Annotated in this window: 56 protein-coding genes and 2 tRNA genes (1 of these 58 running past the window's edge); 39 read left to right on the plus strand and 19 right to left on the minus strand. The window is 57.6% G+C overall.

Features of this window, described 5'->3' with window-relative positions; all coding sequences use genetic code 11:
* From K0A93_00005 to K0A93_00030, 6 genes are all read left to right on the plus strand, one after another.
* Window positions 1-387, plus strand: a 387-nt coding sequence (locus K0A93_00005; protein ID MBW6510485.1) for a beta-ketoacyl-[acyl-carrier-protein] synthase family protein, incomplete at its 5' end; no start/stop codon positions are given.
* A complete protein-coding gene (locus tag K0A93_00010; GenBank protein ID MBW6510486.1) occupies window positions 387-1,856 on the plus strand; it encodes an NAD(P)/FAD-dependent oxidoreductase in 1,470 nt (489 codons plus the stop codon). The genes K0A93_00005 and K0A93_00010, both read left to right, overlap by 1 nt.
* Entirely contained in the window at window positions 1,847-3,079 is a 1,233-nt protein-coding gene (locus K0A93_00015; protein MBW6510487.1) for a beta-ketoacyl-[acyl-carrier-protein] synthase family protein, read from the plus strand. The genes K0A93_00010 and K0A93_00015 overlap by 10 nt, the downstream gene beginning before the upstream one ends.
* Window positions 3,076-3,339 (plus strand): acyl carrier protein, encoded by a 264-nt coding sequence (locus K0A93_00020; protein MBW6510488.1) that lies wholly within the window; start codon window positions 3,076-3,078, stop codon window positions 3,337-3,339. Before K0A93_00015 ends, K0A93_00020 begins: the two co-directional genes overlap by 4 nt.
* A gap of 72 nt (window positions 3,340-3,411) precedes the next feature.
* A complete protein-coding gene (locus tag K0A93_00025) occupies window positions 3,412-4,149 on the plus strand; it encodes a 1-acyl-sn-glycerol-3-phosphate acyltransferase (protein ID MBW6510489.1) in 738 nt (245 codons plus the stop codon).
* 7 nt (window positions 4,150-4,156) lie between these two features.
* Window positions 4,157-5,470 (plus strand): AMP-binding protein, encoded by a 1,314-nt coding sequence (locus K0A93_00030; protein MBW6510490.1) that lies wholly within the window; start codon window positions 4,157-4,159, stop codon window positions 5,468-5,470.
* Window positions 5,471-5,856: 386 nt separating this feature from the next.
* Here K0A93_00030 and K0A93_00035 read toward each other — a convergent pair whose 3' ends face one another.
* Window positions 5,857-6,093: a hypothetical protein gene (locus K0A93_00035; GenBank protein MBW6510491.1), complete on the minus strand. Its 237-nt coding sequence runs from the start codon at window positions 6,091-6,093 to the stop codon at window positions 5,857-5,859.
* On the opposite strand from K0A93_00035, the gene K0A93_00040 reads away from it, so the two are divergent.
* The 23 genes from K0A93_00040 to K0A93_00150 all read left to right on the plus strand — a co-directional run bounded on the left by K0A93_00040 (window position 6,084) and on the right by K0A93_00150 (window position 28,210).
* Window positions 6,084-7,670: an aromatic amino acid ammonia-lyase gene (locus tag K0A93_00040; GenBank protein ID MBW6510492.1), complete on the plus strand. Its 1,587-nt coding sequence runs from the start codon at window positions 6,084-6,086 to the stop codon at window positions 7,668-7,670. The two genes, K0A93_00035 and K0A93_00040, sit on opposite strands and share 10 nt — an antisense overlap.
* Window positions 7,671-7,673: 3 nt before the next feature.
* Window positions 7,674-8,135: a hypothetical protein gene (locus tag K0A93_00045; protein ID MBW6510493.1), complete on the plus strand. Its 462-nt coding sequence runs from the start codon at window positions 7,674-7,676 to the stop codon at window positions 8,133-8,135.
* Entirely contained in the window at window positions 8,135-8,755 is a 621-nt protein-coding gene (locus K0A93_00050; GenBank protein ID MBW6510494.1) for an outer membrane lipoprotein carrier protein LolA, read from the plus strand. The genes K0A93_00045 and K0A93_00050 overlap by 1 nt, the downstream gene beginning before the upstream one ends.
* Before the next feature lie 17 nt (window positions 8,756-8,772).
* The gene (locus K0A93_00055; protein MBW6510495.1) at window positions 8,773-11,142 is read left to right on the plus strand and encodes an MMPL family transporter; all 2,370 of its coding nucleotides are present in this window, start codon (window positions 8,773-8,775) and stop codon (window positions 11,140-11,142) included.
* A gap of 2 nt (window positions 11,143-11,144) precedes the next feature.
* Complete coding sequence (locus K0A93_00060) at window positions 11,145-11,822, plus strand: DUF3261 domain-containing protein (GenBank protein ID MBW6510496.1); 678 nt, start codon at window positions 11,145-11,147, stop codon at window positions 11,820-11,822.
* Entirely contained in the window at window positions 11,815-12,201 is a 387-nt protein-coding gene (locus K0A93_00065; protein MBW6510497.1) for a hypothetical protein, read from the plus strand. The genes K0A93_00060 and K0A93_00065 overlap by 8 nt, the downstream gene beginning before the upstream one ends.
* A 112-nt stretch (window positions 12,202-12,313) precedes the next feature.
* Window positions 12,314-12,775 (plus strand): acyl-CoA thioesterase, encoded by a 462-nt coding sequence (locus tag K0A93_00070; protein ID MBW6510498.1) that lies wholly within the window; start codon window positions 12,314-12,316, stop codon window positions 12,773-12,775.
* On the plus strand, window positions 12,772-13,899 hold the full coding sequence (locus tag K0A93_00075; GenBank protein ID MBW6510499.1) for a beta-ketoacyl-[acyl-carrier-protein] synthase family protein: 1,128 nt from the start codon (window positions 12,772-12,774) through the stop codon (window positions 13,897-13,899). Before K0A93_00070 ends, K0A93_00075 begins: the two co-directional genes overlap by 4 nt.
* Entirely contained in the window at window positions 13,896-14,594 is a 699-nt protein-coding gene (locus tag K0A93_00080) for a hypothetical protein (GenBank protein ID MBW6510500.1), read from the plus strand. Before K0A93_00075 ends, K0A93_00080 begins: the two co-directional genes overlap by 4 nt.
* A gap of 232 nt (window positions 14,595-14,826) precedes the next feature.
* Window positions 14,827-16,089 (plus strand): radical SAM protein, encoded by a 1,263-nt coding sequence (locus tag K0A93_00085; protein MBW6510501.1) that lies wholly within the window; start codon window positions 14,827-14,829, stop codon window positions 16,087-16,089.
* Complete coding sequence (locus K0A93_00090; protein ID MBW6510502.1) at window positions 16,086-17,459, plus strand: lipid biosynthesis B12-binding/radical SAM protein; 1,374 nt, start codon at window positions 16,086-16,088, stop codon at window positions 17,457-17,459. The genes K0A93_00085 and K0A93_00090 overlap by 4 nt, the downstream gene beginning before the upstream one ends.
* Window positions 17,459-18,916 carry a B12-binding domain-containing radical SAM protein gene (locus K0A93_00095; protein MBW6510503.1) on the plus strand — a complete coding sequence of 486 codons (1,458 nt, stop codon included), beginning with the start codon at window positions 17,459-17,461 and terminating at the stop codon, window positions 18,914-18,916. The genes K0A93_00090 and K0A93_00095 overlap by 1 nt, the downstream gene beginning before the upstream one ends.
* Window positions 18,916-20,097 (plus strand): DUF2062 domain-containing protein, encoded by a 1,182-nt coding sequence (locus K0A93_00100; protein MBW6510504.1) that lies wholly within the window; start codon window positions 18,916-18,918, stop codon window positions 20,095-20,097. Before K0A93_00095 ends, K0A93_00100 begins: the two co-directional genes overlap by 1 nt.
* Complete coding sequence (locus tag K0A93_00105) at window positions 20,084-21,040, plus strand: lysophospholipid acyltransferase family protein (GenBank protein MBW6510505.1); 957 nt, start codon at window positions 20,084-20,086, stop codon at window positions 21,038-21,040. Before K0A93_00100 ends, K0A93_00105 begins: the two co-directional genes overlap by 14 nt.
* A gap of 22 nt (window positions 21,041-21,062) precedes the next feature.
* Window positions 21,063-21,317: an acyl carrier protein gene (locus tag K0A93_00110; protein ID MBW6510506.1), complete on the plus strand. Its 255-nt coding sequence runs from the start codon at window positions 21,063-21,065 to the stop codon at window positions 21,315-21,317.
* Window positions 21,314-22,507 carry a beta-ketoacyl-[acyl-carrier-protein] synthase family protein gene (locus K0A93_00115; GenBank protein ID MBW6510507.1) on the plus strand — a complete coding sequence of 398 codons (1,194 nt, stop codon included), beginning with the start codon at window positions 21,314-21,316 and terminating at the stop codon, window positions 22,505-22,507. Before K0A93_00110 ends, K0A93_00115 begins: the two co-directional genes overlap by 4 nt.
* 1 nt (window position 22,508) lies before the next feature.
* Window positions 22,509-23,597: a beta-ketoacyl synthase chain length factor gene (locus K0A93_00120; protein MBW6510508.1), complete on the plus strand. Its 1,089-nt coding sequence runs from the start codon at window positions 22,509-22,511 to the stop codon at window positions 23,595-23,597.
* 7 nt (window positions 23,598-23,604) lie between these two features.
* The gene (locus K0A93_00125; protein MBW6510509.1) at window positions 23,605-24,171 is read left to right on the plus strand and encodes an acyloxyacyl hydrolase; all 567 of its coding nucleotides are present in this window, start codon (window positions 23,605-23,607) and stop codon (window positions 24,169-24,171) included.
* Window positions 24,172-24,336: 165 nt separating this feature from the next.
* Entirely contained in the window at window positions 24,337-24,783 is a 447-nt protein-coding gene (locus K0A93_00130) for a hypothetical protein (GenBank protein ID MBW6510510.1), read from the plus strand.
* Window positions 24,780-25,784 carry a BtrH N-terminal domain-containing protein gene (locus tag K0A93_00135; protein MBW6510511.1) on the plus strand — a complete coding sequence of 335 codons (1,005 nt, stop codon included), beginning with the start codon at window positions 24,780-24,782 and terminating at the stop codon, window positions 25,782-25,784. The genes K0A93_00130 and K0A93_00135 overlap by 4 nt, the downstream gene beginning before the upstream one ends.
* 18 nt (window positions 25,785-25,802) lie before the next feature.
* Window positions 25,803-26,564 (plus strand): ATP-binding cassette domain-containing protein, encoded by a 762-nt coding sequence (locus tag K0A93_00140; protein MBW6510512.1) that lies wholly within the window; start codon window positions 25,803-25,805, stop codon window positions 26,562-26,564.
* Between the two features lie 6 nt (window positions 26,565-26,570).
* Entirely contained in the window at window positions 26,571-27,893 is a 1,323-nt protein-coding gene (locus K0A93_00145) for an ABC transporter permease (GenBank protein MBW6510513.1), read from the plus strand.
* A gap of 41 nt (window positions 27,894-27,934) precedes the next feature.
* Window positions 27,935-28,210 (plus strand): acyl carrier protein, encoded by a 276-nt coding sequence (locus tag K0A93_00150; GenBank protein MBW6510514.1) that lies wholly within the window; start codon window positions 27,935-27,937, stop codon window positions 28,208-28,210.
* 689 nt (window positions 28,211-28,899) lie between these two features.
* On the opposite strand, the gene K0A93_00155 is transcribed toward K0A93_00150, so the two are convergent.
* The 7 genes from K0A93_00155 to K0A93_00185 all read right to left on the minus strand — a co-directional run bounded on the left by K0A93_00155 (window position 28,900) and on the right by K0A93_00185 (window position 33,707).
* Window positions 28,900-29,214 carry a HigA family addiction module antidote protein gene (locus tag K0A93_00155; GenBank protein ID MBW6510515.1) on the minus strand — a complete coding sequence of 105 codons (315 nt, stop codon included), beginning with the start codon at window positions 29,212-29,214 and terminating at the stop codon, window positions 28,900-28,902.
* Window positions 29,215-29,228: 14 nt separating this feature from the next.
* Window positions 29,229-29,510: a type II toxin-antitoxin system RelE/ParE family toxin gene (locus K0A93_00160; protein MBW6510516.1), complete on the minus strand. Its 282-nt coding sequence runs from the start codon at window positions 29,508-29,510 to the stop codon at window positions 29,229-29,231.
* A 244-nt stretch (window positions 29,511-29,754) separates the two neighbouring features.
* On the minus strand, window positions 29,755-30,021 hold the full coding sequence (locus K0A93_00165) for a tyrosine-type recombinase/integrase (GenBank protein ID MBW6510517.1): 267 nt from the start codon (window positions 30,019-30,021) through the stop codon (window positions 29,755-29,757).
* Window positions 30,022-30,110: 89 nt separating this feature from the next.
* Entirely contained in the window at window positions 30,111-30,923 is an 813-nt protein-coding gene (locus tag K0A93_00170) for a methyltransferase domain-containing protein (GenBank protein MBW6510518.1), read from the minus strand.
* The gene (locus tag K0A93_00175) at window positions 30,920-31,723 is read right to left on the minus strand and encodes an alpha/beta fold hydrolase (protein MBW6510519.1); all 804 of its coding nucleotides are present in this window, start codon (window positions 31,721-31,723) and stop codon (window positions 30,920-30,922) included. The genes K0A93_00170 and K0A93_00175 overlap by 4 nt, the downstream gene beginning before the upstream one ends.
* Complete coding sequence (gene bioF, locus K0A93_00180) at window positions 31,720-32,895, minus strand: 8-amino-7-oxononanoate synthase (GenBank protein ID MBW6510520.1); 1,176 nt, start codon at window positions 32,893-32,895, stop codon at window positions 31,720-31,722. Before bioF ends, K0A93_00175 begins: the two co-directional genes overlap by 4 nt.
* Window positions 32,892-33,707 carry a 6-carboxyhexanoate--CoA ligase gene (locus K0A93_00185; GenBank protein ID MBW6510521.1) on the minus strand — a complete coding sequence of 272 codons (816 nt, stop codon included), beginning with the start codon at window positions 33,705-33,707 and terminating at the stop codon, window positions 32,892-32,894. The genes bioF and K0A93_00185 overlap by 4 nt, the downstream gene beginning before the upstream one ends.
* 263 nt (window positions 33,708-33,970) lie before the next feature.
* Here K0A93_00185 and K0A93_00190 point away from each other — a divergent pair, with 263 nt between their 5' ends.
* The 3 genes from K0A93_00190 to K0A93_00200 are packed head-to-tail and all read left to right on the plus strand — an operon-like array spanning window position 33,971 to window position 36,093.
* Window positions 33,971-34,765: a cytochrome c biogenesis protein gene (locus K0A93_00190; protein MBW6510522.1), complete on the plus strand. Its 795-nt coding sequence runs from the start codon at window positions 33,971-33,973 to the stop codon at window positions 34,763-34,765.
* Window positions 34,766-34,771: 6 nt separating this feature from the next.
* Window positions 34,772-35,839: a cytochrome c biogenesis protein ResB gene (locus tag K0A93_00195; GenBank protein ID MBW6510523.1), complete on the plus strand. Its 1,068-nt coding sequence runs from the start codon at window positions 34,772-34,774 to the stop codon at window positions 35,837-35,839.
* A 44-nt stretch (window positions 35,840-35,883) separates the two neighbouring features.
* The gene (locus K0A93_00200; GenBank protein MBW6510524.1) at window positions 35,884-36,093 is read left to right on the plus strand and encodes an RNA-binding S4 domain-containing protein; all 210 of its coding nucleotides are present in this window, start codon (window positions 35,884-35,886) and stop codon (window positions 36,091-36,093) included.
* 9 nt (window positions 36,094-36,102) lie between these two features.
* On the opposite strand, the gene rodA is transcribed toward K0A93_00200, so the two are convergent.
* From rodA to K0A93_00225, 5 genes are all read right to left on the minus strand, one after another.
* Entirely contained in the window at window positions 36,103-37,197 is a 1,095-nt protein-coding gene (rodA, locus tag K0A93_00205; protein ID MBW6510525.1) for a rod shape-determining protein RodA, read from the minus strand.
* 9 nt (window positions 37,198-37,206) lie between these two features.
* Window positions 37,207-39,060, minus strand: coding sequence for a penicillin-binding protein 2 (gene mrdA / locus K0A93_00210; protein ID MBW6510526.1), 1,854 nt, complete (start codon window positions 39,058-39,060; stop codon window positions 37,207-37,209).
* Window positions 39,060-39,584, minus strand: coding sequence for a rod shape-determining protein MreD (gene mreD / locus K0A93_00215; GenBank protein ID MBW6510527.1), 525 nt, complete (start codon window positions 39,582-39,584; stop codon window positions 39,060-39,062). Before mreD ends, mrdA begins: the two co-directional genes overlap by 1 nt.
* Window positions 39,581-40,396, minus strand: a complete 816-nt coding sequence (gene mreC / locus K0A93_00220; GenBank protein MBW6510528.1) for a rod shape-determining protein MreC — start codon at window positions 40,394-40,396, stop codon at window positions 39,581-39,583. The genes mreD and mreC overlap by 4 nt, the downstream gene beginning before the upstream one ends.
* Before the next feature lie 96 nt (window positions 40,397-40,492).
* Window positions 40,493-41,527 (minus strand): rod shape-determining protein, encoded by a 1,035-nt coding sequence (locus K0A93_00225; protein MBW6510529.1) that lies wholly within the window; start codon window positions 41,525-41,527, stop codon window positions 40,493-40,495.
* A gap of 207 nt (window positions 41,528-41,734) precedes the next feature.
* On the opposite strand from K0A93_00225, the gene K0A93_00230 reads away from it, so the two are divergent.
* From K0A93_00230 to K0A93_00240, 3 genes are read left to right on the plus strand one after another with little or no spacing between them, the layout of a single operon-like run.
* On the plus strand, window positions 41,735-43,672 hold the full coding sequence (locus tag K0A93_00230) for a SurA N-terminal domain-containing protein (protein MBW6510530.1): 1,938 nt from the start codon (window positions 41,735-41,737) through the stop codon (window positions 43,670-43,672).
* Between the two features lies 1 nt (window position 43,673).
* On the plus strand, window positions 43,674-44,564 hold the full coding sequence (locus K0A93_00235) for a phosphoribosylaminoimidazolesuccinocarboxamide synthase (protein MBW6510531.1): 891 nt from the start codon (window positions 43,674-43,676) through the stop codon (window positions 44,562-44,564).
* 24 nt (window positions 44,565-44,588) lie between these two features.
* Window positions 44,589-45,275, plus strand: coding sequence for a hypothetical protein (locus tag K0A93_00240; protein MBW6510532.1), 687 nt, complete (start codon window positions 44,589-44,591; stop codon window positions 45,273-45,275).
* A 102-nt stretch (window positions 45,276-45,377) separates the two neighbouring features.
* On the opposite strand, the gene K0A93_00245 is transcribed toward K0A93_00240, so the two are convergent.
* Window positions 45,378-46,487: a PQQ-binding-like beta-propeller repeat protein gene (locus K0A93_00245; GenBank protein ID MBW6510533.1), complete on the minus strand. Its 1,110-nt coding sequence runs from the start codon at window positions 46,485-46,487 to the stop codon at window positions 45,378-45,380.
* 174 nt (window positions 46,488-46,661) lie between these two features.
* Between K0A93_00245 and K0A93_00250 the strand changes: the two genes are divergently transcribed.
* Window positions 46,662-46,737 (plus strand) — tRNA-Ala (locus K0A93_00250).
* Window positions 46,738-47,111: 374 nt separating this feature from the next.
* Here the strand turns inward: K0A93_00250 and glmS are convergent.
* From glmS to K0A93_00275, 5 genes are all read right to left on the minus strand, one after another.
* Window positions 47,112-48,941 carry a glutamine--fructose-6-phosphate transaminase (isomerizing) gene (glmS, locus tag K0A93_00255; GenBank protein MBW6510534.1) on the minus strand — a complete coding sequence of 610 codons (1,830 nt, stop codon included), beginning with the start codon at window positions 48,939-48,941 and terminating at the stop codon, window positions 47,112-47,114.
* A gap of 7 nt (window positions 48,942-48,948) precedes the next feature.
* Window positions 48,949-50,334, minus strand: a complete 1,386-nt coding sequence (gene glmU / locus K0A93_00260) for a bifunctional UDP-N-acetylglucosamine diphosphorylase/glucosamine-1-phosphate N-acetyltransferase GlmU (GenBank protein MBW6510535.1) — start codon at window positions 50,332-50,334, stop codon at window positions 48,949-48,951.
* 284 nt (window positions 50,335-50,618) lie between these two features.
* Window positions 50,619-52,478, minus strand: coding sequence for a radical SAM protein (locus tag K0A93_00265; protein ID MBW6510536.1), 1,860 nt, complete (start codon window positions 52,476-52,478; stop codon window positions 50,619-50,621).
* Entirely contained in the window at window positions 52,475-53,608 is a 1,134-nt protein-coding gene (locus K0A93_00270) for a patatin-like phospholipase family protein (protein ID MBW6510537.1), read from the minus strand. Before K0A93_00270 ends, K0A93_00265 begins: the two co-directional genes overlap by 4 nt.
* A gap of 14 nt (window positions 53,609-53,622) precedes the next feature.
* On the minus strand, window positions 53,623-54,189 hold the full coding sequence (locus K0A93_00275) for a hypothetical protein (protein MBW6510538.1): 567 nt from the start codon (window positions 54,187-54,189) through the stop codon (window positions 53,623-53,625).
* Between the two features lie 144 nt (window positions 54,190-54,333).
* Here K0A93_00275 and K0A93_00280 point away from each other — a divergent pair.
* The 3 genes from K0A93_00280 to K0A93_00290 all read left to right on the plus strand — a co-directional run.
* Window positions 54,334-54,409: transfer RNA gene (locus tag K0A93_00280), tRNA-Ile, on the plus strand.
* Window positions 54,410-54,532: 123 nt separating this feature from the next.
* Window positions 54,533-55,657: a Nif3-like dinuclear metal center hexameric protein gene (locus K0A93_00285; GenBank protein ID MBW6510539.1), complete on the plus strand. Its 1,125-nt coding sequence runs from the start codon at window positions 54,533-54,535 to the stop codon at window positions 55,655-55,657.
* A gap of 43 nt (window positions 55,658-55,700) precedes the next feature.
* Window positions 55,701-56,165, plus strand: partial view of a hypothetical protein gene (locus K0A93_00290; protein MBW6510540.1) — the 5' portion only. Its footprint extends 246 nt past the window's final position; the window shows 465 of its 711 coding nt (coding positions 1-465); its start codon is at window positions 55,701-55,703; the stop codon falls past the right edge of the window.

The following is a 56,165-nucleotide window of genomic DNA, read 5'->3' on the forward strand; positions in this document are numbered from 1 at the left end:
GCCATGTGCATGGCGCTGAAAAATGCCCGCTTGCAGACGACCGATATCGATTATCTGTGTGCTCATGCCACCTCCACCCCGGCGGGGGACGCCGCCGAGGCACAGAATATCTACTCCGTCTTCGGCGATCACTGTCCGCCGGTTTCCTCCCTCAAATCGCTGACCGGGCATGAACTGTGGATGTCCGGTGCCTCGCAGGTGGTCTATTCGGTGCTGATGGCGCGCAACGGCTTCCTCGCTCCGAATCTCAACTTTACCACCCCCGACGAACATTCGGCCAAACTGAACATCATCCCTGCCACGGTCAATCTGGCTCCCGAGCATATCCTCTGTAACTCCGCCGGTTTTGGAGGGACCAACTCCAGTCTGGTGCTGGGCTTCAGCTAATGCGTTACGACTACGCGGTCATCGGTGGCGGCATCTCCGGGATGACCGCCGCGCTGCTGTTGGCGAAACATGGTCGCCGCACGGTGCTGATTGAACAGGCCCCGCGACTGGCACCGCTGGTCGGCGGGTTTCAGCGTGACGGAGTGAACTTCGATACCGGGTTCCATTATGCCGGAGGGCTCGCACCCGGCGAATCGCTGCACCTTTTTCTGCGCTATCTCGGGCTCCTTGACCCGTTACAAATCAAAGCGTTTGATCCGGCCGGGTTCGACCGGTTTCAGTTTGCCGACGGCATGAGCTTTGCCCTGCCGCTTGGCGATGACGCGATCATCGCGCGGCTGGCGAGACTCTTTCCCACGGAACGCGTCGCCATTGCAACGTATCTGCAACGACTTGCTGCCGCAGCGGGAACATTTCCCTACATCAATCTTGACCGTGATTTTACCGCCCAGCCGACGCTGGATTATGTGCATGGCCCCTCATTGCAGGAGGTGCTTGATGAGCTTTTTATTGCACCACGCCTGAAAGAGATTTTTGCGGCTCATTGTGTGCTGCATGGTGCGCCTCCGAGTGACATTCCTTTTGCGCTGCACGCCTGTTTTGTCGGTCCCTACTATCGCTCGGCGCACGGTTTTGTCGGTGGTGGCGCAGCACTGGTTGCGGCGTTTGAAACCGCTTTGCGCGCCGCCGGGGTGGAGATTCTCACCGGTCGCGCGGTTGAGCGGATTCTGGGCGACAGCACCGGGGTGTGTGGCGTGCGCCTGGTCGATGGTGAAGAGGTCACTGTGGCGGCGGTGATCGCCACGGTTCATCCAGCGAGGCTGATCGATTTGGTCGCGGATAAATTTTTTCGGCCAATTTTCAAAAAAAGGATGAAACAGCTTGAAAATACCACCTCGGCCCTGATATTTTACGTGGCTTGTGAGACTGCGCCAGAGTGGCTGTTACGTTCCAATGTACTGATGTTTGATGCTGCGCCCGGCGGGATGGGGACGGGGCCGGATGATGGTTTGCTCTTTATCGCCGGAGCGGAGCGGAGCGCTGACCCCTCTCGTTGTGGTGGTATGGTGGTGATTAGTCCCTGTGCGGCGCAACTCACAGCGCGTTGGCAGGAAAGTCGTTTTGGCGGACGTCCCGCCGATTATCGGCACTTCAAAGATGAACTCAGCCAGAAATTGCTGCGACGCTTGCAGCTGTTCCCGGAATGCGGCGCAATCCGGTCGGTCGCAGTGGCCACTCCGCTCACCTTGCGCGATTATAGCAATAACCCCGGCGGTGGTCTGTATGGCGTTAAACACCGTGTTGGACAGTATAATCCCCAGCCGCTAACGCGCGTTCCCAACCTGTTGCTGGCAGGGCAGGCGGTGGCTGGTCCAGGGTTGTTCGGGACGATGCTCTCGGCATTTTTATGTTGTGGTACGGTGCTTGGCCATGAGCAGTTACGAGAGGAATTGAAACAATGCAGATGAGGCGGGTAGTGGTCACTGGAATCGGGGCTGTGTCACCGTTTGGATGCGGATTTGAGCGGTTGACCGAGGGGCTGCTCACCGGGCGCAGCGCAGTCACTTATTGTTCTGCGTTGGAGTCGGTCGGCGGGTTGCGGTCGCAAATTGCCGCGCTGGTTCCAACGTTAGATGCCAAGGCGATCCCGCGCAAATTTCGCCGCTCGATGTCAGCAATGTCGATCTATGCGACCCTTGCCGGACAGGAGGCGCTGACTCATGCCCGCCTCGATGCCGCCGCCTGTCAGGACGGACGAACCGGCGTGGTGATCGGTTCGACGGTCGGCAGTACCCTGACGACCGAGGAATTTTTTATCGACTATCTGGCCGACCACAGCCTGGAGCGGATGAAATCGACGCTCTTCTTCCATATTATGAATCACTCCTGCGCGTCCAATGTGGCGCAGGCCCTCGATATCCGGGGACGCTTGCTTGCTCCGTCAGCCGCCTGCTCAACCGGCTGTCAGGCTATTGGTTACGGCTTTGAAATGATTGCCTTTGGCAAACAGGACCGGATGCTGTGCGGCGGTGCCGACGAGTTTCACCCGCTGACGGTGGCGACCTTCGATGTCATGCACGCCGCTTCAATCAACTTCAATGCCACGCCGACCCGGACCCCGCGCCCTTTTGACCGCGATCGTGACGGGGTAGTGTGCGCCGCAGGGAGCGGTATCCTGCTCCTCGAAGAACTCGAACTGGCCAAGGCACGGGGCGCCAATATCCTTGCCGAAATTGTCGGCTTTGCGACCTTGACCGACAGTTCGAATATCGCCAATCCGAATCCGGCAGCGATGACCGAATGTATGCGTCTGGCGCTGGCCGATGCCGGTCTGGAAGCTGCAGCGGTCGATTACGTCAATGCTCACGCTACCGCCACCGAGCAGGGGGATATTGCCGAGGCGCAAGCGATTCACGAACTCTTCGGTGCGCGCGTGCCGGTGAGCAGTTTCAAGGGGCACATGGGGCACGCCATGGCCGCGAGCGGTTCGCTGGAACTGGCCGGTGCGGTGGGTGCCATGCAGCGTGGCCTGATCGCGCCCACCCTCAATCTTGAGCATATCGATCCGGCCTGTGCGCAGCTCGATCATGTGCGCCAACCACGGGAAACGCAGGTGAACCTGATGGTTAAAAATAACTTCGCCCTCGGGGGCGTGAATTCGTCAATTGTTTTAAGGAGATACCCCGCATGACTGAACAGGAAGTTGTCGCGTTGATCAACTCATCGCTGGCCGAGGAGTTTGAACTCGAGCTGGAAGATATGGACGCGGATGCCGATATTTTTGATGATTTCGGGCTCGACAGTCTCGATATCGTCGATATGGTGATTGTGCTCGAAAGTGCGTTCAAATTCAAGATTCGCGAAGAGCAGGCGATTCGCAAAATTCGCAAACTGGGAGAAATTCACACCTTTGTCCTCGGCAAACTCAATGAAACGGAGCAGGCTTCGTAAGTGTCTGCTGGCGAAACAACCGGCGGTGCAGTGACGCCCGCAGCTGAACGCTATCGCCCCCGCGCGCTCCTGATGAACCTGTTCGCCTGGCCGGCGTTGGTCGTCTGGACGCTGGTGGGGATCGTGCTCAGCCCCTTCCTCTATCTGGGATGGAAGGTCGTCACCGGATGGGATGTCGGGCGCATTACCCGCCATTTTATCTGGTTGTACGGGCGCGTCTGGTTGCTCCTCTTTGCCCCGTTTGTGCACTTTCGGCGCGAAGGTTTGGACGGTGTTTTTGACGCGCCGCCGGGAATTCTGATTGTCAATCACCTGTCTTTTTTCGACACCTACTGCATGGGCCTGTTGCCGATCTACGACATCAACTTTGTGGTGCGTGCCTGGCCATTCCGCAAACTGTTTTTTTACACCGCGTTTATGCGTAATGCCGGTTATCTCGATATCGAAAGTGATGGTTGGGACGAATCCGCCGCGATCTGTCGCGCAGTCATGGCCCGCAACGGTTGGCTGCTCTTCTTTCCCGAGGGGCATCGCAGTCGTGATGGCCAGTTGCAGCACTTTTATTCCGGTGCGTTTCGCGCGGCGATTGAGTTAGGGGTCCCGTTGATCCCCCTCTGCATCACCGGCACCGACCGGTTGATGCCACCGGGGCGCCACTGGCTGCTGCCGTCTCGGGTCTGCCTGCGGGCACTGGCACCGGTCGATCCGCGCGATTTTGCGGGCGACACCGGTCATCGGGAAATGCGTAAACATGTCACAGCGTTGATGGCGAAAAATATTGACGAGATGCGCTCGTATAGCGCCGGATGAGATGCCGATGAAGTTTAATGCCGCCACCTATGCCGATCTTGAGTTCCGTACCCCGGCCGAGATGCGTTGTGTCCAGGATGCATTGCTGCAACAACATATCGCCTATCTGGCTGAACATTCGGAATTTTACCGGCGCATCTTCGCAGAGTGTGGAATTGCTCCGGGGAGCATCCGTGGCGCGGCTGATTTGAGCCGGTTGCCGTTAACCGCCAAGGCTGATCTGGAGCGCTGCCCCGCCGATTTTCTCTGTGTCGCGCCGAGCGCAATTGTCGATCTGTGTCTGACCTCTGGAACGACCGGCAAGCCGGTGACGTTGGCACAGACGCGCGCCGACCTCAATCGCCTCGGCTACAATGAAGAAATTTCGTTTCGCGCGACCGGGCTGGATGAAAACGACCGGGTCATTATCGCGGCGGCGCTGGATCGCTGTTTCATGGCCGGACTGGCTTACTTTCTCGGGCTGGAACGCCTCGGGGCGGCATCGATCCGGGTTGGTTCGAGTAGTGTGCCGCTACTCTGTGAGATGGTGCTGCAACAGCAACCGAGCGCCATCGTGGGCGTCCCGACCCTGCTGCGGGTCGTTGCACGGGCATTACAGGCCGCCGGGCATGATCCGCAAACACTCGGCGTCAAGCGCCTGATTTGTATCGGCGAGCCGGTGCGTTGTGCCGAGCTGAGTTTGTCGGCACTGGGGCAGCAGTTGCACGAACTGTGGGGCGCACAGGTTTTCGGAACCTATGCCAGCACCGAACTGGCGACCGCGTTCACCGATTGTTGTGCGCAACAGGGGGGGCATCTTCACCCCGAACTGATTGTTCTCGAACTCCTCGATGAAGCGGGACGACCGGTCGCTGCCGGTGAAACGGGCGAAGTGGTGGTAACCCCGCTGGGCGTAACCGGCATGCCGTTGTTGCGTTTTCGAACTGGCGACATGGCCGTCCTGCACGAGGAACCCTGCGCATGCGGGCGGCGTTCGCCGCGCCTGGGACCGATCCTTGGACGGAAAAGTCAGATGCTGAAGATTCGCGGGGTCACGGTTTATCCGCCGGCGATCTTTGCGGTGTTGCAAGGAATCGAGGCGGTCAACGGATACTATCTCGAAGTTCATAACACCTATCAACTGTCTGACCGGGTGCGAGTGGTGGTCGGTGCCGACGCCGGGTCGTTATCCGCTGACGCGGTGGCCGAACAGATTGCCGCCCGGACGCGAGTCAAGCCAGAGGTCATGGTGGTAAGCCCTGAAGATGTGCGTGCCCGGACGCTTCAGGAAACGAAGCGCAAGCCGGTTCATTTTTTCGATCTAAGAAATAGCGGGGGCTGATTTTCACCACGGAGGGCACAGAGAACACGGAGAAAAAGGAACTTGGCAGGGATACAGGGTGATAGAGCGTAAAGTTTTTTTTGATTTGGTTTTCACCACGGAGGGCACGGAGAACACGGAGAAAACCAGAACAAAAGAAGCTTGTAACTATTCAGCTCTTTTGTAGGAGCGGCTTTAGCCGCGAACAATCGCGCCTGAAGGCGACTCCTACAGAGTCATTCCGGCAAGATTTCAGCCGGAATCCAGATTTTTCAGGGTTAAAGTCTGGATCCCCGACAGGAGCACTCGGGGATGACGGCCTTTGGTCGAGCAGGTGAGTAATTACAAAGTTTTTTTGGTTTAAAACCAAGCAATGCCGCGCTGACTTAGATACGGCTCACCTCTGTTCAGGGCGGATTCAAGCCCACAGTCTGGGAAAACAAGATCTTCAGCTTTTCAACTTTGTGTTCTTCGTGTTCTTCGTGTTCTTCGTGTTCTTCGTGTTCTTCGTGTTCTTCGTGTTCTTCGTGTTCTTCGTGTTCTTCGTGTTCTTCGTGTTCTTCGTGTTCTTCGTGGTTGAATGGGCTTTTTCTTTTTGCGAGTGCATCATGCTTCAGGGAAGGAATTTTACACAATGTCAACACGTCCCACAGTCATACTGAACGGTTACGATTTAACGATTGAAAATATTGTCGCGATCGGGGTGGGCGACAAGCTTGTCGGTCTTGATCCCGAAGCTCTGGAGCGTTGTCGCGAAAGCCGCACGTTTCTCGAAGAAGAGGTTGCGGCCAAACGCGTTATCTACGGCGTCAACACCTCCTTTGGTCCGATGTGCAACAAGATTATCGGCGATGACCAGATCGAACAGTTGCAGGTCAACCTGATCCGCAGTCATGCGGCCGGACTGGGGGATCCGCTTAAATATTATATTTCCCTGGCGGTTCTGGTGGTGCGTCTCAATACCCTCGTCAAGGGGTTCAGCGGTGTGCGGGTGGAGTTGCTGGAGCATATGCAGCAGATGATCAATCGCGGCATCGCTCCCTACATCCCCCGCAACGGCAGCGTCGGGGCGTCGGGTGACCTGATCCATCTGGCCCACATGGCGCTGGCGATTATCGGCGAAGGGCGCGTCTACCACAAAGGGGTGCTGCGCGACGCTGAGGAGGTTTATGCCGAAGAGGGGCTGACCCCGATGCGCCTCAGCTTCAAGGAGGGGATCGCGCTGATGAACGGCACCAGCGCGATGACTGCGCTGGCGGCGTTTGCCCTTTTTGGCGCGAAAAAGCTGCTGCGCCTGAGCTGTGTCACCGGTGCGTTCTCCCTCGAAATATTTGGCGGCATTGATGATGCCTACGATGAAGATCTGCACGGGGTTAAACCGCATCCGGGGCAGGTTGAAGTGGCGAACACGATCCGTAAACTTTACGCGGGGTCGGACAATATCACCCTGCGCAAGGATATGCATGCGCTGATCCGCCAGCAGGAGACCGGTGGCCCGGTCTACGAGACCAGCATCAACGTGCAGGATGTCTATTCGGTGCGGTGTACGCCGCAGGTGCTGGCGCCGGTCAGCGAAGCGATTGCAGCCGCCAATCGGACGATCGAGATTGAGGCGAATTCGTCGAACGACAACCCGATCATTATCCCCAAAGAGCGCAAGGTGATTCATGGGGGCAATTTTCACGGGCAGAGTGTTGGCTTCGCCATGGATTCCCTCTGTATGGCGATCTCGACCCTGTGCAACCTGTCCGAGCGCCGCCTCAACAAATATCTCGACAAGAACCTCAACGAAGGCTTGCCCGAGTTCCTCATCCCCGGCACCCTGGGATTGACCATGGGGTTCATGGGAGCGCAATACCTGGCGACCTCGACGACCGCCGAAAACCGTCAGCTGGCGGGGCCGGTGAGTACCAATAATATCTCCTGCAACGCCTCGAATCAGGATGTTGTCAGCATGGGGACGGTGGCCGCGCGCAAGGCGTTCAAGTCGGTCAGTAACGCTAAACATGTGATGACCCTCGAAATTCTCGCCGTGCTCCAGGCGTTGTCGTTCCGTAACAGTGACAAACTGGGGAAGGGAACCGGGCGTGTTTACGCTGAGTTGTCGAAAGAATTCAGCGTCTATGACAACACCCGGATTTTCCACAATGATCTGGTCAAGTTCCGCACGCTCCTTTTTTCCAGTCAGCTGTTTGACGATCTCGATCGTTACTGGGACTAGGCGATGATGAGTGAAGCGCTTCTGCCCCTGCCGCAGGCAGCAGAAAACCTCTTGCCACATCGTCCCCCGATGATGTTGATCGATCGTCTGCTGACCTGTCATCCCGATCATTCCGGGGCGGCGGAAGTTACGCTGCGTAGCGACTGTGTGCTGGTGGATGGTAACCTCAACCGGGTCGCGCTGGTCGAAATGATGGCGCAGACTTATGCGGCGCTTAAAGGGTACGACGCTCGGTCGCAGGGAAAGCCGGTGCTGGAAGGTTTTTTGGTCGGCATCCGCAAGGCACGCTTCGCTGCCGACGCGCAGGTCGGTGATACGCTGATCGTCGAGGTGGCCACTATCGGTGCGATCGACGGCTTTCATATGATTCGTGCCAGTGTCCGGCGCGACGACACCATCCTTGCCGAGGGCACGCTGAAACTCTGGGTGCCGGGCGAACGTTCCGCAGCACGGGAGGGGAGCTGATGCGTTTGTTCCTGGCCATAACGCTGCTGGTGCTGCTGGTGCTGCTGACCTGTGCGCCGCTCTTTGCTGCCGAGGCTGAGCCGCTGTTCGAGCGCCTGGAAGCCGCGGCGACCAACGTCCGGACGGTGACCAGCGCTTTTACCCAGGAAAAGCGGCTGGCAATCTTTGACGAGGTGCTGACTTCAAGCGGCCGTTTCGCTTTTGCCAAACCGGACCAGTTGCGCTGGGAGCTGCTCGAACCGGTCAAGACCGGGTTCGTCCTCTCAGGTGACCGTGGGCGACGCTGGCACGGACGGGCCGGCACCAGTGAAAGTTTCGACATCCGCAGCGACCCGATGATGCGGATCGTGGCCGAGCAGTTACTGGCGTGGGCACGAGCCGATTTTGGCTGGCTGCGCGAGCGTTATCAGCTGGAAGTGCTGGGGGAGAATCCGGCGACCCTGAAGCTGATACCCCGGACTGAGGTCGGCTTCCTCGATCATCTGAAAATTATTTTTGCGGCTGATGACACCCATGTGCAGCAGGTCGAGATGCATGAGCAGGACGGGGACGCGACGATCATCCGCTTCAGTGACGCGATAATCAATCAGCCTGTGCCTGATGAGACCTTTCGCAACTGATGGGACGGAGGGGATAAATGCTGATGGACGGCCTCTTTGCCTCCCTTTATCGGCGCCTGGCGCGGCGGCGGACGCTGCTGCTGATCATTACCCTGTTCCTCTGGCTCGTCAGCCTGGCGGCGTTTACCCGGCTGGAGCTGGAAGAGAATATTGCGGCGATGCTCCCCGAAAGTGGCACCGCCAGCAGCGACTTGCGTTTGCTGGAGCGGGCACCTTTTGCCCGCAAGATTATTATCGACCTGACAGCGGACGCTTCGGTATCGACCGACGCGCTGATTCAGGCGGCTGACCGGTTGGCGGCAGAACTGCCGCGCGAGACCTTTTCCCGGGTGGTCAGCGGTCCGGATGGCGAAGCGGGGGGCAATCTGGTGAGCGCGATGCTCGGTGTGCTGCCGAACCTGTTCAGCGCCGCAGATGCCGAGCGACTCAGCCGCGAATTAACGCCGTCGGCAGTTCGGGAACGGGTGAATGACAGCTACGCCGCCCTCCTTGCTCCCGAAGGTTGGGCGCTGAAACAGCTTCTGCGCAGCGATCCACTGAACCTGCGCCAGCTGGCACTGGAAAAATTACGCTATTTGCGGCTGGTGCCGAACGCGCAACTGAGTGACAATCATTTTGTCAGCAGTGATCGTCGTCATCTGCTGCTGCTGGCGGAAACGCCGTTGGCCGTCACTGATTCGGCCGGTGCCGTCGCACTCGAAGACGATTTTTCCACTGCCGCCCGCCTGGTGCTGCCGGACGGGATCAAGGCAACGTTTTTAAGCGGCCACCGTTATACTCTGGCGAACGCCACCGCAGTCAAAGCTGACCTGTGGGTGGTGCTCGGGTGTTCGCTCAGCGCTATTGCGGCGATCTTCGCCATTTTTTTACGTCGGCGGCAGGCGCTCTGGGTGTTTTTGACCCCGGTTCTGGTGCTGACCACCGCCGCCTGCGCCGTGGCGCTGGTTTATCAACCGGTATCCGCGATCACCCTCGGCTTCGGCGCGGTGCTGCTCGGCATTTCGGTCGATTTTGCCATTCATGTCTACTATGCACTCCGCCATGCGGTCGGTGACCCGGCGGTGGCGCTCGGCAAGGTTGCCCGTCCGCTCCTCTTTGGCGGTCTGACCACGATTGGCGGGTTCGCGGTGCTGCTGTTATCTGATTTGCCCGGTCAGCGGCAACTGGCGGTTTTTTCGGTCGCCGGAATTGTGACCGCGCTGTTGCTGTCCCTGCTGGTGTTGCCCCACCTGCTGCCGAGCGGCGCGGTGCAGATCATTTCCGCCGTTCCCCGCCGCGCCGACCGTAAGCGGGGCGGCTGGCTGCTGGTGACGGTTTGGTTCGTGCTTCTGCTGCTGTGCGGCTGGCAGGCACGGGATATTCGTTTTAACGGCGATCTGCGCGCACTCAGTTTGACCCCGCCAGAGCTCCGTCAGCTTGAAACGCAACTCGCACAGACCTGGGGTGGGTTGCACGGGCAGGCGCTGGTTTTCAGCTTTGGCGGCGGGGCCGAAGCAGCGTTGGCCGCCAATGATCGGCTCTTTGAGCGGCTGCAAACGGCATTGCCTGCTGAGCGGCTGGTGTCACTGGCGCCGTTACTCCCCGCGCTGACCAGCCAGGCGGAAAATCGTCAGCGCTGGAACGATTTCTGGACCGGCGAACACGGCCAGCAGATCGTCGCGACGTTACAGGAAGAAGCGACCCGGCTCGGGTTTTCAGCGCAAGCATTTGTTCCCTTTACCGAACGCTTAACCACAGCGGTGGCGCCGGTAACGCTTGATTTTTACCGTGCGGCCGGATTTGCCGATGCGTTTGCGGCGCTGCTTTTTACTGAAGACGGTGTGACCCGGTCGTTAACGTTGCTCCCCGATTCGCCACCGGTGCTGGCTGCGTTGACAACGATTGAGTCCGATCCGGCGACCCGCCTGGTGTCGCCGACCTGTTTTCGCAGTGAGATCAGCGCGGCGATTGAGGACGATTTTTTGCGCTTTATTACGCTGGCAGCGGTGCTGATCGTGACCTTGCTGCTGCTCCTCTTTCGTGACCTGCGCAAGGTTGTCCTGGCGCTGGTGCCGGTGGCCAGTGGCCTGCTCGGCATGTTCGGGGTGATGGCGACGCTCGGGGTGGAGTTTAATCTGTTTAACATCATCGCCACCATTCTGGTGATCGGGCTCGGGGTGGACTACGGTATTTTTATGGTCTGTCGCGAAGACGAAAAGAGTGATCTTGGCACCGGACAGGCGGTTTTCGTCTCCGGATTGACGACCCTGGCCGGGTTTGGCGCGCTGATTCTGGGGCAACATCCGGCGCTGTATTCCATCGGCGTCAGTGTGCTGATCGGTATCAGTGTCGCGATTCCGGCGGCGCTGCTGGTGGTTCCGGTGCTGTCCCGACGGTGGCTCAAATGACGATGACGAAGATGATACTGGTCGGCCTCTGCCTGGTCTTGATCCTCTGTGGCTGTCGTTCGGCAGGGCCGTTTCCGGCACCGACTTTGAGCGCCACGCATCCGCTGGCCATGTCAGAACTGCTGGGCGGGAGTTGGGCGCTTGACAACAGCACGATCCGCATGCGCCACACGGTGTTGCTGGAGCTCGGCTGGCGCAAACTGCCGATGGTCGGCCTGCTTGAACTCGATCGCACGGCGCGCACGATCCGGCTGGTGGCGGTGAACGATCTCGGTATCAAACTGTTCGATCTGACGGTGACGGTTGACGGGTACCAGACCAATTATCTCTTCCCCGAACTCGCCACCTACGCTGGTCTGGGTGAAACCGTGGCCGCCAGCGTGCGGAAGATTTTTCTCGACCCGCTGCCCCGCGACGATGACCGGCTGACGGTAACAGCTGATCAATATCAAACACGACGGTCTCTGGGCGACGCCGAGCTGACCTTCACCTTTGGTGGCGAACGACCCGATCTGCTCGGCAAGGAGTTACGCGGCGGCGCACAGGGATGGGTTGTGCGTTACTACGACTATCGCGATCTGCCTGCCGGACGTTTGCCGGGGGGAGTCGTCCTGAAAGATCACACGGCGGGATACCGCCTGACCCTCTGGCTGGAAAAGGCGAATTTGATCGATGGATAAGATGCAAACAGCAGTTGTCGCGGCAGCGATCACCCTCCCTGAAAAGGTTCTTCTTCCGGATGGCAGCCTGTCTGCAACCCAGACGTATCTTTTCAACGCCGACTTCCTCGGCTTTCAGGGACATTTCCCCGCCGCCCCGATTTTGCCGGGGGTGGTGCAGAACCTGATCGGGCACTGCTTTAGTGAAGCGGTGCTGGAGCGATCGCTGGCGCTGGTCGGTATCGATAATGCCAAGTTTATGTTGCAGTTGGGACCGGAGATGGAAATTACGGTCAGCGGGACGTTCAGGGAAAAAGGGGATAACCTGGTCGCCTCAATCAAGTTGGATGTCGCGGATGGCACTGCTTCTGCCTATCAGTTGACGTTTATAAAAGAATAAAATGGTTCACCACGGAGAGCACGGAGGACACGGAGAAAATCAAAATAAGGTTCTCCTCCGTGAACTCCGTGTTCTCCAGTGAGCGAAGCGAACGGGTGGTGCATAAAAGTAGATGAAAAAGAAATACTTCAAACCAAATCCGAATGATCCGGCACCGTTGATCGCCACCGCGACCCGGCTGGTGCGCTTCGAGGAAGTGGATCCCCTCGGGATTGTCTGGCACGGACGCTATCCGAGTTACTTCGAGGATGCGCGGGTGCGGCTGTTCGAGAAGTTTGACATTGCCTACCTGACCCTCTATGGCAAAGGGCTGGTGACGCCGATCAAGCAGCTGTATGTCGATTATCTTCTGCCGTTACGGTTTGAGGATGAGGTGACGATTGAGGCGCTCATGCATTTCAGTGAAGCGGCGCGGATCAATATTGAATACATTATTCGCAACGCGGCGGGTGAGGTTGCCACCACCGGTTATTCGGTGCAGATGATGATGGATCGGAATGACACTATGTTGATCGTTGCCCCTCCGTTTTATCAGGATTTCATCGAAAAGTGGCGCAACGGAGGCCTGGCATGAGCGTCTGCGTGGTCGACATGGCGCTGCACAGTGCCCTGGGTGATCTGGATGAAACCTGGGCTGGCCTGCTGGCTGGCAAGTCGGGTGTAAGACCTGTCGCACGGTTCGTCACAGACAACTACCTGACCGGCATGGGGGCGTGGATTGACGGGCTGCCGCAGTCCTCAGACAGTTCGGCGGTGCATGTTTTGCTCGACAAAGTGTGGGCTGACTTTGGTTCTGTTCCGGCTGACGCTCAGCTGCTGACCGCTACCACCAAAGGCGGGATCGACATGCTTGAAGCGTTGCGGCGCGGATCGGCGGCAAATGTGCCTGACCTTGACAACGCCCGTCTGCTGCAAACAATCTCTGCTCGCTTCGGACTCGCTGGTCGGGGCCGTAACATCAACGCCGCCTGCGCCTCCTCAACCATCGCCGTGGCTCACGCTGCAGCGATGATTGCCGCCGGCGATGTTGACGCGGTGCTGGTGGTTTGTTTCGATCTGCTCACGGAATTTGTTTTCTCCGGATTCTCCGCCCTGCAGGCCCTTGATCCGCTGCCGAGTCGTCCGTTCGACCGGGAACGCAGAGGGTTGAGCCTCGGCGAAGGCGCGGCGGCGCTGCTGCTGATGAGTGAGGAACGCGCGGCGCGTGAAGGACGTGCTTCCCTCGGTGCCGTTCTCGGCTGGGGGGTCGCCAACGACGCCAACCACATTACCGCCCCGGCGCGTGACGGTTGTGGCCTGATTCAGGCAGTCAACAATGCCCTGAAGCGGGCCGCTGTTGCTCCGCAAGCAATCAGCGGCATCAGTGCCCACGGCACCGGCACGGTCTACAACGATCTGATGGAGCTGGTGGCGTTTGAGCAACTTTTCCCGCATGGCACGCCACCGCTCAATTCGATCAAAGGCGCACTCGGGCATACTCTCGGCGCTGCTGGCGGGATCGAAGCCGTGCTCGGTCTCAGGTCGTTGGCCAGCGGGCAACTGCTGCCGACTGTCGGACTCCAGAACCCTGAAGAAAAGGCCGAGGGGTTGGTCTCTTCGTCGGTTCAATCCCTGTCCGATGGTCTGCTCCTGAGCACCAACTCCGGTTTCGGTGGCATCAACGCCGCATTGATCCTCGGCCAAGGTGGTGCGGCATGAGTGTGACGATTCGTGGTATTGGCTGGGTCACCGCCGCCGGGATGGGGTGTGGCAGAGAGGCGGACGGGTTCTCGATGCCGCACGGGGAACTGCCAAAGTTGAAGCGCAAGGATGTCTTCACCGACGCCTACCTGCGTTTCGGGCGGATCGACGGATTCTCCAAACTTGGTCTGGCGGCGATCACCTTTGCCCTGCGCGACGCCGGGCTGGAGGAGTGGGACGTAAAACGCCCGATCGGCGTCGTCGCCGCCACCCGTTACGGTTGCCTGGCAACCGACAGTGACTATTTCGACAGCGTGATCCCGGACCACGGGGCCCTCGCCAGCCCGAACCTCTTTGCCTATACGTTGCCGAACTGTTTCCTCGGTGAAGCCGCAATCCGCTTTGGGCTCACCGGCCCGAGTATGGTAATTAATGAAGAGACCCCCGATGGCCTCGGTGGCATCCGCATGGCGCTTGACCTGATCCGCTGGGGGGAGTGTGAGACAGTGGTGGCCGGGGTCAGTGACCTGGAGCGACCGGCGGTGGCGGATTTTGGTGAGCAGGCTCCGGGGAGCGTGTTTCTGGTTCTCTCCCGTGATGCGGACGCTGCTGGTTATGGGGTGCTGAGTCGGGGGGGCGGTGGGGCGTTGTTGCTGGATGGTGCTGCGGTGTCTTCGGTTGAGGCGTTGGTGGGGAAGGCTTTGAAAAGATAGTTTTTCACCACGGAGAGCACGGAGGACACGGAGAAAATCAAAAGATGCGAAATCCGTGGTCAAAAAAACCTCCGTGAACTCCGTGTTCTCCGTGGTGAATAAACAAAAGAATTATCCGCGCCATCCGCAAAATCAGTGGTCAAAAAAACTTCGTGAGCTTCGTGTGCTTCGTGGTGAAAATAAAAATAACGACAGAGAACAAATATAAATCAGCAGCAAAAGGAATCTCTCCATGAAAATGTATCTCGTCTACCCGAAATGGCCGAAACTCGACCGTCAGACCGAATTTCACCTGCCGCCGCACGGCCCGGTGGTCTTTGCCGCCGCGCTGCCGCCGGAAGTCGACATCACCTTTGTTGACGAAAATCTGCAGACGATTGATTTTGATTTTTCCTGTGATCTGGTCTGCATGTCGACGATGCTGACCTGCCAGCTGCCGCGTGCTTTTGAGATTGCGCGGGAGTTTCGTGCGCGGGGCAAGGTGGTTATGTTCGGCGGGATCTCGACCATGCTCCATTCCGAAGAGGTGATGGAACATGCTGATTCGGTCTTCCTCGGCGAGGTCGAGGGGCGTTTCGGGCAGGTGCTGGAGGATCTCGAAAAAGGGCAGCTCAAGCCGGTTTACAATTATATGAACAATCACCCCGACATCAATCTGGTCGGCACCGCCCGGCGTGATATCCTGCAACGCGAGCTTTACAATTATCGCGGCGTGCAGATGCTCGATCTGGTGCATGCCTCGCGCGGCTGCAAATTCGACTGCTTCCCGTGCTGCACCGGTTTCCTCGGTGGCAAGAAATTCCGCCCGCGGCCAATCGATATGGTGATCAAGGAGATGGAAGAAATCCAGAACAACCGGATGTTCATCGTCGACAATTCGCTGGCACAGGATCGCCAGTGGTTGCTCGACCTCTTTACCGAGATGGCGCCGCTGAAGAAAAAGTGGGTGTCCCACCCGATTCTGGATGACGATGAAGTCTTGCGCAAGGCCGCCGATGCCGGCGCCTGGTACGTCTATCAGGCGGTTTTCGATACCTCCGACATGATCCGCAAGCGCATCAAGCGGCTCAAGGATTTCGGGATTGGCATCGAAGGCACTATCATCCTCGGCACCGATGACCAGAGCGCCGACGACATCAAGCGGCTGGTCGATTTCCTCATTGAGGTGGAACTTGATGTCGCCGAATTCACCATCCTCACCCCTTTTATGCAGTCGCCGATCCGCAAGCAGCTGGAAAAAGAGGGACGGATTCTGAGTAATAACTGGGCTGACTACAATGCTGACAAGGTCGTCTTCCAGCCGAAGCAGATGACTCCGGAAAAATTGCAGGAGATGTACTATTACGCTTGGGATACCTTCAATGCCGACGGCGGCCATGCGCTGAAGATGGGGAAACTCTTTGATCAGGTGATTCGGCGCGAGATCGAGGATGGCACTTATCGCCGCTATGAACCGCGTAAAAAACGCCAGTTCAAAAAAGCGGAAAGCGTATGAGTAAAGTCTTTCTCCTCTCGACTAACTACACGACTGAACCGTACCCGGTTTATCCCCTCGGCATGGCGATCATTGCCGGGGCGCTCGAAGCGGGCGGGCACCAGACGCGGCAATGCGATTTTCTTGTTGCCGGGAAATCGTGCGCGGCGGTTGTCGCGGCGGTGACTGAATTTCAGCCGGATGTCATCGGTTTGTCGTTACGCAATATCGATAATGTTGATTCATTTTCGCAACAGACCGCCTGGTATCTGGCGCAGGCGAAGGAACTGGTCGATGCCATTCGCTCGTGCAGTTCGGCACCGATGATTGTCGGCGGCGCGGCGTTTACAATTATGCCGGAGGAGATTCTCGCTTACCTTGGGTGTGAGCATGGCGTGGTCGGTGAGGGAGAAGGATTGATTTGTGGATTAGTTGACGGCCTCGTTGCCGGGAAGCCCATGCCGCGCATGAGCAATGGCGAAGCAACCCCGCTGACCGGGGCGGAGATCGGTTCGCCGTTGTACGTCAAAGAGTTTGTCGATTTTTATCTGGCCGAAAGTGGTCAGATCAACGCGCAGTCCAAACGCGGTTGTCCGCATCGCTGTGTTTATTGCACCTATCCCGGCATTGAGGGGAATCGCTTTCGTCCCCTCGACCCGCTACGGGCGGTTGATGAAATTGCCCGGGCGCAGCGCAATTTCGGTATCCACAGCTTCTTTTTTACCGATTCGGTTTTCAACGATGAGCAGGGGCACTACCTGCGTTTCGTCGAGGAGCTGGAAAGGCGCAACCTCGGCATCACCTGGACCGGATTCTTTCGCCCTAAAGGGGTGGGCCGCGAAGAGTTGCGGCTGATGAAGCGTGCGGGGCTGACCGCGCTGGAACTGGGCACCGATGCCGCCAGCGACACGACGCTGGCCGGATTGAAAAAAGATTTTACGATAGCCGATGTATTGGCGGTCAACGCTGCCTGTGTTGCCGAGCAGCTTCCGGCGGCCCACTACATCATGTTTGGCGGTCCGGACGAGAGTGAAGAAACGGTGCGCGAAGGGCTGCGCAATGTCGAGCAGATCAATTGCAGCGTGGTCTTTGCCTTCTCCGGGATTCGCATCCTGAGCGGTACCGAGCTGCACGGACGGGCGATTGCGGACGGGGTGATCAGTGCCGAGTGCGAGCTGCTGATGCCCGCGTACTATTTTTCACCGCTGATCGAGCCGCAGTCGATGAATGCGCAGATTCTGGCAACGTTCAACAAACGGCGCGAGTGGATTTTCCCCCCCTCGGAGGGGCAGGCGAAGCTGGAAGTGATGCGTCGTTTCGGTTTCCGCGGCTTGTTATGGGATCGGCTGGTGTCGTTTGAAGCGAAGCGACGGGCGCTGAAAAAAGGCTGATGATGCAACTCGACACCCGAAAAATATTACTGGTTCATCCCCTCGGCTACAGCGCTGAAGCGGCCGGAAGTGACATCTCGCGAATGGCGAATATCATGCCGCCGCTGGGGTTGGCGAGTATCGCCGCTTATCTGGAGCGTGAGCACTTTAGCGCGGATATCATCGACTGTTATGCCCATCCCGATTCAGATGCGAAGATTTCCACCTATCTCCAGACGCAGCGTCCGGCGTGGCTCGGGTTCAGCTGCACCACCTCATCGTTTCTCGATGCCGTGCGTCTGGCCAGACTGGCAAAGTCGATCCTGCCCGAAATCCGTGCGGTCTTTGGTGGCGCGCATGTGTCGGCGCTCAAGGGGCAACTGCTCAACGATTATCCGGCTGTCGATATCGTGGTGATCGGCGAGGGGGAAGAGACGTTACGCGAACTGCTGGAGAAGGGGTTCGACCAGGCCGCGACGGTAGCGGGACTGGTGTGGCGCAATGCTGCCGGGGGGGCGGAATCGAACGGTTATCGCTCTGCGGCGCTGGAGCTTGACAGCCTGCCCTTTCCGGCCTACGAAAAGCTCGCCGGTTATCCCGAGGCCTACACGTTGCCGCTCTTCAACTATCCGAAAGCGCCAAGCACCAGCTGTATTTCGAGCCGTGGCTGTCCTTACGCCTGTACCTATTGTGATCGTTCCGTCTTTCAGCGGACGTTTCGGCATAACTCGGCCGCTTATCTCTTCCGCCACGTCAAATATCTGCATGAACGTTTCGGCATTCGGCATATCAATTTTTACGATGATCAGTTCACTTTCAAGCGGCAACGGGTCGAGGAATTCTGTCAGCTGATGATCAATAATCCGCTCGGGATGACGTTCAATTGCGCGGTGCGCGCCGAGCATATCGATTTTGAACTGCTCAAACTGATGAAGGCCGCCGGGTGCTGGATGGTCAGCCTTGGCATCGAGTCGGGCGATGAAGAATTGCTGGCGCGGCATCGTCAGAACGCCAACCTCGATATGCTGGCCGACAAGATTCGCCTGATCAAAAAGGCCGGTATCCGCACCAAGGGGCTGTTGATGATGGGGTTGCCGGGGGAGACCGAGGAAAGCATTCGCCGCAGCATGGAGTATGTCTTCTCGTTGCCGATCGATGATTTCAACCTCTCTAAATTTACCCCGTTCCCCGGTTCACCGATCTACGAGACGATCCATGAGCTCGGCGAGTTTGACGAGGATTGGGAAAAGATGGACTGCATGCGCTTCCAGTTCGTACCGCACGGCATGCAGAAGGACCGTCTGGAGGAACTCTTCATCCTCTTTTACAAGACCCACTTTCAACGTCCGAAGGTGTTGCTCGGCTACGTGGCGATGATGTGGAAATCGCCTGACAGCTGGAAACGCTTTCTCGCTAATCTTGGTTCGTTTTTACGCTTTGCCAAAAGTAACGACCGGCTCGGGGAGGGCAAGTCCTGATGACGTCGGAGCGCCCCAATTTCCTGATTGTGATCCCGCTCTACAATCATGCCGATACGGTTCGCTCGGTGGTGGAAAAAGCCTTGAACATGCATGATCAGGTGCTGGTGGTTGATGATGGCAGCAGCGACGCCGGGGCGGCGGCCCTTGACGGACTCAAGCTGCGCGTGTTGCGGCATCCCGAAAACCGGGGCAAGGGGGCGGCGGTACAGACCGCCTTGCACGAAGCGGAAAAACTTGGTTTCAGCCATATTGTGATTATCGACGCCGACGGTCAGCATGACCCGGCCGATCTGCCGCAATTTGTTGCCGCCATGGCGGCTGACCCGACGGCGATTGTAGTCGGTAAACGTGATTTCAATCAGGCGAGTATCCCCGCATCATCACGTTTCGGGCGCAACTTTTCCAACTTCTGGTTGCGGGTGCAGACCGGCAAGATGCTGGGCGACACCCAGAGTGGTTTTCGCGCCTATCCGGTAAAGATCGTGCGGGGGCTGAAATTGCAGGAAGCGCGTTACACATTCGAGATCGAGGTGCTGGTGCGGGCGGCCTGGGCCGGAGTGGCGCTGCGCGATGTTGATATCAGCGTCTATTACCCGCCACAGGCTGAGCGTGTCTCGCATTTCCGTGGCTTTATGGATAACTTTCGCCTGACCTTGCTCAATACCCGCCTGACCCTGCGGTCGATCACCCCCTGGCCGCACCGCAAGGTGGTGGCGAGTGGCGAGGTGGAACAGAAGGTGACAATCCTGCATCCGCTGCGCTCGGTGCGGGCTCTTCTGACCGAAAATGTGACGCCGGGGCAGCTGGCGGCGGCCGGTGCCGTCGGGGTCTTTATCGGCGCACTGCCGATTCTGGCCGCGCATACCGTGACGATCTTGCTGGTCGCCGGGTTTTTTCGCCTCAACAAGGTGGCGGCCATCGGCGCCAGCCAGTTATGCATGCCGCCGCTGGTGCCGGGGCTCTGTATTGAAGTCGGTTACTTTTTCCGCAACGGTCAATTTTTAACTGAAATATCGATCGAAACCCTCGGCTATCAGGCGCTTGATCGACTCTATGAATGGCTGATCGGTTCATTGACCCTCGGCCCGCTACTGGCCGGGATAGTCGCGCTGATTATCTATCTGGTGGCGACTACCCTCCGTCGCGACATGGGAAGGGCCGAACGTGCCAGAGTGTGACGAAAGATCACGTTCCGCCGAGCGCCAGAAGTGGACCAGCCGGAGTATCGGGGCGTCATGGCAGCATCAGTCATTTTATCTGCTGATCCGCCTCGGGGGCCGCCGGGCCGCCTATCTGCTCCTGTATCTGGTGGTTTTCTATTACGTGTTGCTGCCAGCGGTACGGCGCAAGTGTCACTATTACCTTGCGCGGCGCTTCCCCCAGGCCGGTGTCTGGGGGCGCTTCAAAAACAGCTACTTGATGACCCTCGATCTGGGGAAAGTGCTGGTTGACCGGGCACTGGTCGGGATCCTCGGCGCGGACGAGATCACGGTTGAACTGCACGGCAAGGAGGAACTGCTGGAGCTGTTGGCGGAGCGCAAGGGTCTGATTCTGGTCAACGCCCATGTCGGCTGCTGGCAGGTGGCGATGTCGGCCCTCGGGTTCATGAAAACCCCGGTCAATCTGCTGATGCAGCGTGAGGCCGGGGATATCGACCGGCACTACTTCGAGCATGCCGGGATCGAATGCCCTTACCGGATCATCGACCCGCGTGGCTACCTTGGCGGGGCGCTGGAAATGATCGAAGTGCTCAAGCGCGGCGAGGTGCTGTCGGTGATGGGTGACCGGATGCTGGGCGATGATCGTAACGGCGTGGACGTGGAATTTATGGGCGGGACCGTGACTTTGCCGTTCAGTGCCTATAAGCTGGCATCGGCCACCGGGGCGCCGATCGTCGCGCTCTTCTCGTACAAGACCGGGGCGGACAGTTATGCGCTCAAGCTCTATCGGACGATCCGGGTGCCGGGTGGTCTGGGGCGGGGGAACGCGGTGTTTGTTCCCTATGTGCGTGAATTTTCGGCGACGCTGGAAGAATTTTGTGCGGAACATCCGTTTCAGTTTTTTAATTTTTTCGATATGTGGCAGAATAGCGCGGTTTCGTCCGCCGTCGGGCGTGACTGATATTCAAGAAGGAGTTTTAACCATGAGTGTGAAAGAAAAACTCAAACGAGTTTTGATCGAAGATCTTAACCTGGAAGATGTGGAACCAGACGAAATCGATGATGATATGGCGCTCTTCGGCGAGGGGCTGGGGCTGGATTCCCTCGACGCGGTGGAACTGGTGGTGATCGTGCAGAAGCATTTCGGAGTGGAAATCAAGGACATGGAAGAAGGGCGTCCGGCGTTGCAGACGATCAACACCCTGGCAAAATATATCGAGCAGCGGCTGGCGGGATGATTAAAACCGCGCCGATCGCCATAACCGGTCTCGGCTGTCTCTGTGCGGCGGGAATGAATCTCGCCGAATGTCTGGAGAGCATGTTCCGCAGTGAACGCAATCCGCATGCGCCGGTGCGTTTTTCGACCGATCATCCGGTCAGCTATCCGGTGCTGGAGTTGCGCGAGGATTTCAAACTTCCGCTCGATGATCAGCAGACGATCTACGCTCGCACCAGTCAACTGGCGCTGGCGGCGACGTTGGAAGCGTTGACCGATGCTGGCTGGGATGTCGCGAGTCTGCGCGGCAAGCGGGTCGGGGTGTGCATCGGCACCACTGTTGGTTGCGCGTTGAATTGTGACGATTTCTATCGGGCCTATAAAGATGGTGATGACCCCGAAATGGCGGCCATCGAGCGTTACCTGCGCAGCAACCCGGCGGCAGTCATTGCCCGGCAACTGAAACTGGACGGACCGAATCAGACTGTCGTCAACGCCTGCTCCTCCGGCACCGACGCCATCGGCCTGGGGGCGTCGTGGCTGCGCGCCGGGGCGTGCGATATCGTTATCGCCGGTGGCGCGGATGAACTGTCGCGAGTGACCTACGCTGGCTTCAGTTCCTTGATGATTACCGACACCGAGCCGTGCAAACCGTTTGACGTTAAACGTAAAGGACTGAATCTTGGCGAAGGGGCCGGTATTCTGATTCTCGAAAATGAATCGGTACGTGGCACCAAGGCGGCCCGTGGTTATGTACTCGGTTATGGTTCGGCCTGCGACGCCTATCACCTGACCGCGCCGCGACCCGATGGTGCCGGTCTTAAACAGGCGATGCAGGAGGCGTTTACCGCCGCCGGGGTGACTCCCGACCAGATCGCCTTCGTCAATGCCCACGGCACCGGCACCCCGGATAACGATCGGGTCGAAAGCCGGGTGTTGAGCGAGGTGCTGCCAGGGACACCGTTTGTTTCAACCAAAGGTTATACCGGTCATACCCTCGGCGCGGCCGGGGGGATCGAAGCGGTCTTTACCGTGGCCTGTTTGCAGCGCGGTGAAATTCCGGCCAATATCGGCTTTGTCGATGCCGATCCGGAGCTGCCGGGAACCCCGGTCACCGAAAACACCCGGATTGAGGGAACGGTTGCGCTGTCAGAGTCACTCGCCTTCGGCGGCAACAACGCCGTGGTGATTCTCGGTAAAGGAGCTGCATGATATGCGCATGGCGATTTCCGGCATAGGTATCTCCGGCGGGTTTGGCTGCGGCGTTGCGGCGTTGCGGCAGGCATTGCAGCGTGGCGTGGTCGAACCCCGGCAATGCAGTGTGGAGCGCAATGGCGCAACCGACACCTTTCCCGCCTATCGAACCTCAATTGAAGGGCTGGACGAGTTTATCCCCAAACGGGCATTGCGCCGCATCGATCATTTTTCAAAAATGACGCTGCATAGTGCCTGTCTGGCGTTGCAGGACGCCGGGTTGTCCGGCGGCGATCTCTCCCGCCTGGGGGTCATCATTGCCACCGGCTACGGGGCGTTGAAAACAACCTTCGATTTTCTCGATTCGTATCTCGACTTTGGCTATTCCTGTAGTTCTCCGACCCACTTTTCCAATTCGGTGCATAACGCTGCGGCGGCGCATGTATCGATGCACTTTAAGACGACGGCACCGAGTCTGACCGTGACCCAGTTCGAAATGTCGGTTCCGTCAGCGTTGCTGACGGCGCAGTTGTGGCTGGCCGAAGGGCGGGTCGATCAGGTGCTGTTCGGAACGATCGATGAATACTGCGCAGTGCTGCGCTATTGTCGCAGACAGTTTTTTGCAACAGGTGAACAGGGTCCGCTGCAACCGTTTACCTTTGCTGAACAGAGTGCCGTGGTTGGCGAAGGGGCCGCCTTTTTTGTCCTGAGCCGGGGGGAAGAAGATGCCCGTTACGGAGCGATTGATGCCGTTACCCTGGGTAATCATGCCGTTGTTCCACTGACCCTGCCGCACGATGATCTGTTGATCATCGGTGCCGATGGTCATGCGGAGTGTGGCCGCTGGTATGCGCAGGCGCTGACCGACCGCGCGGTGGCCGCGTATGCACCGTTGTACGGCAGCTTTCCGGCGGCTGCCGGGTTTGACCTGGCGGTCGCCGCGCTGTCACAGCAAGACGGGCTTCTCTACGCCAGTCCGGCGACGGCTGGCGCCGCGGACTCAGCACTACAAGTTGTCGCGGCCCGGCGACCGCTGGGGAAAGCAAATATCGCCTGTCTGAAATTCGGACCGGGTGGCGACTACGGTTTGATCCGGTTGTCACGCTGAGGGTGTGATGCGTGGTGTTCTGCTTATCCTTGCGATTCTGGGGCCGCTCCTTTTTGCCCGGCCACTCTCTGCGCAGGACGATGCCGCTGCTCTGGAACCCACGCGTTACGGGGTGGCGTTACTGGTCGGCTCCGCCTACGACCCGCACCGCATCGGGCTGGCGCTGGTGCAGGGGCAATTGCTGCTCGATTATGACCGCATTGCCTGGCACGCTGCTCCGCAAGCGCTGCGGCTCAAGTTTGAAGTCAATGCCGGACTGACCACCGATGGCCGCGATCGGGGACTCCTGGCGGTCAATATGTTGGCGCTACGTTACCTCGATGGTTTACAGGCTGGCCAATGGACCCCCTATATTGAAGCCGGTGTGGGGGTGATCTATACCGATTTCCAGGTAAAGGGGCAGGGGTTGCGGATCAATTTTAACCCCCAGGCGGGCGCCGGGGTTGCATACCTCCTGGCGGGCGGAGAAGCGGTAACGATGGCGTTGCGGCTGCATCATATTTCCAACGGTGATACCTACAAAGATAATCGTGGCGTCAATTCGGCGTTGCTGATGATCGGATATCTGTTCTAGTACCCTGTAACCCATAGGATTTCGAGGGATTGCGCAGGGCGTTGACGTGTCAGCCAGGCGCGATTTCTGTTGCCTAGCCGTAGCTAAACAGCTGAAATCGGAACGTAGCTGACGCGGCAAAGAACAAGCAAGATGCGAAAGATTATGGGTTACAGGGTGCTAGCGATGAAAAAAGAAGATGTTCCCCAGCAAGGCGGTTTGAACGCCGGATGTCGCGAAGTCAATTACGCTGTCGATGGTGACGGGCGCTATACGCTCGAATCAAGTGTTGGTTGGGAGGCGAAGAATATCGCCTTGCGCCAGGCCTGGGAGGCGATTGTTGAGCAACTGGCCGGCGTGATTGGTGAAATTAACGCCGGCAAGAAGAGCGCCCTGGCCTACCATATGACCAAAAATCAGATGGACCCGGCGCTGCTTGCCCAATATTCCGGTGTCGCCCGCTGGCGGGTGAAACGCCACCTGAAACCAGCCGTATTCGCCAAACTCAAAGATGCGGCGTTGTCTCCCTATGCCGAACTGTTCGGCATCAGTGTCGAGACGCTGCGGAGTGTGCCCGCGACCCCGGATCTGCTGCTGGATGAACTTGATCAATCAGAGGATGTGAATTTGTGAACATAGATTTTCCTCATCGTCAATTTGCCCATTGTGAAAGCGGCGTGACCGCCAACCTGCTCAATTTTCATGGTTTGCCCTGTTCTGAAGCACTGGTTTTCGGCATTGGCGCGGGGCTGTTCTTCGGTTATGTGCCCTTTATCAAACTTAACTTTCTGCCGTTGACCACCTTTCGTACCGGGCCGGGGAGCATTTTTAAAAAAGCGACCAGGCGGCTTGGCATCGAGGTGGGAAAACAGACGTTCAGAAATCCGCTCGCCGCAGAAAATGAAGTGGATCGTCTGCTGGCCGCAGGCTGTCCGGTCGGCGCTCAGACCGGGGTTTTTTGGCTACCGTACTTCCCTCCCGCGTTTCGCTTTCATTTTAACGGGCACAATCTGGTCATCTTCGGCAAGGAGGGGGATGACTATCTGATCAGCGACCCGATCTTTGAACAGCCGGTGCGTTGTCCGGCCGCCGATCTGCGCAAGGCGCGCTTTGCCAAGGGGGCGTTGGCACCCAGGGGGAAAATCTACTACATCGAAAAGATGCCGCAGCAGTTTGATCTGCCGCATGCGGTCGAGGCCGGTATCCGGGATGTGTGCCGGGTGATGCTGAAGACCCCGGTGCCGTTGGCGGGGGTACGCGGTATTCGCCTGCTGGCGCGGCAGATGGTCAAGTGGCCCGCCAAACTCGGCGAGAAAAAGACCATCCTCCAGCTCGGTCATATCATCCGCATGCAGGAAGAGATCGGCACCGGCGGTGGCGGTTTTCGCTTTATCTACGCGGCGTTCTTGCAGGAGGCCGCCGGGGTGCTGGAGAACGATAAACTGGTGACGTTGTCGCAGCGTTGCACCGAGGTTGGTGATCTGTGGCGCGATTTTGCCCTGATCGCCTCGCGCGTCTGCAAGGGGCGGGCGGCGGTGCAGGCTTCCTTCGATGATCTGGCGAAATTGCTGCATCAGTGTGCCAGCCAGGAGGAACGCCTTTTTAACGCCCTCCAGGCGGCGCTTGGCCGCTAATCTGAATCGCGAGAATTGATGACTTTACCTGCCGGCGACAATGTCATTGCGACCCAGGATCTGGTGAAACGCTATCCCGGTGCCGACCAGGCGGCGCTCAATGGCCTGACTTTGCAGGTCGCGCGCGGGACGGTTTTCGGTCTGCTCGGCCCCAACGGGGCGGGGAAGACGACGGCGATCTCGACGCTCTGCACCTTGTTGCGGCCGACCGCCGGGACGGCGACGGTACTGGGACACGATGTGGTGCGCGAGGCCGATGCGGTACGGCGGTTGATCGGTCTGGTGCCGCAGGATATCGCGCTTTATCCGAGTCTGACGGCGCGCGAAAATCTGCGCTACTTTGCCCGGATGGTGCGGGTTCCGGGGCGGCGGATTGAAGCGCGGGTCAGCGAGTGTCTGGAACTGGTCGGGCTGCTCGACTGTGCCGATCGGCGGATTGCGACCTATTCCGGGGGGATGAAGCGTCGCGCCAATCTGGCGGTGGGGATCCTCCATCAACCGGACATCCTCTTTCTGGATGAACCGACCGTCGGCATCGATGCCCAGTCACGCAACCTGATTCTGGAACGCCTCGCCGAACTGAATCGCGCCGGAATGACACTTCTCTACACGACGCACTACATGGAAGAGGCCCAGCAGCTCTGTGATCAAATCGCGATTATTGACGCTGGGAGAATTATCGCCAGCGGTGCCCCGGCGCAACTGGTGGCGGCCGCGGACGACTGTGCCAACCTTGAAGACCTGTTCCTGGCCCTGACCGGGAAACAGTTGCGCGACTGAGTGAACATGATGCTGTTGCTGGCGAATATCAAAAAAGAGCTGTTACTCCTCAGCCGCGATCGCGCCGGACTGCTGGTGTTGTTTGTGATGCCGATGCTGCTGGTGCTGGTGCTGGCGCTGATTCAGGACAACCTCTTTCGCGCTACCGGCGAAACCGCCACCCGCGCGCTCTTTGTCAATCTTGATGAAGGGGGGCTGGGGGCCGAGCTGGGCGCCAAGCTTGAAGCCACCGGGGCGCTTGAGCTGGTGGAGGAATTTGCCGGGCAGAAGATCAGCATCGAACAGGCACGGCAGACGGTTTTCAACGGCGATTATCAGTTTGCAATCGTGATTCCCCCGACATTTTCGGCGAACATCAATGCCGCCGCCGAAACGACGGCGCGGAGGGCGTTCCGTGAGGAGCAGAGTCCTCTGACTGCCAGTCAGTTAACGGTCTTTTTTGACCCAACCGTGCGCGGAGTTTATCGCACGGCGGTGGTCAATGCCTTGCAACGCGCTGTCCTCGGGCTCGATATCGCCCGCAAGAGTGAGGCGTTCGGGCGGCTGTTGCCGGATGAATTGCAACGCAGCATGAATGAACAAATGGGGCCGTTCTGGTCGGGCGGGATGCAACCGAAGCTGCCCCGGCTCTCCCCGGACTGGACCGGTCAGGCGTTGATTGAGCTGCACGAGGAATCGGCCTACCCGGAAAAATACGCCACCCTGCCAACCTCGGTGCAGCAGAATGTCCCGGCCTGGACCCTGTTCGGCATGTTCTTTATCGTTATTCCGCTGGCCGGAACCTTGATTCGTGAACGTCAGGAGGGGACCTTGACCCGCCTGATGACGATGCCGGTCGCAAATGCCAGCCTGCTGCTCGGCAAGGTGTTCGCTTATCTGCTGATCTGTCTGGTGCAATTTGGTCTGATGTTGGCGGTCGGTAAATTTATTCTGCCGCTGCTCGGCACGCCGGTGCTCGAACTCGGCTCCGCGCCCCTGGCGTTGCTGACGGTGGCGATCAGCGCGGCGCTGGCGGCATGTGGCTACGGGATTCTGGTGGGAGTGCTGGCACGCAGTTATGATCAGGCGTCGACCTTCGGCGCGGTGTCGGTGGTGATTGCGGCGGCGCTAGGCGGCGTGATGGTGCCGGTGTACGTGATGCCCCGGGTGATGCAGGATTTGAGCGCCATTTCTCCCCTTGGCTGGGGGCTTGATGCTTTTCTGGAAATATTTGTGCGCGGCGCTAATCTGGTCAGTGTGTTGCCGCAGGTTGCGGCACTGGTCGGGTTTTTTCTCGTCTGTATCGTTTTTGCCTCGCTCGTCTTTCGACGCTGGCGGCGCGGTGCATAGTTGGTGTGAACTGAATTGATTGAAGTCTGGAGCAGGTGGCTATGAGTGATAATCTGGAACGGGACCTGGCGGCGTTAATCATCGAATTTTGTAACGTGGAGGACGTTGTCCCCGAAGATGTCCCCCTCGACGTTCCGTTGATCGGCCCCGATTCTCCTTTCAATCTGGACTCCCTCGATGCGGTAGAAATCGTGGTCGCGGTACAAAAACGTTACGGCGCGCGCATCGAAGCCCAGGAGTCGAGTCGCCAGGTGCTGGGAAGCCTGTCCGCGCTGGCTGATTTTGTGCGCCGGGAGCGGACCGATCGATCGGCGTGAGAGGTGAAACAATTTAGAAGAAGGGCCGCGACCCGCGAAGTTGCTTTTCGATTCAGTAGAAGATTGAAACATAAACCGGCGTGTTTCGTCCCGCCAGCCGACATTCTTTTGCCCGGCAGCAAAAGGATGCAAAAGTGCCTTTCGCTTGCAGCGGGCATGGTGGTTTGCATGATGCGGTGGTTTCTCTGGAGGGCACGACAGGAGACGATATGCTGCTCATCTGCACCGGGACGGGGCCTCTTCTTATGGGGCCGTTTTCGTTAAGTTGTTTTGCCACCGGGTTTCATGGCGGCTTCAATTCAGAACTCCCTGCTCACGACGAAGACGCCGACAGGCACGGGGCGAAAAGAACAGCCCCGTTAGACGCGGCAGATGCGCATCGACCGTGTCTCTTGCACGAAATCATCAGAGTACATCGCAGTTTGCATCCGACATGCTCCATGCAATGGCAGGCCCTTTTCTGCTTACTCTTTTGGGCCAGCAAAAGAGTGAGGCGGCAGCGGGCCGCGACCCGCGAAGTTGCTTTTCAGATTTTCAAGCCAGAGCACTCAATTTAACCAGCTTAACTATGTCCCCCTATTATTCTCCCTATTATTCTGTTTTTTATTCTGTTTTTTATTCTAACGCCCGCTATCACCGGTGACAAAACCAGAGCGAAGCGGAGGTTTTGTCATCGGTGCATGGCTTGGTTATGCAGCATGTAGCGGCTTGATTCGATTTACTTCTTCCCTGACCGACTGAGCGGCCGTCCAAAGATCAACAGATCGCTGCGCATTCAGCCAGAATTCCGGCGAATTACCAAACAAACGGGCAAGCCGGAGCGCCATTTCTGGACTGACAGCACGACGCTCGCGCAGTAATTCATTAACTGTCTGACGAGAGACGCCCAGAGATTCAGCCAATACCGAAACGGTAAGGCCATAGTCCGGAAGAAAATCTTCCCTCAGCATTTCGCCAGGATGAGTCGGTTTGCGCTGCATGCCGGCAGTATTAAGAATAGCCATAGTCATCACCTCACTCAGTGGTAGTCACACACTTCGACTTCATACGCATCGCCGTCTTCGAAACGAAAACAGATACGCCACTGATCATTTATTGAAATTGCGTGCTGCCCCTGCCTGCTTCCCGACAGTGGGTGAAGGCGATTGCCGGGCGGCACTTTTAAATCCTCAAGCTGTACGGCCAGATCCACGTATTCAAGTTTTCTAGCGGCTCTCGATGCAACATCCGCAGGAAATTTCTTTGACTTGCCCTTGGAGTAGAGTTCTTGGGTTCGTTTGTCAGCGAAGGATTTGATCATGAAACGAAGTGTAGTGCATCACGTGACACTTGTCAAGATGATCTGGAAATGACAGCATAACAGTATTTAGACTAGTCAGTATAAGACGCCAATTTGCGGCCCGATGCCGCATAAGACACCAAAACAGATTTGACCATGCCAACATAACACGCTGAACTCAAACAGCAATAACAATTTCAACATGATATGACGGGGTTTGATACGGACCCGGATAAGAACCCAATTTCTACCAACAGATTTACTATTAAAGGCCATCCATCGGGCTACGAACCCCGGAAGGTCCGCGATTGAGAACGTGAGTGTAGATCATCGTCGTCTTGACGTCATTGTGCCCAAGCAACTCCTGGACGGTTCGAATATCGTATCCTGCCTCAAGCAGTTGGGTCGCAAAAGAATGGCGAAAGGTATGGCAAGAGGGAAAAGAGAACCTGGCCGATACGTATGACATGTAAACCCTCGCAAACGCACAAAAGCCGCCCGGCAGCATTTGCTGCGTGAGCGGCTTCATCATCGTATCAATTGTAAATTTGTTTCTCCCCTCTCATCCTCCTGAAACACCAGACCTTCATCCCTTATACAAAAACCATGAAAATCAGTCAATTAATCATTTTTTCGCCCCACCCCGTACACCACCTGATAGGTTGCCGGAACCGACCCGCCGGTTGCGTAGATCGCGGTATAAAGCTCCATCATCCGCTGGGTAACCCGCCACAACCCCAGCCCAGCCGGACGCTCTTTGGCGGCGTTCTGGGCGCCGACATGCTTGATGTTCTTCAGCAGCGTCGCGACATCCGGATGATGTTCCACCTCATAAGCCGTCTCCAGCCGCACCGCTTCAAATCCGGCGCTGGCCAGCGCCTGCCGCACCTCGGCGACGCTGACAAACTCCTGCATATGTGAGGGGTAGGGGTTGCCGAGTTCATCGAGCGCCTGCTGATAGGAGACGCGCAGCTCTTTCAGCGTGTCGGTGACGAAGAGCGCAAACACAAACGCACCCCCGGGACGCAGAACCCGGTGATTTTCGGCGAAGGCGCCGGGCAGATCGTTGACCCACTGGTACATTGATGAGGACACCACCATGCCGAAGCGCGCGGGGCCGACCGGGAGCGCTTGCGCGTCGGCATTGAACGCTGTCACCCCGGCCAACTGAGTGGCGGCGCAGCAGGTCATGCCATGGGCGATATCGGCGATCGCCAGCGGCAAGCGGGGAAAACGGGTAGAAAGTTGTCGCGCCAGTTCGCCGGTGCCGCAGCCGATGTCGAGCACCGGACCGAGGTCGGCGGCGGCGCTCGGCAGCAGGGTCAGCAGTCGGCGGACGACCTGTTTCTGCACCACCGCATAGCGGTCGTACTCGACGGCGTGGGCGGAAAAGTGGCGGCTGACCTGGCGCGGGACAACTTCGGTGGGAGTCATGACAGAAACTCGCGCCACAAGGTGACCATCTCTTCGGGGCGACTGAAAAACGGCGCATGGCCGATGCCGGGCAGTTCGATCAGTTCGGCGTGCGGCAACTGCGTCGCCAGATAACGCCCGGCGGCAATCGGCACGATCTGGTCACTGCTTCCGTGAACGATCAGGGCCGGCATCTTGATCTGCGCCAACTGGGCGCGCTGATCGGCACTGGCGAGGGTCTCCAGCACCGCCAAGGCGACTTCGCTGGCGGGTAATTTTGCCGGTCGCACGGCAAATTGCGCAATCGCGTGCAGCCGCTCGCGGGGCAGCGCCTCACCGGCGAACTGGAGGTGAAAGAACTCTTCCAGCGTTTTGGCGTAGGCGCGACGGATATTGCGCCCCATCGCCTTCACCTGAGCCGCCGGCAAGCCCCCCTCCCAGCCGTCACCGTTGGCAAACCGGGGGGTGGTCGCAATCAGCACCAGGCGTTCGACCGGGCCCCGCGGGAGGGAGCAAAGTTCACCCGCCACCTGGCCGCCGAGGGACCAGCCGAGCAGCGCACAGCGCTCCAGCCCGAGGCCCGCAATCCATTGGCGCAGATCGGTGGCAAAATCGGCCAGCGCGTAGCCGTCTCCCGGTGCCGATGCGCCGTGGCCGCGCAGATCGGGGATCAGGACCCGAAAATCATCCGCCAGCTGCTGCGCCACCTCACTGAAGACCAGCGACGACATCGTCCAGCCGTGGAGCATGATCAGCGGCGGACCGTTGCCGATTTCGCGGTAAGCCAGCAGCCGACCGTCGGCGAGGGGGAACGCCTTCACCCCTTCACCGGGGCGAGAAGTTTGAGAATCGCGTCAGCCGCGCGTTCCAGATCGACGCGCTGATGGTCGGCCATCAGCGTCGCACGCAGGCGACACTGTCCGGCGGGAACGGTTGGCGGACGAATCCCTGAAAGGAAGATATCCTGGTCGAGCAACGCCCCCGCCGCCGCCATCGTCGGCGCGGGCTCGCCGGTGAGGATCGGCACAATCTGGGTTTCACTGCCCAGCAGATCGGCACCACCGGCATTCAGTCGCGCGGCAAAATAGTCGCGATTGGCACTCAGCTGGTTGCGCCGCCGTCGTCCCTCGTCACTGTCGATTATCGCCAGCGCTTCGCAGGCGGCGGCGGCCACCGCTGGCGGCAGGCTGGTGGAAAAGATGAAGGGGCGGCTATGGTTGATCAACATATCGATCACCGCACGCTCGGCGGCCAGATAGGCACCGGCGCAACCCAGTGCTTTGCCGAGCGTCCCCATGTGCAGATCGACATCAGCAAGGCAGCCGAGGGCTTCGGCGCTACCGCGACCGGTGGCACCGAGGACCCCGGTGCCGTGGGCATCGTCGACCATCAGCAACGTGTCATAACGTTGCTTCAGCGCCACCAGCTCCGGCAGACGCGCCAGATCCCCGTCCATGCTGAATACCCCGTCGGTGATGATTACCCAGCGCCCCTTGCGGCGTGGCAACTCGGCGACCATCAGTTGTTCAAGTGCAACGCTGTCATTGTGCGGATAAACAACGGTGCGCGCCTGCGCCAGACGGCACCCGTCGATAATCGAGGCATGGTTGAGGGCATCGGAAAAGATCAGGTCGTCGGGACCGAACAACCCCTGCGGGATACCGGTGTTGGCGGCGTAACCGGAATTGAAGAGCAATGCACCTTCAGTCCCTTTGAAGGCGGCGAGCGCATCTTCCAGGGCGTGGTGCGCACGCATCGATCCGGAAACCAGACGGCTGGCACCGGAACCAACCCCATAGTCGGTGAGCGCCTGGCAGGCGGCCTCGATCAGGCGTGGATGTCCGGCGAGGCCGAGGTAGTTATTGGAACAGAGCAGCAGGACGTGCCGCCCGTTGAGTTCCACCCAGGGTCCCTGAATGCCGTCGATATCGCGCAGCGAACGCAACATATTGCGTTGTGCGAGATCATCCAGATGTGCCTGCCATGCCTTCATATCCATTCCTCCCACAGGCGCGGCGAGCGAATCAGCCCGACCCGATCGAAGAGCACCGGGGTGCGTTGCAAAAACTCGATAGCAGCGGCAAGCTCGAAATGTGCACGGTCGATAAAAAAGACCCGGCCGCCGCACTCCTCTCCCGCCGGTTTAAGCTGCGGGAAGCGCACATAGCCGATCGCGGCGGCGGCGACATAACCGGCCACATAGTCCGGATCGTCGGACCAGCAGAGTTCGGCGATAATCCCGGGGGTGAGCAGCACCTTGCCGGCCAGAATCAGCGCCTCGCGCACATGGGGATTATCAAGGCTGACGGTACGTAACTGGTGGGCCAGTTCGGACGCCGCTAGTGCGGTGAGATCCATGCGGCTGACGCGCACGCCGCGCGCCGGATCGGGGTCGAGCCGTTCGCCGGTCGTGGCGTCGAGAAGCAGTGCGCCGCGCATGCTGACGCCGCCGGGAGCCGCCCCGGCGGTCAACAGGTCGATAGCGCGCGCAACGACCGGGGGCGCGACGCCGCAGCGCTCCAGACAGCGCCCCGCCAGTTCGCGGCCGTGCCGGTAATCGCTCACCGTCAGCGTGGTCAGTTCGGGCAGCCGCGCACGCTGCGGTTCACCGGTCAGTGCCTCGACGGTAATGCGGATCGATTCGGCGCAGCCGCGCGGATGGGTCATCGCCCGGCGCGCCAACGCGGCCGCCATCCTCTCGACATCGAGCGCAGTGCCGATCCGTTCCGCGCCGGAGAGGTGACTGCCGCCGCGTTCGGCACGCATGCGGATGCTGTAAAGCAGATCTTTATTGCAGGTTGTCATGGCGGAAAATTAGCATGCAGTAACAGCCTTGTCAACTGAACTGTTGGCTACGGTTGACAATCAAATAAAAGCCGGTTTCGCTTTTTTATAAACCAGAATTATGTTAGAAAAGAGCCTGTTTTCACCACCAAGAGCACGGAGCACACGAAGCCAACAAGACACCACAGGGTTGCTTCTTCGTGACCTTCGTGCCTTCAGTGAACAACGTGAGCGGGTGGTGAAATGATTTGGCGCCTCCAACGACCACAGAAAAAGACACTGCAATGATGACCAAAATCATGCTCTACTCTGCCTTCGCCGCCTATGCCGCATCCGTTCTTTGTTACCTGCTCAATGTCGGACTGAAGCGCCGGAGCCTGCAAACCGGCGCCCTGCTCCTGGTGCTGATCGGTTTTGCCATTCAGACCACCCAGCTTGGTCTGCGCTGGAATGCTGCCGGATTTCTGCCGGTGACCAATCTTTTTGCCACCCAGTTTTTCTTCAGCTGGGCGCTCGCCGCAACTTATCTCTACTTTGAACTGCGTTACCGGATTCACGCCAGTGGCCTGTTTGTGATGTTTATGAATCTGCTGCTGCTCGGTAGCGCCCTGCCTCGCGACCCGCAGTTGCCACCGCTGATTCCGAGTCTCGACACGCCACTCTTTACCCTGCATATCATCTTCTCGTTCGTCGGTTACGCCCTCTTTGCGATGGCGTTTTCTCTCGGCGTCCTCTACTTGTTTCAACGCCATATCGGCGCACACCAGTTGCCGGAATTGAGTCAGTTGCGCAAGCTGAACGAAGAGGCGATTTTTCTCGGGTTCGCCCTCTTTACCCTGTGCATGATCGCTGGCAGCCTCTGGGCGTATATCGCCTGGGGGACTTACTTTTCATGGAATATCAAGAGTGTCTGGTCAACCTTGGTGTGGATCTTCTACGCCGGGATGTGTCATGCCAAGTTTATCCGCCGCTGGCAGGGGAGCGGCTACGCCTGGCTGTCGATTGCCGGATTCGGCGTCGTCCTGTTTACCTATCTCGGCATCGGGCTGCTGCTCGAAAGCAACCATCCGCTGGAGTAAGACGCCATGGCCACGGACAAGACATTTGCGCAATCGCTCTGGAGCTGGTGCTGCTCACTCAAGCTGACCATCGTCCTCGCCTCCCTCGCCACCCTGCTGACCATGGGCGGCTCACTGGTGATGCACTTCAACCCGCGGGTGTTCAGCGGCATGGACATGCAGGTCCTCAACGACTGGTGGCAGCTGCGCGGGGCCGACAATCTGCGCTTGAGCTGGTGGCTGCCGGCGGCCGGCATCAGCTCGGTTCTACTCGCGCTCAATACCCTGTGTTGCCTGATCGATTGGCTGGGAAAGGTTAAAACCCGCTGGCGAAAAAGCGGCGAATACTGCATCCACTGCGGTTTCATCCTGATCGTCGCCGCTTTCTGCTGGGGTGGCTTCGGCGGTTGGCGTCTGCCGGAACAGATCCTTCAGGTCGGCCAGACCTTGCCCCTGCCGGACTTGCCCGGTCACTATCTGCGCCTGGATCATTTCCAACCGGTCATCGGCGACAGCGGTCGCCCCCTCGACATGCTCAGTGACCTTTCATTGTTGCGCGGTGACCGGGTGCTCAAACAGGAGCAGGTGAAGACCAATACTCCGCTGATTTACGGTGGGCTGGTGGTCGTGCCGGTCTCATTTGGCCAGCGTGCCGACGGCTTTCGCTTCGCCACGGCCAACGGGATAATCGAACTGCGCCAGGGAGCGCAGCTGGCGCTGGCGGATAACGGTTTAGACCTTCAGGTCCTGAACTTCTGGCCCGATGCCATCCGCTCCGGCGCTGGTCAGGTGGTGTACCGGGGAGACCAGCTGAACAATCCGGCCTTTGACTTCGTCCTGAGTCGCGCCGGTCAGCCGCTCTGGCGCGGCTGGTATCTGTTGCGCGAGGGCTTGCCGCAGGAACTGCGTCGCTACGGGGTGATCCTCCGCCCCACCGAACCGCTCGGTCGTTACTACAGCGTCCTCACCGCCAATTATGATCCGGGGGCGTATCTGGCGCTGGTCGGTTCGGTCTTGATCGGGATAGGTGTATGGCTGGCGCTCTTTTCGTTCTACTACAAACGCGCGCGCGGCGATCGGCCGGATGTGGTGTGAGTGCGCGCTAAATTTGCCCGCAATGATGAGGAGCTGCTTTGGCCATGATCACCTTTGAACTCGAAGACAGTGCCTACATTGAACTCAATAATCTGCTCAAAATCACCGGGCTGGTGTCCAGCGGCGGACTGGCGAAAGCGTTGATCGCGGACGGACTGGTCACCGTCGATGGTCAGGTGGAGTTGCGTAAACGCTGCAAAATCAGATCCGGGCAGCGGGTGGTGTTTAATGACCAGCAGGTCACTGTTGTGTAATCGTTCCGGCTAAAAAACAAACCGGCGTATACTGACATTGAGTAGCACCCCGACCCCCAACATCGTGGTCAGCATACTGGTCCCGCCGTAGGAAAAGAGCGGCAGAGGGACTCCGACGACCGGTAATAAGCCGATGACCATGGCGAGGTTGACGACAATGTGCCAGAAAAGCATGGCGGTTACGCCAACGGCGAGGAACATGCCGAACGGATCGGCGGCGACGCGCGCGATATAGATGCCCCATAAAATCAACAGCAGGTAGAGTACAAGGAGGAGGAATGAGCCGGAAAACCCCCACTCCTCGGCAAAGACGGAAAAAGCAAAGTCGGTGTGACGTTCGGGGAGAAAGGACAGTTGTGACTGGGTGCCATGCATATACCCGCGCCCCCACAAACTGCCGCTGCCGACCGCAATTTTTGACTGAATGATGTGGTAACCGGCACCAAGCGGATCAAGCTCGGGGTTGAGAAAAGTCATGATCCGGCGCTTTTGATAAGCGTGCAGTAAAAACCACCCCCCCACCGCCAGCAGCCCCCCCGAACCACCAAGAAAGATCAGTGCGGGTTTCTTTATTCCGGCGAACATCCCCATCGTTCCGCCAATGAAGACCACCATCAGTGCCGTTCCGAGGTCGGGTTGTTTCATGATCATCACCACCGGAACCCCGATCAACGCCAGCGGTATCGTCAGTTCAAGAAGACTGAAACCGAACAACGAACTGCGTTCACTCAGGTAGTAAGCCAGCGCGATGATGATCACAATCTTCATCAATTCACTCGGTTGCAGATTCATAAAGCCGAGACGAATCCAGCGGGTTGCCCCCATTCTGGCTTCCCCCGCAACAAGCACAAAGAGCAGCAGCAGCAGATTCACGCCATAAAGGTAAAAACCGGCATATTGCAGGTGACGATAATCGAACAGACTGACGCCCAGGGCAACCACCAGCCCACCCCCGATCCAGGTCAGCTGTTTCAGGTAAAACGCCGAATGGACAGCTCCGTTGGAGGTCGCACTGTAAAGGTTGACCACCCCGGCGGTTGCCAGCAACAGCACGATCAAAATCAGAACCCAGTCAAAGTTGGTCAGTAACCGTCGATCAAACATGGCTTGTTTTCATCTTTGTCTTTCCGGTTTGGTGCCTGCGCTGCTGAAATAGCTGGCGAGGACCGCTCTGACAATAGGCGCGGCTGCGCTGCCGCCGTGTTCGCCGTGTTCTACCACCACCGCAACCGCAATTTCCGGATTTTGTGCCGGGGCATAGGCAATGAAGAGCGCGTGATCACGGAACTGGTAGGGAATTTCCTCTCCCTGGGACCGTTCTTCTTCTTCATCGCTTTTACGCCGCACCACTTGTGCCGTCCCGGTCTTTCCGGCAACCCTGATCCCCGCCAGGCGAGCGGCCCACCCGGTTCCGCCGCTCTCGTTGACAACCGCCTCCATCCCCTGCTGTACTGCTTTCAAGGCCCGTGGGTCGAGAGCCGTGTCGATGAGCATTTCCGGTTCGGTCGCAAACAGAGTCTCTCCGTCCAGCGATTCGACCCGGTTAACCGCGCGGGGTCGCCAAACCTTCCCCCCGTTGGCAATCGTGGCGGTCATCACCGCCAACTGGAGCGGCGTGGTGAGCACGTACCCCTGACCGATCGCGGCGATAACCGTCTCGCCATCGTACCAGCGATCATTAAAACGCCGCTTTTTCCACTGCTGAGTGGGAATCAATCCTGACCGTTCGGTGTCCAGGGCAAAGCCAAGTTCTTTGCCCAGACCGAGGGCGAACGCCATCTTTGAAAGCTGGTCGATCCCGGTGGCAACGCCAGCTTGATAAAACCAGACATCGCAACTCTCGCGCATTGCTTTTTTCAGATCGGTCGGGCCATGTCCCCCCTTCTTCCAGCAGCGATAGGTCGCTGGTCCAAGTTCAAAGCTGCCCTTGCAGTTAACGCTAAAATCTGCATTGACACTCGCTGACTGCAACGCGGCCAGTGCAGTAACCGGTTTGAAGGTCGATCCCGGCGGGTACTGGCCGCGTAAAGCCTTGTCCTGCATCGGGTGACGGGGGTTGTTGAGCAACGTCTGCCACTCTTCAGCATTGATCCCCCGCGCAAAGGAGGCGGGGCCGTAGGGTGGACGACTGGCCAGCGCCAGAATTTCACCATTACGCACATCAAGCGCGACAATCGCCCCTGACTGATCGCCAAAAGCGTCTTCCGCCACCTGCTGGATATCGCGGCGAATGGTCATAAAGACCTTGTTCCCCGGTATCGGTGCAACCAGATTGAGAATCCGCAGCTCACGGCCACGGACATCCACCTCGACCCGCCGTTCGCCATCGATCCCGCGCAGATATGATTCAAACTCACGTTCCAGACCGGCCCGCCCGACCAATGCATCGGGACGATAGCCGCCAAAAGCCGCCGAACGCTGTTCCTGCTCGGAAATCATTCCCAGGTAGCCAAACAGGTGAGACGCCAGTTCCGCGTAAGGGTAGGCGCGCAATGGCTTGACTTCGACCAGTACGCCCGGCAAATGCACAGAATTTTCCTGAACCCGATCGACGCAGTCGCGATTCACATCCCCGGCCAGCATTATCGGCTGATAACGCGGCTGTTTTTTCCCTCTCACCCACCGTTCACGCAATAACGGGACCGGCACATCGAGCAGGGGCGCTAATTGCCCAAACAGGTGCTCGGGATCCTCGACTTCCTGACGCAAGGCAACAATGTCGAAAGCTGGGCGGTTGTCGAGCAACAGATTGCCGTTGCGATCATAGACATATCCGCGCGGCGCTTCAACCGGCAGAAAACGGCTGCGGTTTTTTTCAGCCAGTCGCTGATAATATTCACTGCGCACCCCCTGGAGATACCAGAGACGCAGGATCAAGAGGAGGAAAACAACTGCGGCGCAAATCGACAGATAAATGAAACGTCGCCTGAAAACTGGTAGTTCGGCCCACCCCGGCTTCAGTTTCATCAGACATCATCCAGGCGCTGGACACCAGGAATATCCAGGCGGGGGAAACGGCGTTGAAGGGTACTGAGAAACATGATCAACAGCCCGGTCGCGAGTAAATTAAGGAGCGTCTGCGGAAAGAGTTGCCAGAAAATCAGCCAGACACCACCAGAAATGTCCGCAAAATAGGCCAGCGAAAAGAATAGCGCGGCGACATGCAAAATCGTTCCACTCCCCACCAGCACGATCAGCGAAGCGGAACTTTCAGTGTTCATGCGGCTGGCAATCCCCCGCGTAAAATAATAAACGAGCAAAAAAGTAAACCCGTGCAATCCCCAAAAGGGGCCGGCAAAGACATCGTAAAGGGAACCGAACAGATAGACCAGCAGACCGCCTTTGATGAGTGATTCGTGCAGCGCGAGATAAACCGTCAGAATTAACAAAAATTCCGGTTTGAGTGGGCGGAGCGGGAAGAACGCGAGGAACGCTGTTTGCACCAGGACAACGAGTAATCCTGTCAACAGATAAACAATCAGCCGACTCATGATTCCTCCGGCAGCAAGACCAGCACATCCTCAAGGCGAGCAAAATCGGCCAGCGGCACCATTTCAACCTGTTGAAAAAGTCCATACTCGTCAACGTCAACCTTGCTGGCAATCCCGAGCGGCAGACCTTTGGGGAAGACCCCGCCGGTCCCGGCAGTAACAATCCGGTCACCAACTGCAATCGGCTGCTGACGTAAAACAAATTCAAAAGAGAGGGTTGTGCCCCGACCGCGGCAAATGCCGCGGGTCCGGTTCTGCTGAATAATCGCCGCAACCGCTGAGGACGCATCGGTAATCAACAGCACCCGCGACTCGCGCACGGAAACACGAATGATCCGGCCCACCACCCCCTCCGCGACAACCACCGGCAGCCCTTCACGCAGCCCGTGTTTCGCACCTTTGTCGATAACGACCGTCTGAAACCAGTTGGTCGCGTCCTCGGCGATCACGCGGGCCGGCAAGGTGCGTAACTTGATTTCCTGCTTGAAGTTGAGCAGTTTGCGCAAACGATCGTTCTCAAGGCTGACTTCTGTAACCGCCGCCAACTGACCACGCAAGCGGCGATTTTCGTCCTGCAGTTGTTCGTTGCGGGAAGCGGTTTCAACCAACCACAGGTAATGGGTCCAGAGTTCAGCAGTACGCTGACACGCGGAGGTGATGAGATGCTGGAGCGGAGCAGTGAGGGAGATCACCGCGCGTTCAAAAAGACTGCTCGAAGCAGTCGCGCGCAAACCGACCGTATAGAAAAGCAGTGCCGCCAGAAGCAGCAGCAGGGCAAGAATTTTCGGACGATACCGGGAGAAAAAATTCATCAGTTCCGCGTTTCAAAATAGGCAAAGAGGGCCGCGGCCCTCTTCAATCAATACGGAACGACATCCGCCGACGGCTGGCAGTCTGATGTGCCGTCATCAGGAGGAAACGGTGACACGCTTCAACAAATCGAGTTGGTCAAGGACCTTGCCCGAACCAAGGACGACACAGGTCAGCGGATCTTCGGCAACAACAACGGGCAGACCGGTCTCCTCGCGGAGCAGGATATCCAGGTTGCGCAGATAGGCCCCGCCACCGGCGAGGACGATCCCCTTGTCGACAATATCCGATGCCAGTTCGGGAGGAGTCTGCTCCAGCGCAATCCGCACCGCTTCGACAATCGCATTGATCGGTTCGGAGATTGCCTCACGAATTTCATTTGAATCGATCTCGCGGGTCTTGGGGATACCACTGACCAGATCACGCCCCTTGACATCCATGCAGTGGATTTCGTCATCAGGGTAAGCACTGCCGATTTCGATCTTGATCTGCTCGGCGGTCCGGTCACCGACGAGGAGATTGTATTTACGTTTGAGATACTGCACGATCGCTTCGTCGATCTTGTCCCCCCCGACGCGGACACTTTTGGCGTAGACGATCCCCGCCAGCGAGATCACCGCAACCTCGGTCGTCCCGCCACCGATATCAACGATCATGTTGCCGGACGCCTCGGTGATCGGCATCCCCGCACCGATCGCTGCGGCCATCGGCTCTTCGATCAGGTAAACTTCCCGCGCTCCGGCCGATTCAGCCGATTCCTTGACCGCGCGTTTTTCCACCTGAGTAATCCCCGACGGCACACAGATGACGATCCGGGGGCGCACCAGTGTTTTGCGGTTGTGCACCTTGCGAATAAAATAACGCAACATCTCCTCGGTGACATCAAAATCGGCAATGACCCCATCCTTCATCGGCCGGATCGCGACAATGCTGCCGGGGGTCCGCCCCAACATCAGTTTAGCCTCCGTGCCGACCGCGAGAACCTTTTTTTGTCCCAGCGCATCCCGTTGGATCGCCACCACTGATGGCTCACTCACAACCACCCCTTTGCCTTTTACGTACACCAGCGTGTTCGCCGTGCCCAGGTCAATGGCGAGATCATTCGAGAACAAACCCCAGATTGAGTTGAAGATATTCACTGGTAACTCCCCGTATCCTTTAACTGCTCCGTTCGAAGCGAATTCTGACAAACACCATTAAATCCGCACCAAACTAGCAAATAAACAGCGGATTTTCAAGAACTAAAAGGAACTTTGCTATTGCAAAACACCCCTTGATTGGCTAACATGCGGCGCTGTTTATATGGTGCCACAAATTACTCACAAGGAGTTATACCGCCCATGCTCGGTCATATGCGTTCACAACAAAAATCGGTCTTGATCAAGGTGGCCTTTGCCGTAATCATTCTCAGCTTCGTTATCGGTTATGCGATGATGACAGCCCCCGGCGGCAACGGCACCAACGACACAACTCTTGCCGCCACCGTCAACGGCGAGCCGATCAGCTACCAGTCCTACCAGACGACTTACGGCAATCTCTATCGTTTTTACCAGAATGTCTACCGGGAACAGTTTTCCCCGGCACTGGAGAAACAGCTTGGGCTGCGCCAGCAGGCCCTGGAGATGATCGTGGAGGAAACCCTGTTGCTGCAGGAAGCGAAAAAACTCGGTTTATCGGTCAGCAAAGCAGAGCTGGTTGCACGCATAGCGCAGATCCCGGCATTTCAGGACAACGGCGTGTTCAGCAAGGAACGCTATCTGCAAAGTCTGGCTTATCAGCGCATGACAAGTGACGAATTTGAAGCGCTGCAAACCAATGAACTGCTGGCAGAAAAGGTGCGTAATCAGCTCAAAGCGGGGATTACTGTCAGCGACGCGGAGATTGAAACAGAATTCAAGACGCGTAACGAAAAGGTCACGTTGGCCTTTATCCGCATGGTTCCGGCGCTCTTTGAAAACAAGGTCAAAGTAACGGAGCGTGCCCTGGAAGATTTTTTCGCTGACAAACGCGAGGAATTCCGCCTTCCGGAGCGGCTTTCGTTGCGTTACTTGCAGTTTGAACCGGCGCGTTACGCCGATGAGATTACCTTCAGCGATGAGGAAATCAGCCGTTATTATCGTCGTCATCTGGTCGAATATGACGTCCCCGAACAGGCCGAAGCCTCACATATTCTGATCAAAATCGCCGAAAATGCCGATGAGGACACCCGTCAGGCGAAGCGCAAACTGGCCGAAAAAATTCTTGCTGAAGTTCGCGACGATGGTGACTTTGCCGCGCTGGCGAAAAAATATTCTGATGATCAGGGTACCGCCAAGCAGGGAGGTTCCCTTGGTTATTTCGGTCGTGGCGCAATGGTTGCCTCCTTTGAAAAGGCTGCTTTCGCTCTGCAACCGGGCGCGGTCAGCGACATTGTCGAAACACCGTTCGGCCTGCACATCATCAAGACAACCGGCTACATTGCCGCCGGAGTCAAACCGCTTGCCGAGGTCAGCGACCTCCTCAAAAGTGCTTTACGCACGCAAAAGGCCCGTGAGTTAGCGATGGAAAAAGCCATGGATGCCTTTAATATCAATCGCAAAACGGGGAACCTCGACGACGCCGCCACAGACAATAATCTTGGCATCAAGGAAACCGGTTTTTTTGCGCGTGATGAAGCGATCGACGGCATCGGGGTCTCCGCTGAAATCAGCAGCGCTGCGTTCAGCCTCGAAGACGGCAAGCTGGCACGACCAGTCGCCATCGACGGACAGGGAATCTTTCTGTTGACCATCAAGGAACGACAGCCCAGTCGGCTCCCGGAATTGAGCGAAGTCCGCGCCAAGGTAGAAAAAGCCTTGCGTTCCGCAGCGAGCGTAACATTGGCGAAAAATACTGCGGAACAAGCACTGAAATCAGCACAGGATGGCGCACGGCTGGGGGAACTGGCCAAAAAATTCAACGTTGAGCTGGAGGAAACCGAGCCATTCAGCCGCTCGTACGGTGATTTTGTTCCTCGGTTGGGCAATGCCGCAGCACTGGTTGATGCCGCATTCGCACTGCCGGTGGATCAGTCGATTCTTCCCGAAGTCTACACCGTTGACGGTAATTATGTGCTTGCCAAACGCACCGAACAGCTTGCGGCAGACATGAGTCAACTCGACGGCGAGCGTGCCGAGGTTGAAAAGGCATTGCTGGCCCGCAAGGAAGATGAGGCCGTTAATACGCGTATCAAAGCGCTGAAAGACGCCGCAACCATCGTCTATACTCCGATTCTGCGCAACTTTTTGGGGGAGAAATAACATGACACCATTAGTGATGAACACGGACTTTCCTGGTCTCAAGCTGGTTAATCGTGGCAAGGTCCGCGACATCTACGATCTTGGCGAGCATCTGCTGATTGTCACCAGTGACCGGATTTCCGCTTTTGATGTGATCATGGATCAAGGGATACCGCAAAAGGGTATCGTTCTGACCCAAATCTCCAAATTCTGGTTCGAGCAGATGGGCGACCTTATTCCGCACCATATCATCGCCACCGACGTCGATGCTTTCCCCGCCATTACCCACCCCTACCGCAAACAGCTGGAAGGGCGCTCGATGCTGGTGGTCAAGGCCGATCCGCTCCCCATCGAGTGTATCGTGCGCGGCTATGTCTCCGGTTCGGGCTGGAAAGAGTATCGTGACAAGGGGAGCATTTGCTCCATTGCACTGCCGCCAGGTTTGGTGGAAAGCGACAAACTTCCTGAAGACCTCTTCACGCCTTCGACCAAGGCCGAGCTGGGCGACCATGACGAAAACATTTCACTGGCGCGTACCATTGAATTGTGTGGCAAAGATGTCGCCGAGCAAATCAGTGAAATCTCCCTGAAGATTTACCAGCGGGCACGTTCAATCGCCGCCGAAAAGGGCATTATCATTGCCGACACCAAATTTGAATTCGGCTTGCGCGACGGCCAGCTGATCTGGATTGATGAAGCACTAACCCCCGATTCATCGCGTTTCTGGCCGCAAGAAAGCTACCGCCCCGGCGGTCCGCAACCGAGCTTTGACAAGCAGTTTCTACGCGACTACCTTGAAACCCTTGACTGGGGGAAAACCGCTCCGCCCCCTCCACTGCCGGAAGAAATCGTCACCAAAACCGCTGAAAAGTATTGTGAAGCACTCAAACTGCTTACCGGTATCACCTTGTGATGTAATCTTGTTGAAACAAAGATCATGAATCGACCGGCGTTCGCAATCTGGCTCCTGACCGCTTTTGTCGCGCTCATTCTGTCCGGCTGTGCCGGGACAGCGGCCCCGCCGCAGCGCAGCGCAGAGGATTTACGTCTCAGCGCTGAATCGCATATTACCGACAGACAATTCTCTGCCGCAGCGGCTGAGCTGGCAGCGGCCATTGAACTTGCCCCCCATGAAGCCGACCACGCCCTGCGCTACGGTGAAATCCTTGAAGTGATGTCTCGCTGGCAGGACGCCCGCACCAACTACCAGAAGCTACTGGAGCGACTCCCCCCCGAGCACCCGCGGCGCAACGAGTTTATTTATCGCCTGTCTCTCCTGGCATTATTCAAGCTGGATGACCCCGAAACCGCCAAACAATTGAGTCAGCAACTTTTGACAAACAGCGCAGCGTACTTCGATATTCAGGGCGTCCTCACGGAGCGGGCTGGCGACATGCGCGGCGCCCTGCGTTTTTTTAATCGTGGCTTGGCAGCACAACCGAGCAAAGAAGTTGCCGCGCGTATCCTGCAGCACGCCACCACCGCTTACGTGCGTCTTGATCAGATTTCAGCGGCCTTCGGCACCTTGTTCAACGCCATCAACCTGGCGGGGCGCAAACCTGCTTTGGAAAAAGAAATTGAAGCTGACTGGAGTGCGCTCAAGGAAAAATATGGAGAATATTGATTCTGGGCGGGAACATTTCAGGCATCGACACACAACATGACCCGACTCATTTGAATCGGGTCATGATTTATTCAGCAGACCAATTTCATCATTTACAGGGGATCAGTGCAACGCATAGATATTGCGGTCATCACTGCCAAAATAAACCGTCCCCTTGACCACCGCAGGAGTCGTTCGCACCCACCCCCCGGCCTTGAATTTCCAGAGCTCCTTGCCGGTATCTGCTGCAACCGCATAAAAATGACTGTCACGACTGCCAAAATAGACCACGCCGTCGGCAACGGTCGGCGATGAATTGACCATCCCGCCGGTTTTAAAACGCCAGCGCAATTTCCCCGTAGTCAATTCCAGCGCATAAAGATTATTGTCATCGCAGCCCACATAAAGGGTTTCCCCCAGCAGTGCCGCGGAGGATGTAATTTCATTCCCCAACCGTTGCTGCCAACGCAGTTTGCCGCTGGCCGGATCAAAAGCATAAAGCCGACGGTCAAGGCTCCCGACTACCAGGATCCCCGCTTGAACGGCAGGAGTTGCCACGATTGCGCGGTTTACCTTGTAACGCCAGACTTCCTTGCCATCGTCAAGATTGACGGCAATCAGGTGCCCCTTGCGCGTTCCAAAAAAAACCCGCTTATCCTTGACTGCCGGTGACGATTCGATCGCTTCCCCCGCTTCAAACTGCCAGGTCTGCTTGCCGGTCTTCAGCTCCGCTGCCAGTAAACGCCCGTTGGTATCGGCAACAATCACCTGCTTGCCGACTATCACCGGAGAAGCATTGATTCCCCCTCCGTTGACGTCGATTTCCCACAGCAACACCCCGGTCGCGCGATTCAATGCAATGAACCTTCCTTTATCCGTCCCGAAACAGACAATATTGCCGGCAACCGCAGCACTCGACAAAACTTTCCCCTGCGCGTCAAACTTCCAGAGTTCTTTGCCGGTTGCTGCCTCCAGCGCCCGAAAAGTTCGATCCATGCTGCCGATATATACCACATTGTTCGCCACTGTCGGTGACGCTGTAATCACATAACCGGTCGGCACTTGCCACTGCACCCCGCTGAGGGTCTTCACGGCAGTGGCCTTTGTAATGCCGCTGCGGCTCGCATCGCCGCGAAACATCACCGTCTCACCTGTATCTTTCCTGCTGCAGGCGGAAATCAGCAAGCACCAGGTGACCAGCAACAAACAAAAAATGACTCTTCGTTTGGACATCCGTTCCTCCCTAGATTAAATGAGACACCGGAGTTTAATTGATTTTCCCCAAGCTTTCCAGTCTTTTCGCTATCGAACAGCATTAACACTGAACCACCGCGCGGATTGCTTCTAAGCGTTGCAGAATTTTATTGACAGGGCAAGAGGGGCTTTGATATAAGTTGGCTCCGTTTCGGGGCTGTAGCTCAGTTGGGAGAGCGCTTGAATGGCATTCAAGAGGTCCGCGGTTCGATCCCGCGTAGCTCCACCAGTAAAAAAAAGGACTTACGATTTTTTGTCGTAAGTCCTTTTTTTGTGGGGTGCAAGATAGGGGACAAGATTTTTTGTTATTGTGAAAAAACGGCACTCCGAAAAACTCCCCGGCCCTCTTTTTTGTCAATCGGCATCCAAATTTGACCCATCATCGGCACCTAATGGCAATACACAAAACAAATCTATGTCCTCAATAACAAAGCGAAAAACAAGAATCTGGCGGGTCAATATTCGACGCCGATTACAGTTCTAAGTGGGTTAAATTTAAATGCTGATTGACAGAAAGAAATTCAATGTTTTCAATTTTCCAAGATTTTTCAGTTTCCCAACGCGATGTTCAAAACTCACTGCGCCGGTTGCCGTAAACAGAGGCTATTCAACTGTCACGCTCTTGGCCAGGTTGCGCGGTTGATCGACATCGGTACCTTTCAGTACGGCGATGTGGTAGGCCAGTAATTGCAACGGGATTGAGGTCAGAATCGGCATCAGGTCGTCGTCGGTGGTCGGGATCGCAAGCAGATGGTCGACCTTGCCGTTCAGCGACCATCGGTCATGATTACTGATCGCGATGATCTTTCCGCCCCGCGCTCGCACTTCCTCCATGTTCGAAATCACTTTTTCATAGGTGGCATTATGCGGGGCAATCACCACCACCGGAAGCTGTTCGTCGATCAGGGCGATCGGGCCGTGTTTCATCTCTCCAGCGGGGTACCCTTCAGCGTGGATGTAGGAAATTTCCTTGAGCTTGAGAGCCCCTTCCAGAGCGATTGGATACTGGTTGCCGCGACCGAGATAAAGAAAATCGCGAGCAGTGATATAGTCGTGGGCAATCAGTTTAATTGTAGCGTCAAGTCGCAACACGTCTTCGATCAGGCGCGGCAGGGTTGCGAGGCTCTGTTGCGCTTGCCGACAGTCCTGAGCCGACAGTGTTGCGCGCGTCCGGCCGAGATAAAGTGCAAAAAGATGCAGCGCAACCAGTTGCGTGGTGAACGCCTTGGTCGAGGCAACACCGATCTCCGGCCCGGCGTGGGTGTAGATCACCCCGTCACTTTCGCGGGCAATCGACGATTCAACCACATTGCAGATCGTCAGGGTCTTGCCCTTTTTCCCCTTCGCTTCGCGCAGTGCCGCCAGGGTGTCGGCGGTTTCACCGCTCTGGCTGATCAGAATTGTCAGTGACGTGGCGGTAATGATCGGGTCGCGATAGCGGAACTCGCTGGCGATATCGACTTCGACTGAAACCCGGCTGAGTTTTTCGATAAGAAATTTGCCGACCAGCGCGGCATGCCACGAAGTCCCGCAGGCGACGATAAAAATCTTGTCGATGGCACGCAACTGGTCGCTGCTCAGACCGATATTTTCAAGGTAGATGTCGCCACTTTCTTCACGCAAACGCCCCGCCAGGGTGTCGGCAATGGCGCGTGGCTGTTCGTGAATCTCCTTCAGCATGAAGTGCTTGTAACCCCCCTTTTCCGCCATCAGCGGGTTCCAGAGGATAGTCTTGACGGTCTTGACCCGGACGTTTCCGGCCAGGTCGGAATAACGGGCGGCCTCGCGGGTAAAGACCGCCACTTCTCCATCGTCGAGAAAGACCATGTCACGGGTATGGGAGAGCATTGCCGGAATATCAGAAGCGACAAAAAATTCCCCGTGCCCTTCACCAACGACCAGTGGTGATCCCTGCTTGGCGGCAATCAACGTATCCGGTTCCTGCTCACAGAGGACCGCAACAGCGTAGGCGCCGCGCACCTCGGTGAGGGCTTTACGCACCGCCGTTTCAAAGTCACCACACGCCTTGAACTGTTCTTCAATCAGGTGGGCGATGATTTCGGTATCGGTTTCCGAGCGGAAATTATGGCCGCGTTGGCGCAACGCTTCCTTGAGCTCCAGGTAGTTTTCGATAATGCCGTTGTGCACCACAACGATTCCACCCGCAACGTGGGGATGGGCGTTCGTTTCGGAGGGGCGGCCATGGGTTGCCCAGCGGGTATGACCGATGCCACAGGTCCCGGTCAACGGTTGTTCCGCGACCCGTCGGCACAAGTTACTCAGTTTTCCTTCGGCCCGAAGCGTTTTGATCCGGTCCGCCATGAGGATGGCAATCCCCGCTGAATCGTAACCGCGATATTCAAGCCGTTGCAGGCCGTCGAGGATAATGGGGGGAGCTTGCTGGGTGCCAATATAGCCGACAATTCCGCACATAATTTGATTATTTCCCTGTTTTTGGTTTACGGTTGCGCCAGCCGGGAACGATCTTCTGCCTGACACGAGACAGCGCCAGGGCGTCCCGCGGAACATCTTCGGTGATGGTGGAGCCGGCACCGATCAGGCTGTTGCGACCGATGGTCACCGGGGCGATCAACTGAGTGTCGCTGCCGACGAAAACGTCGTCTTCGACGATCGTTTTGTACTTGTTGATCCCGTCGTAGTTGCAGGTGATCGTTCCGCAGCCGAAATTGACATTTTTACCGACCTCGGCGTCACCGATGTACGTCAAGTGGCTGGCTTGCGATTTTTCGCCAAAGACGGCTTTTTTTGTTTCGACAAAATTGCCGAGTTTGTTGTTGCCGACCAATACGGTTCCCGGTCGCAGGTGGGCCATCGGACCGATTGTGCAGCCGTTACCGAGCTCCGCCCCGGTCAGCACCGAACCGGATTTAATATGGACGTGATCACCCAACCGGCAATCGGTAATCACCGCGCCGGGTTCGATGATGCAATCGGCACCGATGCAAGTGGTGCCGCGCAGATGGACATTGGGGTGAACCAGGGTGTCGGCGGCAATGGTGACCGTAGCGTCGATATAGGTTGTTGCCGGATCGATCAACGTGACCCCGGCGCGCATCAGTTGTTCGTTGATGCGGCGGCGCACGATCGTGGCGGCGTGCGCCAACTGCACGCGATCATTGATGCCCATTGCTTCATCGGTATCGTCAGTCGCGATCGCGCAAACCGTCTTCCCCTGACTGCGGGCGATGCCGATGATGTCGGTCAGATAATATTCTCCCTGAGCATTGCCGCGTCCAACCTGACGCAGGGCTGCAAAGACAAAGGGGGCGGCGAAGGCGTAGATGCCGGTATTGATTTCATGCACCTGCTGCTGTTCGGTGCTCGCATCCTTTTCTTCAATAATCGCTGTGACCGCGCCGTTTTCGCGGATGATGCGGCCATAACCGGTTGGATCGGGCATCATGGTGGTCAGGACGGAAACTGCCGCCCCGGCCGCATGGTGACGGTGCAATAATGTCTCGATAGTGGTTTTCTTCAGCAGCGGAACATCGCCGCAGAAAAGGAGTAAGGTGCCGGAAAAGTTTTCCAGTGCCGCCGCCGCACAGAGCAGTGCGTGGCCGGTGCCGAGTTGCTCACGCTGTTCGACAAACAGGACATCGCGCTCACTGAACGCCGCTTTGACGCGCTCACTGCCGTGGCCGACAATCATGACTTGCGGTTGGCAATGCAACTGTTCGGCCAGGTTCAGTGGCCAGGCCGCCAGTGGTTGCCCGGCCAACGGATGCAAAACTTTAGGCAACTGCGACTTCATGCGCGTGCCCTGACCCGCCGCCAGGATGACTGCTGCATAGGTGTGTTGGATCATGCCCCCGTCTCCCCGTATGGATTGATTAGAGTCGGCATTATCTGGTTTCAGGATGAGGGAGTCAAGGTCGATTTGTGCCATGCAGAGATTTTGACTATTTCCCTTGCCTCAGGTAAAATCAGCAGCTGGATTGACAGTTGATGGCGTCGCAAAAAGTCCGCCCTGCTGCGTTACGCTGGTTTTTCATGACCTCGACCTACCTGACGCCCGTGAAAAACCACCAAGCCTTGGAGGACGAAATTTTTGCTTAGCCATCCTTTGAGTTTTTGCGAGTGCATCAAACATCAGGCTTTGACCAGCAACCCTTCCTGCACCGCAAACAGCAACAGTTCCTCCGCCTCGGTGCGCGGCAGCCGACCGGCAAAAATCTCCTCCGGAGTACACGAACCGTCACTCATCTTCAGCAGTCGGGCAAACTCGTCGCTGAGCGATTCACAGATCAGTTCGCCGTTGCGGCGCAGATAAAGAGCCGTCGAGCCGGTTGCCCTGGCGGTATGGACGAACCGTTCCAGGCTCTTTCCCCCCAGCGACTGCAACGCATCGATCTCATAATGAAAATCTCCCAGGCGCAACGTTTCGGCAGTACGCCAGCGGCGAGTCCAGGCTTGCTTCGCAGCGACATCCGCAGGGGGGAGCGTTTCCGGCCCGAGCAAAGTTTCCGCGCCGTAAAAGCGATCGTTGAGCAGGTCTTCAACCGCCGCCCGCAGATGTTCCTTGTGTCGCTGGCGCAGGAGCTCGGCGAGATAACCGTGCTGGAGCGGCAGCACCCGCGCCGGGGACCAGTTTTCGGCGCGGGTCAGCTCCGCCGCAGAAAGGTGGCGATCAGCCGTCAGCCAACGCCAGAAACCTTCGAGAAATGCGCAGGCGTCCAACTCACAGGCGGCCAGCAAGATCGACAGTAAACCGACCGCACGACCGCAGTTGTAAAAAAGACCGCAGGCGGCGGCGAGCTGGTCACAGGCCGCAAGGTCGGCGGCGCTGAAGTCGTTCGCTTCGAGCAGGGTGTAGGGCGGGGCGACCTGTGCGCGCAGACCGAATTCAGTGCATCGTTCGGCCAGGGTGGTGCCGGGGAGCACCGCCAGCGGGAAGATGTCGAGATGATTCGGTTGCAGCGCGAGCACCCGGTCGAGACTTTGACGAAAGCCGGCGGCGCTGTCACCGGGCAGACCGTAGATCAGGTCGATGCCGAAGGTGATCCCGGCGCTATTTAAGAGGGTGACCCCGGCGCTGAAACGGTCGAAGTCAAACGGGCGGTGCATGGCGCGCAGCACCGCTGCGTGGGTTGACTGTAAACCCACTTGCACCGAACAGGGCAGCCTGCTCAGCAATGCGACGGTTTCGCGATCCAGGTGCTCGGCTTTGGCCTCGAAATGCAGGTGGATGTCGGCCGGGTGACGCAGGAGCATCCGCAGCAGCCGTTTGCCGCGTGCGGGGGGAACGTTGAAGGTCGAATCGAGAACCCACAGCTGCGCAATCCCGGTCTTGCAAAAAAGTTCCCACTCCTGCTCCAGGCGGTTCAAAGGCAGCGCCTGTACACCGCGCACGCCCCCTGCATCGAAACAAAAATCACAGCTGAAGGAGCAGCCGCGAGCGACTTCCCAGAGTACCCCGCTAGCGGGCTGTGCAACCAGACTCCGGTTCAACCAGGGCGAGTTGAAGGTCTGCGCTGCGCACCGGGGCGCATCAGGCGTATGGCAGATCCCGGTGCCGGTGGCATAGGTGATCCCCGCAACCGTTGCCAGTGCTCGACCTTCCGCGAGCGCCGCGAGCAATGTCGGCAGCGGGCCTTCCCCCGCCCCGCGAACGGCGACGGACAGCGCGCAGGCAGCCAGTGTTCCAGTCGGATCGGCGGTCGCCTCTGGTCCGCCGCCGATGAGAATCAACGCGGGATATTCCGCGCGCAGGTGCCGGTTCAATGCACCGATCCGTTCCCGGTTCCAGAGGTAGATCGGCTCGATGATAATGTCCGGCTGCTCCTCGCGCAGGGCCGCAAGAATTTCTGTTTCGGAGTGATCGGGGAAGAAGTCGAGCAGCACACAGTCGGCTTGTTGTGTTGCTGGCAACGCTGCAACCAAACACCCTGCGGCCAGCGGAGTGGCTTGCGGTGAGCGACGGGCGTGGAGGGTAACGAAAAGGATCTTCATCGGTATGTTTGACGCGTTGTCGGTGGGGCTGCTTCGAGTCGATCATTGCGAACGGAGATGCCGTGGCGGGTAAATATTTCTTCCAGCGCATCAAAACGTGAGCTTAGCTGGCTGAGGGTCAGGTGATAACCGTAATCCATGATGTGGTTACGCGCCTGCTGGCTCATCGGGCTCTGAAAAAAGAGCAACGCCTCTTCGCCGCCAGGCTCCATGACGATCACATCAATGTCCGGGCGGGTGCGGCGCAATGCTTCGACTTCCAAATTGATTTTTACCTGCGTTTCTACACGTTGCATCTGTTCCCAGGCGAAGGTGATGCCGAGGTTGGCGATGCTCGAACAGTTGCCGTAAGACATGGAGGGCAGGCACACGCGCTCACGGTTGTTGCTGATCGGCACCCGCGGGTTGATTAAAATAATCAGTTTGGCGCCACGTTCCACGGCGAGGTCGAGATGTCCCCCTTGTCCGTAGGAGCCGTCCTGATAATAGTTTGTGCCGATCTGCCAGGGACGAAAGAAAAATGGAATCGAGCAGGAAGCGGTGATTGCCGCACAGATATGCATGTCCTGCCGTTCCCCGGTGCCGAAAACAACCCGTTCCCCCAGATCGAGATCGTAAGCCGGAATGAGCAGCTTGCTCTGCAAGCGGGCAAAGTTGTCGACAATGCCCTCCTTCTGGAACGATGAACAGAGGTAGTGCTGCATCGGTGCGAGGGAGAAGATCCCCGCCGGAAACTGCTCCTGGATGATCGTCGGGAGGTCAGCCAGAGAAAATCCCCAGCCGCGCTGGCGGTGATGGCGAAAGACTTTAACGCCGTTGCGCAGCACATTCATGCAGGAAGTAGCAAGCCCGGTCAGCTCAAAGCGGTAAATATCGCGCCGGTTCCAGTTGAAAACAGTGTGTTCATCGTTGCTGATCGCATAAAACAGTTCTGCGGGGGCGATGCGGTTGGCAATCAGGGCGGCAATCACCGAACCGGCGCTGACACCGATGTAAGTGCCAAAGCGACGGGTGCTGAAGCCGGGAGAAAAGAGCCGGTCGAGGGCCGTCAGACTGCCGATTTCATAGGCCGCCCCCATAATCCCGCCCCCGGCGAGAATCAATGCGGTTTTACTTGTAACCGGAGGCATGCGGGCGCTCCACGTCAGTTTTTCGGACGGACCTTGATCCGTGGTTTACCCTCCTCGATAACAACATTGAATTCGACTTCACGCTCACCGAATTTTTCCTTGATCTTGCTGCGTTGTCGTTCGATGGCGACGGCCACCTGTTCCCGTTGCGGCGGCGGCCCGGTCCTGCCGCTCGCGTGGTGCGCGGCGACCAGTTGATTGAAGAGCCTATCCGCTTCGCTGAGCGCGGCAGGATTGTTTGCGCCGGACTTTGTGGCGGGTGGAGAGGAAACTGTTTTGGCACCCGGTTGACGGTGATATTTCCCCTCATCCATCAGCCGCAGGATGCGGTCCCAGTTCCCTGCATAGGAGTGAAAACGGGTGGCGATATTCTGGCGGCGGAAACGTAAATCGGTCTGCACAATGTGGCGCGAAGTCACGACCCGAATGCGGCGCGCCAGATCCTCGCGATCCTGATAAGGTTCGCGCTTTTCAATCCCGGCGAAATATTGTTCATAGCGAATCTGCAGCTCTTTAAGCTCCTGCTCCATCGCGGTCAGCGTACGCAGTAACGCTTTTCTTTCGTCAACGTTTTTGGTCATATGCGGCAATATACGCTAAATGACAGGACAATTCAAAAACATTATCACGCGTAGCGACAGGGTTGTTTTTATCAAATCGATAAATTTTTCTTTAATACATGCTTGACATGATAAAACGAAATGCATAGACTGTTTTTTTGACACGGGCCTATAGCTCAGTTGGTAGAGCCACCGGCTCATAACCGGTTGGTCCCAGGTTCGAATCCTGGTGGGCCCACCATTTTCGGAAACGGCATGAGGCAACGACTCATTTTAACATATCGACTTATCCATCAGTCAGGCAAGAACGAAAGAGTGCAACGGGTCTACCACCGCTGCACTCTTTCTCATTTGTGCGCGGGACATGGCTAAAAAAAACGATGTAAAACTGCACGATATTGTTGGTTTGCTGCACGCACTTTACCCTCCGGGACTGGCGGAAGAGTGGGACAACGTTGGCCTTCAGGTCGGAGATGTCCGGCAGACGGTCGCGCGATTGTTGGTTAGTCTGGACCCGACAGCGGCGGCACTTGACGCGGCGCGGCGCGGCGGCGCACAACTGCTGGTCTGCCATCATCCGTTGATTTTCAAGCCGTTGCAAAAGGTGACCGCCGATGGCAGTGTCGGTGAAATTGTCCGCCAGGCAATCAAGGATGATATTGCCATCGTTTGTGCCCATACCAATCTTGATCGAGCCGCTGCCGGCTTGAATGACTGGCTGGCTGAACGGCTGGGACTGCTCAATACGCTGCCGCTGGCCGCCGCCGGAGAGTTGTTCAAACTGACCGTCTACGTGCCGCTCGGGCACGAAGACGCGGTGGCCACAGCCCTTTTTTCAGCGGGTGCGGGGGCGATCGGCAACTATGACCACTGTTCTTTTCGAACGTCCGGGACCGGCACCTTTCGGCCCGGTGCAGGGAGTACGCCGTTTGTCGGCACCCCCGGAACGATGACGCAGGTCGAGGAAGTCCGTCTGGAGACGATTGTCCCGGCGGAGGCTCTGCCGCGGACGTTGCAGCGGATGCTCACCGCACACCCTTACGAAGAGGTCGCTTATGATGTCGTTCCGCTGCACAATCGTCGGGCTGATATCGGCCTTGGTCGACTGGGGATGACAACGCAAAAAATTTCCCTGGCCGATTTTGTTGATCAGGTTAAGGAACGTCTGGAAATCAGCACCTTGCGTCTGGTCGGCGATTGTTCCAGAATGGTCGGCAAGGTTGCCGTCTGCGGCGGCAGTGGGGCCTCGTTACTGGTCGGGGCGCAGCGGCAGGGCGCGGACGTACTCGTTACCGGGGATGTCGATTACCACACGGCGCGTCGCGCCGAGGAACTGGGGATCGCGGTGATTGACGCCGGGCACTTTGCAACGGAAAAAATTATGGTTCGGGGGCTGGAGCAGGCGTTGCGCGGCGCTGCGGAAAAAAAAGGCTATCGACTGGAAATCAACGCGCTGACCACCGAATGTGATCCATTCAAATATTTGTGAACTTCATCGAACATACACCGCAGAGAAGCGACCGGGAGGAAAAATGCAAGAGCAGCTACACACCTTAATAACACTTCAGAAACTCGACAACACGATCAATAGTTCACTTCGCGAGCGCAAGGTATTAAGCGAGGAACGCGCCGGGCTGGCGACGGAGCAAGAGCGCGTCAAGGCCATGGTTGATGAACTCCAGAACCAGATTGATAGCCTGGAAGAACAGCGTGTCGAGCTGAGCAACGCACTGACCCGGGAGAGTGCCAACATCCTCCGCGCCGAAAACCGGCTTCCTGAAATCAAGACGCAGAAGGAATACGTCGCGGTCCTCAAGGAAATCGATACGGCGAAACGGATTACCAAAGAAAAACAGGATCAGGTCAAAGCCAAGGATGAAGCCATTGCTGCCTTGGCAGAAGACAAGACGGAGAAAGACGAGGCCTTTGCTGCGCTCTCCGCCAAGGGTGCCCAACGGGACGCCGAGATCGCGGTGCAACTGGACAGCTTTGATCAG

The sequence above is a fragment of the Desulfuromonadaceae bacterium genome (assembly GCA_019429445.1).
Lineage (GTDB): Bacteria > Desulfobacterota > Desulfuromonadia > Desulfuromonadales > JAHYIW01 > JAHYIW01.

What these genes read in the sequence shown, in the direction of transcription:
- K0A93_00010 (MBW6510486.1), top strand. Translation starts at nt 387, where the DNA reads ATGCGTTACGACTACGCGGTCATCGGTGGCGGCATCTCCGGGATGACC.
- K0A93_00015 (MBW6510487.1), top strand. Translation starts at nt 1,847, where the DNA reads ATGCAGATGAGGCGGGTAGTGGTCACTGGAATCGGGGCTGTGTCACCG.
- K0A93_00020 (MBW6510488.1), top strand. Translation starts at nt 3,076, where the DNA reads ATGACTGAACAGGAAGTTGTCGCGTTGATCAACTCATCGCTGGCCGAG.
- K0A93_00025 (MBW6510489.1), top strand. Translation starts at nt 3,412, where the DNA reads ATGAACCTGTTCGCCTGGCCGGCGTTGGTCGTCTGGACGCTGGTGGGG.
- K0A93_00030 (MBW6510490.1), top strand. Translation starts at nt 4,157, where the DNA reads ATGAAGTTTAATGCCGCCACCTATGCCGATCTTGAGTTCCGTACCCCG.
- K0A93_00040 (MBW6510492.1), top strand. Translation starts at nt 6,084, where the DNA reads ATGTCAACACGTCCCACAGTCATACTGAACGGTTACGATTTAACGATT.
- K0A93_00045 (MBW6510493.1), top strand. Translation starts at nt 7,674, where the DNA reads ATGATGAGTGAAGCGCTTCTGCCCCTGCCGCAGGCAGCAGAAAACCTC.
- K0A93_00050 (MBW6510494.1), top strand. Translation starts at nt 8,135, where the DNA reads ATGCGTTTGTTCCTGGCCATAACGCTGCTGGTGCTGCTGGTGCTGCTG.
- K0A93_00055 (MBW6510495.1), top strand. Translation starts at nt 8,773, where the DNA reads ATGCTGATGGACGGCCTCTTTGCCTCCCTTTATCGGCGCCTGGCGCGG.
- K0A93_00060 (MBW6510496.1), top strand. Translation starts at nt 11,145, where the DNA reads ATGACGAAGATGATACTGGTCGGCCTCTGCCTGGTCTTGATCCTCTGT.
- K0A93_00065 (MBW6510497.1), top strand. Translation starts at nt 11,815, where the DNA reads ATGGATAAGATGCAAACAGCAGTTGTCGCGGCAGCGATCACCCTCCCT.
- K0A93_00070 (MBW6510498.1), top strand. Translation starts at nt 12,314, where the DNA reads ATGAAAAAGAAATACTTCAAACCAAATCCGAATGATCCGGCACCGTTG.
- K0A93_00075 (MBW6510499.1), top strand. Translation starts at nt 12,772, where the DNA reads ATGAGCGTCTGCGTGGTCGACATGGCGCTGCACAGTGCCCTGGGTGAT.
- K0A93_00080 (MBW6510500.1), top strand. Translation starts at nt 13,896, where the DNA reads ATGAGTGTGACGATTCGTGGTATTGGCTGGGTCACCGCCGCCGGGATG.
- K0A93_00085 (MBW6510501.1), top strand. Translation starts at nt 14,827, where the DNA reads ATGAAAATGTATCTCGTCTACCCGAAATGGCCGAAACTCGACCGTCAG.
- K0A93_00090 (MBW6510502.1), top strand. Translation starts at nt 16,086, where the DNA reads ATGAGTAAAGTCTTTCTCCTCTCGACTAACTACACGACTGAACCGTAC.
- K0A93_00095 (MBW6510503.1), top strand. Translation starts at nt 17,459, where the DNA reads ATGATGCAACTCGACACCCGAAAAATATTACTGGTTCATCCCCTCGGC.
- K0A93_00100 (MBW6510504.1), top strand. Translation starts at nt 18,916, where the DNA reads ATGACGTCGGAGCGCCCCAATTTCCTGATTGTGATCCCGCTCTACAAT.
- K0A93_00110 (MBW6510506.1), top strand. Translation starts at nt 21,063, where the DNA reads ATGAGTGTGAAAGAAAAACTCAAACGAGTTTTGATCGAAGATCTTAAC.
- K0A93_00115 (MBW6510507.1), top strand. Translation starts at nt 21,314, where the DNA reads ATGATTAAAACCGCGCCGATCGCCATAACCGGTCTCGGCTGTCTCTGT.
- K0A93_00120 (MBW6510508.1), top strand. Translation starts at nt 22,509, where the DNA reads ATGCGCATGGCGATTTCCGGCATAGGTATCTCCGGCGGGTTTGGCTGC.
- K0A93_00125 (MBW6510509.1), top strand. Translation starts at nt 23,605, where the DNA reads ATGCGTGGTGTTCTGCTTATCCTTGCGATTCTGGGGCCGCTCCTTTTT.
- K0A93_00130 (MBW6510510.1), top strand. Translation starts at nt 24,337, where the DNA reads ATGAAAAAAGAAGATGTTCCCCAGCAAGGCGGTTTGAACGCCGGATGT.
- K0A93_00140 (MBW6510512.1), top strand. Translation starts at nt 25,803, where the DNA reads ATGACTTTACCTGCCGGCGACAATGTCATTGCGACCCAGGATCTGGTG.
- K0A93_00145 (MBW6510513.1), top strand. Translation starts at nt 26,571, where the DNA reads ATGATGCTGTTGCTGGCGAATATCAAAAAAGAGCTGTTACTCCTCAGC.
- K0A93_00150 (MBW6510514.1), top strand. Translation starts at nt 27,935, where the DNA reads ATGAGTGATAATCTGGAACGGGACCTGGCGGCGTTAATCATCGAATTT.
- K0A93_00155 (MBW6510515.1), bottom strand. Translation starts at nt 29,214, where the DNA reads ATGGCTATTCTTAATACTGCCGGCATGCAGCGCAAACCGACTCATCCT.
- K0A93_00160 (MBW6510516.1), bottom strand. Translation starts at nt 29,510, where the DNA reads ATGATCAAATCCTTCGCTGACAAACGAACCCAAGAACTCTACTCCAAG.
- K0A93_00165 (MBW6510517.1), bottom strand. Translation starts at nt 30,021, where the DNA reads ATGATGAAGCCGCTCACGCAGCAAATGCTGCCGGGCGGCTTTTGTGCG.
- K0A93_00170 (MBW6510518.1), bottom strand. Translation starts at nt 30,923, where the DNA reads ATGACTCCCACCGAAGTTGTCCCGCGCCAGGTCAGCCGCCACTTTTCC.
- bioF (MBW6510520.1), bottom strand. Translation starts at nt 32,895, where the DNA reads ATGAAGGCATGGCAGGCACATCTGGATGATCTCGCACAACGCAATATG.
- K0A93_00185 (MBW6510521.1), bottom strand. Translation starts at nt 33,707, where the DNA reads ATGACAACCTGCAATAAAGATCTGCTTTACAGCATCCGCATGCGTGCC.
- K0A93_00190 (MBW6510522.1), top strand. Translation starts at nt 33,971, where the DNA reads ATGATGACCAAAATCATGCTCTACTCTGCCTTCGCCGCCTATGCCGCA.
- K0A93_00195 (MBW6510523.1), top strand. Translation starts at nt 34,772, where the DNA reads ATGGCCACGGACAAGACATTTGCGCAATCGCTCTGGAGCTGGTGCTGC.
- K0A93_00200 (MBW6510524.1), top strand. Translation starts at nt 35,884, where the DNA reads ATGATCACCTTTGAACTCGAAGACAGTGCCTACATTGAACTCAATAAT.
- rodA (MBW6510525.1), bottom strand. Translation starts at nt 37,197, where the DNA reads ATGTTTGATCGACGGTTACTGACCAACTTTGACTGGGTTCTGATTTTG.
- mrdA (MBW6510526.1), bottom strand. Translation starts at nt 39,060, where the DNA reads ATGAAACTGAAGCCGGGGTGGGCCGAACTACCAGTTTTCAGGCGACGT.
- mreD (MBW6510527.1), bottom strand. Translation starts at nt 39,584, where the DNA reads ATGAGTCGGCTGATTGTTTATCTGTTGACAGGATTACTCGTTGTCCTG.
- mreC (MBW6510528.1), bottom strand. Translation starts at nt 40,396, where the DNA reads ATGAATTTTTTCTCCCGGTATCGTCCGAAAATTCTTGCCCTGCTGCTG.
- K0A93_00230 (MBW6510530.1), top strand. Translation starts at nt 41,735, where the DNA reads ATGCTCGGTCATATGCGTTCACAACAAAAATCGGTCTTGATCAAGGTG.
- K0A93_00235 (MBW6510531.1), top strand. Translation starts at nt 43,674, where the DNA reads ATGACACCATTAGTGATGAACACGGACTTTCCTGGTCTCAAGCTGGTT.
- K0A93_00240 (MBW6510532.1), top strand. Translation starts at nt 44,589, where the DNA reads ATGAATCGACCGGCGTTCGCAATCTGGCTCCTGACCGCTTTTGTCGCG.
- K0A93_00245 (MBW6510533.1), bottom strand. Translation starts at nt 46,487, where the DNA reads ATGTCCAAACGAAGAGTCATTTTTTGTTTGTTGCTGGTCACCTGGTGC.
- glmS (MBW6510534.1), bottom strand. Translation starts at nt 48,941, where the DNA reads ATGTGCGGAATTGTCGGCTATATTGGCACCCAGCAAGCTCCCCCCATT.
- glmU (MBW6510535.1), bottom strand. Translation starts at nt 50,334, where the DNA reads ATGATCCAACACACCTATGCAGCAGTCATCCTGGCGGCGGGTCAGGGC.
- K0A93_00265 (MBW6510536.1), bottom strand. Translation starts at nt 52,478, where the DNA reads ATGAAGATCCTTTTCGTTACCCTCCACGCCCGTCGCTCACCGCAAGCC.
- K0A93_00270 (MBW6510537.1), bottom strand. Translation starts at nt 53,608, where the DNA reads ATGCCTCCGGTTACAAGTAAAACCGCATTGATTCTCGCCGGGGGCGGG.
- K0A93_00275 (MBW6510538.1), bottom strand. Translation starts at nt 54,189, where the DNA reads ATGACCAAAAACGTTGACGAAAGAAAAGCGTTACTGCGTACGCTGACC.
- K0A93_00285 (MBW6510539.1), top strand. Translation starts at nt 54,533, where the DNA reads ATGGCTAAAAAAAACGATGTAAAACTGCACGATATTGTTGGTTTGCTG.